Source organism: Streptosporangium jomthongense (assembly GCF_042650425.1).
Taxonomy (GTDB): Bacteria; Actinomycetota; Actinomycetes; order Streptosporangiales; family Streptosporangiaceae; genus Streptosporangium.
The window spans coordinates 294,589-350,461 of sequence record NZ_JBHSBC010000014.1 but is presented as its reverse complement, the minus strand read 5'-3'; the positions used below and the strand labels follow the sequence as shown (position 1 = coordinate 350,461).

Annotated in this window: 51 protein-coding genes, 1 tRNA gene and 1 riboswitch (1 of these 53 cut by a window edge); of the genes, 28 read left to right on the top strand and 24 right to left on the bottom strand. The window is 69.9% G+C overall.

Annotated elements, in window-relative coordinates; genetic code table 11:
- Both ACFOYY_RS16335 and ACFOYY_RS16330 read right to left on the bottom strand, forming a co-directional pair.
- Nucleotides 1–711, bottom strand: partial view of an FAD/NAD(P)-binding protein gene (locus ACFOYY_RS16335; RefSeq protein WP_362910735.1) — the 5' end (the start) only. 1,050 nt of this gene lie to the left of the window's left edge; the window shows 711 of its 1,761 coding nt (coding positions 1–711); it begins with the start codon at nt 709–711; its stop codon lies beyond the left edge, outside the window.
- A gap of 28 nt (nt 712–739) precedes the next feature.
- Nucleotides 740–1,681 (bottom strand): glutathione S-transferase C-terminal domain-containing protein, encoded by a 942-nt coding sequence (locus tag ACFOYY_RS16330; protein ID WP_386190202.1) that lies wholly within the window; start codon nt 1,679–1,681, stop codon nt 740–742.
- 36 nt (nt 1,682–1,717) lie between these two features.
- Nucleotides 1,718–1,830, bottom strand: a riboswitch (SAM riboswitch).
- Nucleotides 1,831–1,882: 52 nt separating this feature from the next.
- Here ACFOYY_RS16330 and ACFOYY_RS16325 point away from each other — a divergent pair.
- Entirely contained in the window at nt 1,883–2,395 is a 513-nt protein-coding gene (locus ACFOYY_RS16325) for a DUF402 domain-containing protein (RefSeq protein WP_352008663.1), read from the top strand.
- Between the two features lie 8 nt (nt 2,396–2,403).
- On the opposite strand, the gene ACFOYY_RS16320 is transcribed toward ACFOYY_RS16325, so the two are convergent.
- Both ACFOYY_RS16320 and ACFOYY_RS16315 read right to left on the bottom strand, forming a co-directional pair.
- A complete protein-coding gene (locus ACFOYY_RS16320) occupies nt 2,404–3,513 on the bottom strand; it encodes a nitric oxide synthase oxygenase (protein WP_386190201.1) in 1,110 nt (369 codons plus the stop codon).
- Between the two features lie 396 nt (nt 3,514–3,909).
- Nucleotides 3,910–3,985: transfer RNA gene (locus ACFOYY_RS16315), tRNA-Asn, on the bottom strand.
- 165 nt (nt 3,986–4,150) lie between these two features.
- Between ACFOYY_RS16315 and ACFOYY_RS16310 the strand changes: the two genes are divergently transcribed.
- The gene (locus ACFOYY_RS16310) at nt 4,151–4,462 is read left to right on the top strand and encodes a YtxH domain-containing protein (protein ID WP_352008661.1); all 312 of its coding nucleotides are present in this window, start codon (nt 4,151–4,153) and stop codon (nt 4,460–4,462) included.
- A 90-nt stretch (nt 4,463–4,552) separates the two neighbouring features.
- Here the strand turns inward: ACFOYY_RS16310 and ACFOYY_RS16305 are convergent, their stop codons facing one another.
- The 5 genes from ACFOYY_RS16305 to dnaG all read right to left on the bottom strand — a co-directional run bounded on the left by ACFOYY_RS16305 (nt 4,553) and on the right by dnaG (nt 11,172).
- Nucleotides 4,553–5,014 carry a hypothetical protein gene (locus ACFOYY_RS16305; RefSeq protein ID WP_352008660.1) on the bottom strand — a complete coding sequence of 154 codons (462 nt, stop codon included), beginning with the start codon at nt 5,012–5,014 and terminating at the stop codon, nt 4,553–4,555.
- Nucleotides 5,011–6,285 carry an MGH1-like glycoside hydrolase domain-containing protein gene (locus ACFOYY_RS16300; protein ID WP_386190200.1) on the bottom strand — a complete coding sequence of 425 codons (1,275 nt, stop codon included), beginning with the start codon at nt 6,283–6,285 and terminating at the stop codon, nt 5,011–5,013. Before ACFOYY_RS16300 ends, ACFOYY_RS16305 begins: the two co-directional genes overlap by 4 nt.
- A 637-nt stretch (nt 6,286–6,922) precedes the next feature.
- Complete coding sequence (efeO, locus tag ACFOYY_RS16295) at nt 6,923–7,807, bottom strand: iron uptake system protein EfeO (RefSeq protein ID WP_386190199.1); 885 nt, start codon at nt 7,805–7,807, stop codon at nt 6,923–6,925.
- A 216-nt stretch (nt 7,808–8,023) separates the two neighbouring features.
- A complete protein-coding gene (gene rpoD / locus ACFOYY_RS16290) occupies nt 8,024–9,127 on the bottom strand; it encodes an RNA polymerase sigma factor RpoD (RefSeq protein ID WP_352008657.1) in 1,104 nt (367 codons plus the stop codon).
- 185 nt (nt 9,128–9,312) lie between these two features.
- On the bottom strand, nt 9,313–11,172 hold the full coding sequence (gene dnaG, locus ACFOYY_RS16285; RefSeq protein ID WP_352008656.1) for a DNA primase: 1,860 nt from the start codon (nt 11,170–11,172) through the stop codon (nt 9,313–9,315).
- Between the two features lie 151 nt (nt 11,173–11,323).
- On the opposite strand from dnaG, the gene ACFOYY_RS16280 reads away from it, so the two are divergent.
- Both ACFOYY_RS16280 and ACFOYY_RS16275 read left to right on the top strand, forming a co-directional pair.
- Nucleotides 11,324–12,175, top strand: a complete 852-nt coding sequence (locus tag ACFOYY_RS16280; protein WP_386190273.1) for a M23 family metallopeptidase — start codon at nt 11,324–11,326, stop codon at nt 12,173–12,175.
- 480 nt (nt 12,176–12,655) lie between these two features.
- The gene (locus ACFOYY_RS16275; RefSeq protein ID WP_386190198.1) at nt 12,656–13,753 is read left to right on the top strand and encodes a cytochrome P450; all 1,098 of its coding nucleotides are present in this window, start codon (nt 12,656–12,658) and stop codon (nt 13,751–13,753) included.
- 621 nt (nt 13,754–14,374) lie between these two features.
- On the opposite strand, the gene ACFOYY_RS16270 is transcribed toward ACFOYY_RS16275, so the two are convergent.
- Nucleotides 14,375–15,544, bottom strand: coding sequence for a hypothetical protein (locus ACFOYY_RS16270; protein ID WP_386190197.1), 1,170 nt, complete (start codon nt 15,542–15,544; stop codon nt 14,375–14,377).
- Nucleotides 15,545–16,151: 607 nt separating this feature from the next.
- On the opposite strand from ACFOYY_RS16270, the gene ACFOYY_RS16265 reads away from it, so the two are divergent.
- From ACFOYY_RS16265 to ACFOYY_RS16255, 3 genes are read left to right on the top strand one after another with little or no spacing between them, the layout of a single operon-like run.
- Nucleotides 16,152–17,525: a glutamate decarboxylase gene (locus ACFOYY_RS16265; RefSeq protein WP_386190196.1), complete on the top strand. Its 1,374-nt coding sequence runs from the start codon at nt 16,152–16,154 to the stop codon at nt 17,523–17,525.
- Between the two features lie 24 nt (nt 17,526–17,549).
- On the top strand, nt 17,550–18,470 hold the full coding sequence (locus ACFOYY_RS16260; protein WP_386190195.1) for a glutaminase: 921 nt from the start codon (nt 17,550–17,552) through the stop codon (nt 18,468–18,470).
- Nucleotides 18,471–18,508: 38 nt separating this feature from the next.
- Complete coding sequence (locus ACFOYY_RS16255) at nt 18,509–20,014, top strand: APC family permease (protein ID WP_386190194.1); 1,506 nt, start codon at nt 18,509–18,511, stop codon at nt 20,012–20,014.
- A 33-nt stretch (nt 20,015–20,047) separates the two neighbouring features.
- Here the strand turns inward: ACFOYY_RS16255 and ACFOYY_RS16250 are convergent, their stop codons facing one another.
- Entirely contained in the window at nt 20,048–21,280 is a 1,233-nt protein-coding gene (locus ACFOYY_RS16250) for a deoxyguanosinetriphosphate triphosphohydrolase (protein ID WP_352008651.1), read from the bottom strand.
- Nucleotides 21,281–21,392: 112 nt separating this feature from the next.
- Nucleotides 21,393–24,035: a pyruvate, phosphate dikinase gene (gene ppdK, locus ACFOYY_RS16245; RefSeq protein WP_386190193.1), complete on the bottom strand. Its 2,643-nt coding sequence runs from the start codon at nt 24,033–24,035 to the stop codon at nt 21,393–21,395.
- A gap of 400 nt (nt 24,036–24,435) precedes the next feature.
- Between ppdK and ACFOYY_RS16240 the strand changes: the two genes are divergently transcribed.
- Nucleotides 24,436–25,221 (top strand): hypothetical protein, encoded by a 786-nt coding sequence (locus ACFOYY_RS16240; protein ID WP_386190192.1) that lies wholly within the window; start codon nt 24,436–24,438, stop codon nt 25,219–25,221.
- Here ACFOYY_RS16240 and ACFOYY_RS16235 read toward each other — a convergent pair.
- Both ACFOYY_RS16235 and ACFOYY_RS16230 read right to left on the bottom strand, forming a co-directional pair.
- The gene (locus tag ACFOYY_RS16235; protein WP_352008648.1) at nt 25,211–26,596 is read right to left on the bottom strand and encodes a glycine--tRNA ligase; all 1,386 of its coding nucleotides are present in this window, start codon (nt 26,594–26,596) and stop codon (nt 25,211–25,213) included. The two genes, ACFOYY_RS16240 and ACFOYY_RS16235, sit on opposite strands and share 11 nt — an antisense overlap.
- 115 nt (nt 26,597–26,711) lie before the next feature.
- On the bottom strand, nt 26,712–26,990 hold the full coding sequence (locus tag ACFOYY_RS16230) for an antibiotic biosynthesis monooxygenase family protein (RefSeq protein WP_362910747.1): 279 nt from the start codon (nt 26,988–26,990) through the stop codon (nt 26,712–26,714).
- An 86-nt stretch (nt 26,991–27,076) separates the two neighbouring features.
- Between ACFOYY_RS16230 and ACFOYY_RS16225 the strand changes: the two genes are divergently transcribed.
- From ACFOYY_RS16225 to ACFOYY_RS16200, 6 genes are all read left to right on the top strand, one after another.
- Entirely contained in the window at nt 27,077–27,478 is a 402-nt protein-coding gene (locus tag ACFOYY_RS16225) for a DUF6703 family protein (RefSeq protein WP_352008646.1), read from the top strand.
- A gap of 73 nt (nt 27,479–27,551) precedes the next feature.
- A complete protein-coding gene (locus ACFOYY_RS16220) occupies nt 27,552–28,466 on the top strand; it encodes a metal ABC transporter substrate-binding protein (RefSeq protein WP_352008645.1) in 915 nt (304 codons plus the stop codon).
- 36 nt (nt 28,467–28,502) lie between these two features.
- Nucleotides 28,503–29,255 (top strand): metal ABC transporter ATP-binding protein, encoded by a 753-nt coding sequence (locus ACFOYY_RS16215; protein WP_352009442.1) that lies wholly within the window; start codon nt 28,503–28,505, stop codon nt 29,253–29,255.
- Nucleotides 29,252–30,085 carry a metal ABC transporter permease gene (locus tag ACFOYY_RS16210; protein ID WP_352008644.1) on the top strand — a complete coding sequence of 278 codons (834 nt, stop codon included), beginning with the start codon at nt 29,252–29,254 and terminating at the stop codon, nt 30,083–30,085. The genes ACFOYY_RS16215 and ACFOYY_RS16210 overlap by 4 nt, the downstream gene beginning before the upstream one ends.
- The gene (locus ACFOYY_RS16205) at nt 30,082–30,489 is read left to right on the top strand and encodes a Fur family transcriptional regulator (protein WP_352008643.1); all 408 of its coding nucleotides are present in this window, start codon (nt 30,082–30,084) and stop codon (nt 30,487–30,489) included. The genes ACFOYY_RS16210 and ACFOYY_RS16205 overlap by 4 nt, the downstream gene beginning before the upstream one ends.
- Before the next feature lie 135 nt (nt 30,490–30,624).
- On the top strand, nt 30,625–31,173 hold the full coding sequence (locus tag ACFOYY_RS16200) for a CGNR zinc finger domain-containing protein (RefSeq protein ID WP_386190191.1): 549 nt from the start codon (nt 30,625–30,627) through the stop codon (nt 31,171–31,173).
- A gap of 172 nt (nt 31,174–31,345) precedes the next feature.
- On the opposite strand, the gene ACFOYY_RS16195 is transcribed toward ACFOYY_RS16200, so the two are convergent.
- On the bottom strand, nt 31,346–32,479 hold the full coding sequence (locus tag ACFOYY_RS16195) for an epoxide hydrolase family protein (RefSeq protein WP_386190190.1): 1,134 nt from the start codon (nt 32,477–32,479) through the stop codon (nt 31,346–31,348).
- Nucleotides 32,480–32,567: 88 nt separating this feature from the next.
- Here ACFOYY_RS16195 and ACFOYY_RS16190 point away from each other — a divergent pair, with 88 nt between their 5' ends.
- Nucleotides 32,568–33,548, top strand: a complete 981-nt coding sequence (locus ACFOYY_RS16190) for a helix-turn-helix transcriptional regulator (RefSeq protein WP_386190189.1) — start codon at nt 32,568–32,570, stop codon at nt 33,546–33,548.
- Nucleotides 33,549–33,621: 73 nt separating this feature from the next.
- Complete coding sequence (locus ACFOYY_RS16185; RefSeq protein ID WP_352008639.1) at nt 33,622–34,116, top strand: beta-class carbonic anhydrase; 495 nt, start codon at nt 33,622–33,624, stop codon at nt 34,114–34,116.
- A 55-nt stretch (nt 34,117–34,171) separates the two neighbouring features.
- Here the strand turns inward: ACFOYY_RS16185 and ACFOYY_RS16180 are convergent, their stop codons facing one another.
- Nucleotides 34,172–34,963 carry an isoprenyl transferase gene (locus tag ACFOYY_RS16180; RefSeq protein WP_352008638.1) on the bottom strand — a complete coding sequence of 264 codons (792 nt, stop codon included), beginning with the start codon at nt 34,961–34,963 and terminating at the stop codon, nt 34,172–34,174.
- Nucleotides 34,960–35,712, bottom strand: coding sequence for a DNA repair protein RecO (gene recO, locus ACFOYY_RS16175; RefSeq protein ID WP_352008637.1), 753 nt, complete (start codon nt 35,710–35,712; stop codon nt 34,960–34,962). The genes ACFOYY_RS16180 and recO overlap by 4 nt, the downstream gene beginning before the upstream one ends.
- 159 nt (nt 35,713–35,871) lie before the next feature.
- Between recO and ACFOYY_RS16170 the strand changes: the two genes are divergently transcribed.
- The 6 genes from ACFOYY_RS16170 to mptB all read left to right on the top strand — a co-directional run bounded on the left by ACFOYY_RS16170 (nt 35,872) and on the right by mptB (nt 42,531).
- Nucleotides 35,872–37,449 (top strand): CDP-alcohol phosphatidyltransferase family protein, encoded by a 1,578-nt coding sequence (locus tag ACFOYY_RS16170; protein WP_386190188.1) that lies wholly within the window; start codon nt 35,872–35,874, stop codon nt 37,447–37,449.
- Complete coding sequence (locus tag ACFOYY_RS16165; protein ID WP_352008635.1) at nt 37,446–38,153, top strand: DUF5941 domain-containing protein; 708 nt, start codon at nt 37,446–37,448, stop codon at nt 38,151–38,153. Before ACFOYY_RS16170 ends, ACFOYY_RS16165 begins: the two co-directional genes overlap by 4 nt.
- Nucleotides 38,154–38,216: 63 nt before the next feature.
- Nucleotides 38,217–38,690 (top strand): Lrp/AsnC family transcriptional regulator, encoded by a 474-nt coding sequence (locus ACFOYY_RS16160; RefSeq protein ID WP_352008634.1) that lies wholly within the window; start codon nt 38,217–38,219, stop codon nt 38,688–38,690.
- A 110-nt stretch (nt 38,691–38,800) separates the two neighbouring features.
- Entirely contained in the window at nt 38,801–39,595 is a 795-nt protein-coding gene (gene ddaH, locus ACFOYY_RS16155) for a dimethylargininase (protein WP_352008633.1), read from the top strand.
- A 44-nt stretch (nt 39,596–39,639) separates the two neighbouring features.
- On the top strand, nt 39,640–40,851 hold the full coding sequence (gene rocD / locus ACFOYY_RS16150; RefSeq protein WP_352008632.1) for an ornithine--oxo-acid transaminase: 1,212 nt from the start codon (nt 39,640–39,642) through the stop codon (nt 40,849–40,851).
- A gap of 129 nt (nt 40,852–40,980) precedes the next feature.
- Nucleotides 40,981–42,531: a polyprenol phosphomannose-dependent alpha 1,6 mannosyltransferase MptB gene (gene mptB / locus ACFOYY_RS16145; protein ID WP_386190187.1), complete on the top strand. Its 1,551-nt coding sequence runs from the start codon at nt 40,981–40,983 to the stop codon at nt 42,529–42,531.
- Nucleotides 42,532–42,535: 4 nt separating this feature from the next.
- On the opposite strand, the gene ACFOYY_RS16140 is transcribed toward mptB, so the two are convergent.
- A complete protein-coding gene (locus ACFOYY_RS16140) occupies nt 42,536–44,095 on the bottom strand; it encodes an alkaline phosphatase D family protein (protein WP_386190186.1) in 1,560 nt (519 codons plus the stop codon).
- Nucleotides 44,096–44,334: 239 nt separating this feature from the next.
- On the opposite strand from ACFOYY_RS16140, the gene ACFOYY_RS16135 reads away from it, so the two are divergent.
- Nucleotides 44,335–45,399 carry a Glu/Leu/Phe/Val family dehydrogenase gene (locus ACFOYY_RS16135; RefSeq protein WP_386190185.1) on the top strand — a complete coding sequence of 355 codons (1,065 nt, stop codon included), beginning with the start codon at nt 44,335–44,337 and terminating at the stop codon, nt 45,397–45,399.
- A gap of 97 nt (nt 45,400–45,496) precedes the next feature.
- On the opposite strand, the gene ACFOYY_RS16130 is transcribed toward ACFOYY_RS16135, so the two are convergent.
- On the bottom strand, nt 45,497–46,021 hold the full coding sequence (locus ACFOYY_RS16130) for a MarR family winged helix-turn-helix transcriptional regulator (protein ID WP_386190184.1): 525 nt from the start codon (nt 46,019–46,021) through the stop codon (nt 45,497–45,499).
- Nucleotides 46,022–46,095: 74 nt separating this feature from the next.
- Here ACFOYY_RS16130 and ACFOYY_RS16125 point away from each other — a divergent pair, with 74 nt between their 5' ends.
- The 3 genes from ACFOYY_RS16125 (at nt 46,096) to ACFOYY_RS16115 (ending at nt 49,821) form a co-directional block, all read left to right on the top strand.
- Nucleotides 46,096–47,184 (top strand): substrate-binding domain-containing protein, encoded by a 1,089-nt coding sequence (locus ACFOYY_RS16125; RefSeq protein ID WP_352008627.1) that lies wholly within the window; start codon nt 46,096–46,098, stop codon nt 47,182–47,184.
- Between the two features lie 79 nt (nt 47,185–47,263).
- The gene (locus ACFOYY_RS16120) at nt 47,264–48,658 is read left to right on the top strand and encodes an APC family permease (RefSeq protein WP_386190183.1); all 1,395 of its coding nucleotides are present in this window, start codon (nt 47,264–47,266) and stop codon (nt 48,656–48,658) included.
- A 152-nt stretch (nt 48,659–48,810) separates the two neighbouring features.
- Nucleotides 48,811–49,821, top strand: a complete 1,011-nt coding sequence (locus ACFOYY_RS16115) for an acetamidase/formamidase family protein (RefSeq protein WP_386190182.1) — start codon at nt 48,811–48,813, stop codon at nt 49,819–49,821.
- Nucleotides 49,822–49,977: 156 nt separating this feature from the next.
- Here ACFOYY_RS16115 and ACFOYY_RS16110 read toward each other — a convergent pair whose 3' ends face one another.
- The 4 genes from ACFOYY_RS16110 to ACFOYY_RS16095 form a co-directional block, all read right to left on the bottom strand.
- Entirely contained in the window at nt 49,978–50,613 is a 636-nt protein-coding gene (locus ACFOYY_RS16110; RefSeq protein WP_352008624.1) for a hypothetical protein, read from the bottom strand.
- A gap of 165 nt (nt 50,614–50,778) precedes the next feature.
- Entirely contained in the window at nt 50,779–51,669 is an 891-nt protein-coding gene (locus ACFOYY_RS16105) for a Gfo/Idh/MocA family protein (protein ID WP_386190181.1), read from the bottom strand.
- Nucleotides 51,670–51,685: 16 nt separating this feature from the next.
- Nucleotides 51,686–52,630 (bottom strand): NAD-dependent epimerase/dehydratase family protein, encoded by a 945-nt coding sequence (locus tag ACFOYY_RS16100; protein ID WP_386190180.1) that lies wholly within the window; start codon nt 52,628–52,630, stop codon nt 51,686–51,688.
- A gap of 29 nt (nt 52,631–52,659) precedes the next feature.
- Nucleotides 52,660–53,004: a YrdB family protein gene (locus tag ACFOYY_RS16095; protein WP_386190179.1), complete on the bottom strand. Its 345-nt coding sequence runs from the start codon at nt 53,002–53,004 to the stop codon at nt 52,660–52,662.
- 115 nt (nt 53,005–53,119) lie between these two features.
- Between ACFOYY_RS16095 and ACFOYY_RS16090 the strand changes: the two genes are divergently transcribed.
- Nucleotides 53,120–53,818, top strand: a complete 699-nt coding sequence (locus tag ACFOYY_RS16090) for a TetR/AcrR family transcriptional regulator (RefSeq protein WP_386190178.1) — start codon at nt 53,120–53,122, stop codon at nt 53,816–53,818.
- 1 nt (nt 53,819) lies between these two features.
- On the opposite strand, the gene ACFOYY_RS16085 is transcribed toward ACFOYY_RS16090, so the two are convergent.
- A complete protein-coding gene (locus ACFOYY_RS16085; RefSeq protein ID WP_362774665.1) occupies nt 53,820–54,590 on the bottom strand; it encodes a DUF2267 domain-containing protein in 771 nt (256 codons plus the stop codon).
- A 375-nt stretch (nt 54,591–54,965) separates the two neighbouring features.
- Here ACFOYY_RS16085 and ACFOYY_RS16080 point away from each other — a divergent pair, with 375 nt between their 5' ends.
- Nucleotides 54,966–55,820, top strand: coding sequence for a glycoside hydrolase family 19 protein (locus ACFOYY_RS16080; RefSeq protein WP_352008618.1), 855 nt, complete (start codon nt 54,966–54,968; stop codon nt 55,818–55,820).
- Nucleotides 55,821–55,873: the final 53 nt, after the last annotated feature.

The following is a 55,873-nucleotide window of genomic DNA, read 5'->3' as shown; positions in this document are numbered from 1 at the left end:
GTCGTGTTCCCTGACGAACCGGCCGCCCCTTCCCGAGGTGAGCAGCACCATCAGGTCGACGAAGGCCAGTCCCAGGCCGCGCACGATCACCGGTTCGCCGGCGGGCAGCCGGTCCAGGCCGAGGTCGAGGTCCGCGGTGTAGCCGGTCGGCAGGTAGCGCAGGCCGCTCTCCCTTGCCAGGGCCGTCAGCCCGCGTTCCTCCGCCGCCGGGGTGACGTCGCCGTGTCCCTGCGCGAGGATCACGGCGCCCACCTCAAGGGTCGTCCCGTCCTCAAGCAGTACGGCCTGGCCTCCCGGGACGTCGGTCAGGTCGAGTGCCCGGGTCCGGTGCACGTGCACCCGGACACCGCGGGGGGCGGTGTCCACGGCTCGCCGGAAGGCGTGGGTGAGGTAGGCGTTCTGCACGGGCCGGGGGACGAAGCGTCCGGGGTCGCAGCCAAGCCACTCGGCCAGCGAGGGGCCGGGGCGGATCGGGCCGACGCACCGGACGGACTCGTCGGTGAAGAGCGTCACGTCGGCGGCGGCGGAGTTCATCCAGAGCAGGTCGGGTTGCCGCTCGCGCCAGACCCTGCCGCCGCCCGGCGGGTAGGGGTCGATCACGTGGACGTCGAGCGACGGCCAGCTGAGCAGTTCGGCGGCGTTGGCGCAGATCCGCTCGACCAGGCAGGTGCCGGTCGGCCCGGCGCCGACGATCGCGATGGAGGCGCTCACGCCGACCACTCCCCTCTCGTACGGTCCGTCACAGCGCTGCTCTTCGATGGGGCAGGTCCCAGTCGGGGGTGGCGGGCTCGACCGGCACCCGCCACGGGTCGGTCTCCCCCGTGGGGGAGGCGAGCACGGTGAGGTCGGTGTTCTCGCGGAAGGCGGGGTGCTGGTAGAGGTCCCTGGCGTAGTCCCACAGGTTGGGGAAGGCGGTCAGCGGGCGCTCGCTGATCCTGGCCGACGGGTTGTCGCTCACGTCGAACCTGACCAGGGTGGGCCAGAGCCGTACGTCGGACTCGGTGACGGCGGAGCCGAACAGGAACCTGCGGCCGGCGAGCCTGGCGTCGAGTTCGTCGAGGAAGCCGATCACGGCCTTCCTCGCCCGGTGGTACTCCGGTTCGGTCGTGGCGGCGGAGACCCGGCCCGCGGCGGTGTTGGCGTACTCGTAGACGCGCGCGTTGAGCGCGTCGATCTCGGGCCGCAGTTCCTCGGGGTAGAGGTCGGCCTCGGGGTCGCCGCCGAAGCGTGTGCCCAGGTCGATGGTGATGTCCGGGAAGTTGTTGCTGACGATGCGCCCCCCGTACTGGTCCCACAGCACCGGCACGGAGACGTGTCCGTCGAATCCGGGTTCGGTCGCCTCGTAGACCTGCCTGAGGGTCGCGAAGCCGTTGACCGGGTCGGCGCCGCGCCGCTCGCGGAACGCCCACCCCCTGCCGTCCCGCTCGTCGTCCACGTAGGACAGCGAGACGACGTCCTGCAGCCCTTTGAGGGAACGCACGATCGCCGTACGCTGCGCGTAGGGGCAGACCGCCGCGACGTAGAGGTGGTAGCGCCCGGCCTCGGCGGGGAACTCCCCGGTGCCGTCGGCGGTGATCCGTCCCTGGAAGGGGTAGCGGGGGCCGGGCCTGCCACCGGGCCGGTAGCGGCCGTGGGTGTCCAGGTCCACTGGGCTGGCGTAGTTGAGTGTGATCTCGGACATGTGACACTCCCAGGGCATGCCTCGGTGACCCGTGCGGGTCCGCGCTTGCGGCACGCCGACCGTGCCACCCGGTCCTCCCCGGGGGCACCCCGCCGCGGTGCGAGGGTTGCCGGTCAGCGAGCCGGGGCTTTGCACTGACACTCTTAACCTAGTTAGACGGTAGGAAATACATAGATCTCTGTCAACCCTTAAAGTCGGGGGATGTCTCATGAGATCGTCCGCGTGGTCTACCGCAAGTACGACGGCTCGCTGCACTGGAACCACCCGGCCCTGCTCCTCGGCGAGGACGAACACGGCGTGTGGGTCGGCTGCCCGCCCGGCAGCAGCGGCAGGCGGGGGCAGGAGCCGCCCGTCGTCTGGGACGAGCCGTTCGTGATCCTCTTCCCCCGTGACGCCTGGTGGACGGCCACCTTCAACGCGGCGCCGTACAAGGCCGAGATCTACTGTGACGTCTCGACCGTGCCGCGCTGGGACGGCGACGAGGTGACCATGGTCGACCTCGACCTCGACGTGATCCGCATGCGCAAGGACGGCCGGGTGCTCCTGGACGACGAGGACGAGTTCGAGGAGCACCAGGTCCGCTACGCCTACCCCAGGGAGATCGTGGAGGGCGCCCGCGCCTCGGCCGCCGCGCTGATGGAGGCCGTCACCGCCAGGACGGCCCCCTTCGCCTCACCTCCGCACTGGCTCTCCCTGGTCTCCGGGAACCGCTGAGAAGGACGTCACCGCCCCGGGCTCCACCGGCCCGCCGACCGCTCCCTGGAGTCGGGGTGGGTGACGAAGTTCGGCGAGAGCCGCTCCTGGTCGTAGTACCGGTGGAAGACCGGGGTCGCGGCCCCCGAGATGGGCGGGACGATCCAGCTCCAGTCGGCCGGGCAGATCCTGCCCGCGCTCTCCTCCCGCGCCACGTGCGTCAGGAAGCGCCTGGACTCGGCGTGGTGGTCGGTTATGGTGACCCCCGCCCTGTCGAAGGAGTACAGGACCGCCACGTTCAGCTCGACCAGCGCGTGGTCGCGCCACAGCGAACGCTCGTTACGGGTGTCCAGGCCGAGCCGCGCGGCGACCAGGGGCACCAGGTTGTAGCGGTCGGGGTCCGCGAGATTGCGCGCCCCGATCTCGGTCCCCATGTACCAGCCGTTGAACGGCGCGGCCCGGTAGCAGACCCCGCCGATCTCCAGGCACATGTTCGAGATCGCCGGTACGGCGTGCCAGCGCAGCCCCAGCCGCTCGAACCACGGATAGGCCGGGTGGGACAGCGGCACCTCTAGCACCGCGTCCCCGGGGATCGTGGACAGCACAGGCGGCCCGTCGCCCATCGAGACCGCCAGGGGAAGCACGTCGAAGGGCGTGCCCCGGCCGCCCGGCCAGCCGAGTTTACGGGCCATCGTGGTGAACCCGGCGTTGCGCGGATCGCCGACGACCGAACCGTCGTCCATCGCGTACCCCGCGTAACGGATGAGCTGCTCGTTCCAGATCCTCGGCCCCGGCGCCCCCGGCCGGTCCTGGGCGAAGATCGTGATCATCGGCCGGATCCGGCCGTCGGAGACGGCCTCACGGAGATGGTCGACGCACTCGACGGCGACCCCCTCGACCGTGTTCACCCGGCGCCGGTCGCGTACCCGCAGTGACTTCCAGTACAACCGCCCGATACACCTGTCGCTGTTGCGCCAGGCCACCCGGGCGCCGAAGACGAGTTCCTTCGGCGTGTGGGTGTAGGTCCCCGTCGCGGCGATCTCGGCGCGCACCTCGCGCAGCCTGGGCTTCACAGGGCCCGCGTCCGGGTTCTCCTCGTGGAACAGCGTCAGGAACTCCTCGGCGGCCGTCACGTCCACCGGCGGGGCCACCGGTTGGGAAGGCGGCTGCCACGGCGCCCTCCCGTCGTCCCGGTGGGCCCCCGCATAGCCCTGCGCGCGTGCTCCCTGTTCCCTCGCCGGCGTCTGGCGCCGGGGTTTCGGCCAAGTCGGCACAGAAAAACCACCTGTATACGTCTAACGGGTACGGCATGCCGTTCCGGGCGGCACGGTTCCCTCGGCGTGATGTCCCGCGTGATGTCTCCGGCCCGGCGGTGATCCCACTGCGGTACGGCGCCCACGACCCGGTCACCGAGTGCGAGCGAAAGGACACGAGGCGATGCGCCCCCTATTTTCCGTGATTCACCGGGATTTGTCCGCGAAATAGGACACGAAACGGCGAAGGCCCCGGGAGCTGTGCTCCCGGGGCCTTCCTGATGGCTCCCGCGATAGGACTCGAACCTATAACCTGCCGGTTAACAGCCGGCTGCTCTGCCGATTGAGCTACACGGGATCGTGCTTCGCGCTGTTCGGACCTGGGGTTTTCCCCCGCTCCTTGCGGCGCAGGAATAGATTAGCGCACTCCGGGAGTGTGTGTCGCATCGATGCTCCGGGGTAGGGCCGAGACAACTCACGATCCGCGGGTAGGGTCCCGCCCAGGACGCTTGTGGAGGTGGAGATGCGTTACCGACTGATGTTCGGTGTAGGCCTCGCGGTCGGCTACATCCTTGGGAGCCGCGCAGGCCGGGAGCGCTATGAGCAGCTCAAGCGGATGGCGCGCCGGGTCTCGGACAACCCCGCCGTCCAGGAGGCCGCGGGGCTGGTCGGCGCCCAGGTTTCCAGGGCCACCGACGTGGCCAGGACGAAGGTGAGTGACGTGGCCAGGGACAAACTGCCGTTCCTGCAGCCGCGCGACGGCAGGGGACCAGAAGAGCACGACGAAACGGGCACCGGATGGCCACGGGAGGAGAAGGCCGTCACCCCCCACTGATCCCGCCGCCCGCGCGGGTCACGGCGCCCACCGGACCCGCGCGGGCTCCTTTCGCGCTCCGTACCGAGAAAAGCCGGTCGTGGGGCGCCCTCAGACGCCGAAACTGCGGCGCGTCTCCTCCAGGGCCTGCTCGGCGAGAGCGCGCAGACCGGGGTCCTGCGGGTCCATCCCGGCGTCGAAGACGAACTCCCAGATCATCTGGTCGTCGTCGGTCCTCCTCGCCACCAGCCGCACTCCCCCTCTGGCGTCCAGCGGGGCGTACTGACTGACCACGATCGAGGCCATGACCCGCTCCCGCACGGCCTCCGGCACCCGCCCCGGCTCGGGCAGCGGCGCCCGGAGCGTCCGCCCCTCCGTGGTGACGACCGTCAGCCCCTCCTCGTCCCACACCCCCCGGTCGATCCGGAACCACGGCAGCCTGGTCTCGCCCAGATAGAGCGCCTTGTCGGTCGCGACCACGTAGCCTTCGGGCCCCTCGGCGTAGGTGAGCACCCGGTCGGTCGGCGCCACGGCCGCGCGGACCCCCGCGGGCGTCCGATTGAAGAGCTTCATCCCTCCACGTTATCGGCGAGCAGATCGAGGGTGAGCGCGGCGGACCAGGAGAAGTCCCTGCTGCCCCTGCCGCTGCCGTCGAAGGGGTCGAAGCACTCCCTGAAGCCCGCCTGCCGTACCAGGCGCAGGGTGCAGACGCCGAGCAGCCGCGCCAGGCCGTCCAGCCCGTGCACGGCCGCCGCCCGCCGCAGCAGCCAGTTGGTGTTCACCCAGGACGGCCCTCGCCAGTAGCGCGACCGGTCGAACTGGGTGGCGCGGATCTCACAGCTGGGCACGGGATATCCGGCGGCCCCCATGAACCGGGCCGATTCGAGCACCCCGACCAGCTTGGCCACCCGGTCGGCGGGCAGGCCGGGGTCGAGCATCGGCCCGAAGGCGCCCACGGTGCACATCGGGCTGAGCCGTCCCGAGCGCAGGTCGAGGGCGTGGAAGGCCTCACCGCCCCAGAGCCGTTCGAGCAGCCCGGCGCGGATCCGCTCGGCCGCCTCCCGGTGCGGCGCGGGATCGGCCCCGGCCAGCGGGGCCAGCTCGGCGAGCGCCTGGCAGGAGGCCAGCCAGATCCCGTTGAACAGCGGGTCCTCGACCGCGAAGGGATGCTCCGCGCGCAGGTAGGCCGGGTCGTAGCCGGAGTCGCGGTAGCGCTGGGCCAGCCAGACGTAGCGGTCGGGGAACGGTTCCTCCCCGTGGGCGCCGGAGGCCTGGGTCACGGCGTCCAGCGGGCCGTCCCACACCGGGCTGTCGTCCATCCCCGACTCCCAGGGGTGGACGATCGCGGCCAGTCCTCCCCCTCCCAGGTCCCTGGCCGTGGCGAGGTAGTCGTGCTGGGCCACAAGCATGGGGTACAGCCTGCGGACCAGGCCGCGCGCCTCCTCGCGGTTCCTCGCGTGCCGCCACATCCACCAGGTGGCCAGGGCGTGCAGGGGCGGCTGGGTCAGCCCGGAGGTCGGCACCCCGTTGGGGGCGGCGGGATGCTCCCCGGACCGCCAGACGGAGGGACCGGGGAAGTAGGCGTCGGCGAGACCCCGGTTGAAGACGATGTGGGGCACCATCCCGGTGTGCCACTGCCCGGCCAGGAGGCTGAGCAGTTCCGTGCCCGCTCTGCGGGTGTCGCAGCGGGAGACGCCGATCGCGACGAAGGTCGAGTCCCAGTTCCACTGGTGCGGATAGAGGCCGGGCGCGGGCACGGTCACGGCGCCCGCGCGATTGGCGTCGAGTACGGACCACGCCTCGCGTCCGAGTGCGACATCGTCCACCGCTGTCCGCCCCTCCATTCGCCCAGTCTGGGCCAGTATTCGCCGGGAGAACAGCCCTTCGCCCCTTCTGCATGCTTCTGGCACGTCTCTACCCGACCGTCCACGCGTCCCCGAGGACCGTTTCCCATCGGCCCGCCCTATCGGCCATTCGGCGTACGAAACACATCTATCGGGCAGAAGACTAAAAAGGGGTCATTTATGGATATAAAGCGGAAAATCATGATCGGGAGGTTGTCTTTGGCGGTCACCGGCGCCGCGGGCGTGCTCTCCCCGGCGTTCCTCCAGCCGTCGTCCGCCCTCGCCGACGTCTCCCCTTCCGGAACACCGGGGACACCGGGGCACCAGGGACACCGGCGGTACCGGAAGCACCCGGGACGCCCGGGATGTCGGGGACGCCCGGCACCGGACGCGCGACCACCCCGCCCGGCGAGGCGCCACACAGCGGCCAGAACGGCCGGGACGGCCAGGTTGGACGAGAGGGCCGGGGCGGGGGCGGTGACGGCGGCTCAGGGGGCGCCGGAGGCTCAGGAGGCCAGGGCGGCGCGGGGGGAACCGGCGGGGACGGGATGGGGGGAGACGGAGGGGACGGTGGCCCCTGAAAGGCCCCTGAAAGGCCACCGAAAGGCCGCTGAGAGGCCGCTGAGACCGGCCCAGCTCAGCCCGCGATCACCGCGGCCAGATTGGACAACGGCTCGGCCAGCGCGTTGAGCCCGTCGGAGAGCTCCTTGATCTGCTCCTTCGACAGGTCGTTGTAGGCGGCGAACCCGTCGCCCTTGGCGTGCTTGGCGAGCAGGGCCCGCATGTCGGCGAACTCGGTGTCCAGGGTGGCCGAGAGCTTGGGGTCACGCCGGAACACCATCGGCCGCAGCAGCCGGTAGACCTCGAAGGCGCCGTCCACGTTGGCCTTGAAGTCCCACAGGTCGGTGTGCGAGAAGGTCTCCTCCTCACCGGTCACCTTGCCGATCGCCACCTCGTCGAGCAGTTCCTTCGCCCCCGCCGCCATGGAGGCCACGGTGATCTCCGCCTGCGGCAGCAGGGCCCTGAGCCTGCTGAGATCGGCCAGCAGGGTGTCGCCGTACGCGGCCTCCCTGCTGAGGGTCTGCGGTGCCCGCCACAGCGCCTTCTCCAGCCGGTGCCAGCCCGTCCACTCCTCGCCCTGGCTGAGGTCGGCCTCCCGCGAGTCCACCCTGGTGTCGATCTCGGGGAAGGCCCCCACGACCGGCTCGACGCTCTCCCAGCCGACCCTGCTCGGCGCGTAGAGGGCCTTCGCCTTCTCCACGTCGCCCTTCTTGACCGCGTTGACGAACTTGGCGGTCTTGGCGATGGCGTCGTAGATCCGCTTCTCCGCGTAGGTCCGGTACTCCCCGACCACGCGCGCGGCCTCCAGCACCTCCTGGCCGGCGTGTTCGCCCGGCGGCGCGGCGGCGGGAACGGCCGGGACGACCGGGGCGCCGCCGGTGCCGGTGCCGGCCGTGCCGCACGCGGTCAGGACGAGGGCGAGCAGGCCGCAGGCCGCGGCCGGACGAAGGACAACGGACATGGACGGCTCCCCGAAGATCTTTCCCGAAGCATCCATAATCCTGTAACCGCACGTCACAGCCTCGGCGACGTGCCGAAGCACCCGGCGATCCTCATCAGGAACGGCAGGGAGGAACCCCTCGAACCCGCTCGTTTCCCGGCAAAGGACCAACGCCTCACGAGGTACGGCGGAGGCCCCCGGAACGGGTTCCCCGGGGGCCTCCGCCGTACGGGACGTTCAGTCCAGGTAGTCGCGCAACATCTGGGCGCGGGTCGGGTGACGCAGCTTCGCCAGCGTCTTCGACTCGATCTGCCGGATGCGCTCCCGCGTCACGCCGAACTCCCTGCCGACCTCCTCCAGCGTCCTGGGGTGCCCGTCCGCCAGGCCGAAGCGCAGCTGGATGATGCGCTGCTCCCGTTCGGACAGCGTCGCGAGAATGTCGTCGAGCTGGTCCTGGAGCATGATGAAGGCCGCGGCCTCCATCGGCACGACGGCGTCGGCGTCCTCGATGAAGTCGCCGAGGTCGGAGTCCTCCTCGCCGATGGGCGACTGCAGTGAGACCGGTTCCTGCGCGATGCGCTGGATCTCGATCACACGCTCGATCGGCAGGTCCATCTCCAGCGCGATCTCCTCGGGCGCGGGCTCCCGGCCGAGGTCCTGGTGGAGCTGGCGCTGAACACGGACCAGTTTGTTGATGGTCTCGACCATGTGCACCGGAATGCGAATGGTGCGCGCCTGGTCGGCGATGGCCCGTGTGATCGCCTGGCGAATCCACCACGTGGCGTACGTGGAGAACTTGTATCCCTTGGTGTAGTCGAATTTCTCGACCGCTCTGATGAGCCCGAGGTTGCCCTCCTGGATGAGGTCCAGGAACAACATCCCGCGCCCGACGTACCTTTTGGCGATCGAGACGACAAGCCGCAGATTGGCCTCGATCAACCGTTGCTTGGCCCGTGTGCCCTCCCACACGAGCTCCCTGAACTCGGGGAAGGACATTCTTGAGACGAGATTGGTCAGCTTGTCCTCGGCGAACAGTCCCGCCTCGATGGACTTGGCGAGCTCCACCTCCTCCTCCGCCGTGAGCAGGGGCACCCGGCCGATCTCCCGCAGGTAGATGCGGACCAGATCGCTGGTCGGGGCTCTCTTACCGACATCCTCCTCATCGGACCGGACGGCGTCCTCGTCGCCCTGTGGTTCGAGGACCTCCACTCCGTGTTCGGCGAGCATGCGCACGACGCGTTCAAGCGCGTCCGACGGCAGCTCGGATTTGTCGAGGGCGGCGGCTACGTCATCGACCGTGACGCTTCCGCGCTCTCTTCCCTTCGCGACGAGGTCGGCCACCTGGTCTACCGATGGCGGCCCACTTGGCAGCACCGATGCACCCACGGGAGACAGTCTGCTGTATTCGGTCCCCTAAATGGCAGACCTATTTTTGTCACCGAAGGTAAGGCGGCGATCATTATCGAACCGAGACCTTATTGGGGTTTGGTCGAATCGCCGTATGGAAATCAAAGCACATTACGTGATCAGCTGCCCGAGGCACGATCCTTCAGCACCCGGCGCTGCTGTTCGAGCGCGACGAGCTCGGCGAACAGCCGGTTGAACCCCTCCTGCTCCTCGACAGGATTGGTCCGCTGCATCTGCGACTTGAGCTGCTCGACGGCTCGCTCGACCGAGATCAGTTCGAGCGCGGTGAGCATCCCCGAGGCGTATCTCTCCTCGTCGTCCAGGTCGACGCGCAGCCCCTCGACCGCGAGCCGGGTGACCAGCGGGCGCAGCGCCTCGGTGGCCAGGCCGAGCAGCCGGTCGACCCACTCCCGCCCGCCGGGGCCCGCCGTGGCCGTACCGCCCGCCTCCAGGATCAGCTTGTGCAGGGCGACGTGCTCGGGCAACGTGAACGCCTCGGCGCCGATCGTGTCGTAACCGGGCCCCAGCAACGCGGGCCGCTGCACGGCCAGCTTCAGCACCTCGGCCTCGGTCCGCACCGCGGGGTCGGTCAGCTCGGCGACCTTGCGCGGCCCGGCGGGCCGCTGCGGGCGCTGCGGCGCCCCCTGGGCGGCGACGGAGATCTCGGCGATGCGGTCCACGACGAACTGCTCGTTGTTGAAGCCCAGCCAGCGGTCGAGGTCGACGGCGTACAGCTGGCGCAGCGCCCTGTCCTTGATGCCGGCCACGATCGGGGCCGCGGCGTCCAGCGCGGACAGCCTGCCCTCGTTCGTGCTCACGTCGTGGCGGAGGATCACGCTGCGGATGGCGAAGGCGAACAGCGGCTCCCGGCTGGCGACCAGGTCGCGGACCGCGGCCTCGCCACGGGTGACGCGCAGGTCGCACGGGTCGAGCCCGTCACCCTGGACCGCGACGAAGGTCTGCGTGACGAACTTCTGCTCGTCGGCGAAGGCCCGCAGCGCCGCCTTCTGCCCCGCGGCGTCGCCGTCGAAGGTGAAGATCACCTCGCCCTGCGAGCCCGACTGGTCGAGCAGCAGCCGCCGCAGCACCTTGATGTGCTCCTGGCCGAAGGCGGTGCCGCAGGTGGCGACCGCCGTCGGCACCCCCGACAGGTGGCAGGCCATCACGTCGGTGTATCCCTCGACGATCACCGCCTGGGACCGCTTGGAGATCTCCCGTTTGGCCAGGTCGACGCCGTAGAGGACCTCGCTCTTCTTGTAGAGCGGGCTCTCGGGGGTGTTGAGGTATTTCGGGCCGTCCTCGGCGTCGTTCAGCTTGCGGGCGCCGAATCCGATGACGTCGCCGGTGATGTCGCGGATCGGCCAGACGAGCCTGCCGCGGAAGCGGTCCATCGGCCCTCGCCGTCCCTCCTTCGCCAGGCCGCCCTTGATCAGCTCCGCGGCGGTGAAGCCCCTGGCCATCAGGTGCCGGGAGAGGGCCTCCCACTCGGCGGGCGCGTAGCCGACCCCGAAGTGCTCCGCGTCGGCCCGCTCGAACCCGCGCTCGGACAGGAACCTGCGCCCGGCCGCGGCCTCCGGGGAGGAGAGCCGCTCGGCGTAGAACTCCGCCGCCGCCCGGTGCGCCTCGATGAGGCGGCTGCGCTCCCCCTGCTCGCGCCCGGGGACGTAGCCGCCCTGCTCGTAGCGCAGCTGGATGCCGGCCCGGTTGGCCAGCCGTTCGACGGCCTCGCCGAACGACAGGTGCTCAAGACGGCGGACGAAGGTGATGACGTCGCCGCCCTCGGCGCAGCCGAAGCAGTACCAGTAGCCGCGGGCGGGGGTGACGTTGAAGGAGGGACTCTTCTCGTCGTGGAAGGGACACAGTCCCTTCATGTTGCCGCCGCCCGCGTTGCGGAGCTGGATGTGCTCACCCACGATGTCCGCGATCGGCGAGCGCTCCCGCACGAGCGCGATGTCCTCGTCACTGATCCGGCCTGCCACGCCGTGAGTCTAGTGCGGTCCTCCGACATCCCGGGGCGCCCTGGAGCGGCCTCGGCTGGGACGCCGACTTTCCCGAACAGGTCGTGACCAAACGGAAGGTCGGCTACAAAGGTAAAGGCTGGTTATCGATAACGTTAGCCTGGTGGAGATCATGCGATCGGGGCACATAGCTCGACTGAGTGTGACGGTGGGCGTTCTGCTCGCCACCGGGGCCTGCGCGTCCCCGGGAGGGGTCGCGGGTGTCAGCACCCTTCCCCCCGCGGCGGAGGTCGCGGCCACGGGGCCGGGCAAGGTCACGGCGACGATTCCCACCCCGTCCCCGACGCCCGCCGCGCAGGCGAGCGTGACCCGGCCGGCGGGCGATGACCCGGTGCGGGTCCCGCCGCCGAAGCTGTCGAACTTCAGCTACGTCTTCCCGGTCAAGGACTGCAGGGTGAGCTACGAGAGCAGGCTTCTCGTGCTGCCGAAGACCACGATCTGGACCGGGAAGGGCTGCTCGTTCGTCTCCCCGGTGAACGGGGTGGTCGACGAGGTCAACGCCAAGAACCGGTGGAAGCCCTCGACCGACCGGGGCCCCGACCGGGAGGGCCGTTTCGTCACGGTCATCGGCGACGACGGCGTGCGCTACCTCGGCGGCCACCTGGACAGGATCACCCCGGGGATCAAGCCCGGCGTCAGGGTCTCCGCGGGTCAGGTCCTCGGCCAGGTCGGCAACTCGGGCAACGCCCGCTCGACCGCGAGCAACCTCTACTTCGCGATCTCCTGGAAGACCGACCACTCCCTCTGGTGGGTACGGCGCGGCATGGTCCCGCCGTGGAACTACCTGGACGCCTGGCTGGACGGCAACCGCACGCTCTCGCCCGCCGAGGAGTCGCGGGCCGTGATGAACCGGGTCGGCGCCTCCCCCAAGTGCTCGACCCTGTGCGCCGCCAAGCCCGGTTCGACGGACAAGCCGGAGAAGCCGTCCCCGACGCCCGAAGAGAAGATTCCCCTGGGCAACTGACCCCGTTCCTGCGGATCCTCTCCGCCGGGGACGGGGTTTCCGGCGCCTTTCACGTTCACACGGCCGGCGCGGACCGCAAGAGCCGCGCCGGGATATCACGGTTTCCATGAGTACGGCGACCCACCGTGGCCTTCCGGCATTCGGGAACGGCCTTCCATTGAGCGGAATGACCCCGTGACCGGCTCGTTCATCGCACTACCAGCCGATTGATCATCACCCTCATCCCCAAATCCGAAAAATCACTCTAATAAATAAATATCATCTTTTCGGCCACCCAAAAGCGACACCTTGACAGACAGGTAACTTTTGCTACGTTCTCCGAAAAGAACAAATGTGGCGGACCTTTGGGAGCAAGATCAAATGACGACAGATTTCCCAATTTCTCGCACTTGTCCTTTTTCTCCGCCGGACGAGTACGAACGGCTCCGCGAACAGGCCCCACTCGTCAGAGCCAGGATCGCCAGAGGCGAGGTCTGGCTGGTGACCCGGCACGCCGAGGCGCAGCAGGTGCTCAGCGATCCCACGGTCAGCACCGATCCGGCGTCCCCCGGCCATCCGATGCCCGCGATGCGGCCCGACGACCCCTCCGAGGAGGAGCTGGAGATCCGCAGGAGATTCCAGGCCGGCCAGTTCATCGACATGGATCCGCCGGAGCACAGTCTCTACCGGCGAATGCTGATCCCCGAGTTCACCGTGCGACGGGTCAAGGAGATGCGCCCGGCCATCCAGGAGGCCACCGACCTGCTCATCGACGACATGCTGAAGGCGGGCTCCCCGGCCGACCTCGTCGACGCCTTCGGCTTCGCCCTGCCGTCCATGGTGACCTGCGCGCTCCTCGGCGTCCCCTACGCCGACCGCGACTTCTTCCGGGCCAGGACCCGCAAGATGATGGACACCGGCGTCGGCTCCTCCGCCGACGGGATCGCCGCCGCCATCGAGGTCTGGCACTACCTCGACAAGCTGATCACCGAGGCGGAGAGCGAGCCGGGCGACGACCTCATCGGACGCCTGGTCACCGCGCGGCGGGAGACCGGCGAGCTGACCCACGACGCCATGGTCGGCATGGTCTTCCTGCTGCTCATCGCCGGGCACGAGACGACCGCGAACATGATCCCGCTGGGCGTGCACACCCTGCTGCGTCACCCGGACCAGCTCGCCGCCCTGCGCGCCGACCCCACCGGCTGGCCCCTGGCCGTCGAGGAGTTGCTGCGCTACCACTCGATCGTCGACTGGGTGGGTTTCGACCGGGTCGCCACCCGGGACATGGAGATCGGGGGCCAGGCCGTACGGGCCGGGGAGGGCATGTTCGTGCTCGGCGCATCGGCCAACCGCGACCCCCGGGTCTTCGACCGGCCCGACGACTTCGACATCCGCCGGGGCGCCCGCAACCACCTGGCCTTCGGCTACGGCGTCCACCAGTGCCTCGGCCAGAACCTCGCCCGCGCAGAACTGGAGATCGCCTACCGCGCCCTCTTCGACCGCCTGCCCGCTCTCCACGTCATCGGAGACGACGACGACCTGCCCTTCGACTACGACGGGGTGGTCTTCGGGACCCGCGCCTTCCCCGTGGGCTGGTAGCCCGTACGGGGCGGCCTCAGGAACGCCGTTCAGGCACCGGTTCGCTCCAGCCGCTCCTTGGCCGCGGCCGGTTCGGCGGGCACCTCACGCCGCAGCCACCGGGTGATGTCGGCACGTTCGTCCCCGGTACGGGTCATCCGGTGACCGGTCCGGGGGCCCGGGGGGTTCGGACCCTGAACCTGAGTCATCCTCCTGGCGAACCCACCGGACGGCTCCGACCCTGTCGTCGATGACGGCGCAGGCGCGAGGGTCCGGAACCTCTCCCGCCGCCCGGCGGACGAGAGCGCGGGCCTCACCGTATGCCAACGCGGTGTCCTGCGGCATGTGCGCGAAGATACGCGACCAACGGACCCCGGAGCCGTCCTCGCCCCCTGGCCGTCCCGGTCGGGGAGCCACGGCGTGGGAGGTTCCGGGCCTCGACGGCGGTCACCGGAAACCGCCTTTACAAAGTATGGTGAGCCCGTTCCGGGGAGGGTTCTCTCCCCGGTCTGACGAGCGCCTCTCCCGGGCCCGCTCCACCGGTCTCATCCGGATGAGATCCCGGGCCGCGCACCTTCCCGGCCTGTGGGTCCGTTTCGGTCCACAGGCCGGGTTACAGGCCGGGCTTCCGCGTTCGCCCTGTCAGCAGGGTGCCGCCGCGTAGAGGGTCCCCGCCTGGGTGGTGATGCGGGAGGCGGCGTCGGCCCAGGTGGTGCCCAGGGGGTTGAGGGTCAGCACCACCATGATCTTCCGGTCGTTCGCACAGAGGGTCCCGGAGGTGTGCATCGCGGGGCTGGCCAGGTCGACGCTCGCCGTACGGGCGGACGGGCTCCGCGTACCGGCCGCCACCGGGCACCGCGGGTCCTCGTCGAAGGCGGACCAGCCCTGCTTGACGGCCCAGGGGGCGGAGACGGCTCTCGGGATGCCGAAGTACTGGTCCCAGCCGTCGTCCGCGCACCGGGTGGCCTGGCGCAGGTGCCCCATGATGAGGTTCCTGAAGGACGGGTCCGCTCTCTCCAGGATGTAACGGTAGATCTTCACCACGTCGGCGGCGCTGATCTCGGTGTAGCCCCACATCCCCCGGTCGGCCGGTGGCGCCGTGTCGGTCAGGCCGATCTTGGTCACCATCCGGCTCACGATCGTCTCCCAGCCGCCACGCTCCCACAGGGCGCTCGCGGCGTTGTCCTTACTCGAACGCAGCATGCTCTGCAGCAGCTGGGCGTCGGCGGTGGGCACCGCCGTACCCGGGCCGAGGGTTTCGAGGTAGTCGAGGGCGATGAGCAGTTTCACCAGCGAGGCGGAGCGGAACCTCTTGTGCTCCTCGCTGCGCACGGACGTGCCGGTGACGCGGTCGTAGACCATGTAGGCGGTCGAGCGATCGGCGGGCAGCGACGGGCACTGGGCGAGCCTGGCGTCGTCCGGGTCCAGTGAGGTGTTCAGGTAGAGCGCGGGCACGAAGCCGTAGCCGTGCCGCTCCGGGTTGCTCACCACCCGGTCGCCCTGGGTGTAGTACCACACGTTGTTGCCACCGCCGTGCTGCTGGCCGCGCGTCCAGCACAGGAACCAGCTCTGGGCGGTGTCCATGACCCCCACCTGCGGCGACGAGCTGTCCGGGGTGGCGTGGACCGGGGCTCCCGTCTGGTTGCCGCAGACGGAGTCCTCGGTGAACGTGTTCGGGAAGATCCCGCCGCCATGGCTGACGCCCGTACGGTGCTGACACACCTGGGCCTGGGCGGCGGAGGTGGGTAACAGGGCCAGGGCGGTGGCGACGAGCACACCGACGAGCAGCCCGTTGAATACTCGCATGGACATTCCCCCAATGATCAGAACCGTCCCCGCCGCGCCCTCGCACGACAACACCACCGTAATCGCGATCAGAACAGCGAAACAATCATTGATTCAGCCATAAACTGCAGCATTTCCGACACTTCGCAGCATCGACGTCAGCCATCCCTCCAGGATCTGGCCGCAGCCCTTCGAAGCGCTCAGGGTCGTCATGCCGTCGTCGCCCCCTCTCGGATCCCTCCCAGCGAAACCGATCCGTGAAATCGAGCCGGCCACACGATCGGGGCGACGGTTAGAACCGCGAGCCGGCCGGCCGTCAGGTGACCACGGGCTCCGCGGGACTCCACAGCCATGCGCAACGCACCGGACGACCGGGGCACCGTGCCCACAATCAGACCAAAAATAACTATATAAGCCATTTATTTCCAATAATGCATTTATTGGCTATAACATGCCTTTTTATGCCTAATCGTCGGGTAAGTAGCCTGCGGGATCCATGCTCCGGCATCGTACGGCCGGCGAGCGACCCCATAAGACATCTACCGGCCCTCCGGGGCGGGACTCGGAAACGGGGCAGGCCGCCCCCGAGCGTGGCAACCACCGCGCTTGCGACCTCGACAAACAGGAGATCCTCATGCCGTTGCACAAGGTCACGCGCAAAGAGGTCACCCCCTTCAACGACGTGTACGCCTCACCGCTGAGCGAGCAGACGCTGCCGAAGTACCGCCTCCCCGACAGCCCGTCCGACCCGCGCGTGGTCTACGACCTCATCAGCTCCGAACTGCTGCTCGACGGCAACGCCTCACAGAACCTGGCGACCTTCTGCACCACCTGGAGTGACGAGGAGGTGCATCACCTGATGAACGCCTGCCTCGACAAGAACATCATCGACAAGGACGAGTACCCGCAGACCGCCGAGATCGAGTCCCGGTGCGTGCACATTCTGGCCGATCTGTGGCACTCCCCCTCCGGTGGCACCACGATGGGGTGCTCGACGACCGGATCGAGCGAGGCGGCGATGCTCGGCGGGCTGGCGCTCAAGTGGAGGTGGCGACAGCGGCGGCAGGCGGACGGCAAGCCGACGGACCGCCCCAACCTGGTCTGCGGCCCGGTGCAGGTCTGCTGGGAGAAGTTCGCCCGCTACTTCGACGTCGAACTGCGGCAGATCCCGCTCGAACAGGACGCGACCGGCATGCGTCCGCACCAGCTGCGCGACTACGTCGACGAGAACACGATCGGCGTCGTGGCGATCCTGGGCGTCACCTACACCTGTGACTTCGAACCGGTCGCCGACATCGCCGAGGAACTCGACGCGATCCACGAGGAGACGGGCCTGGACATCCCGATCCACGTGGACGCCGCCAGCGGCGGGTTCATCGCCCCGTTCACCCAGCCGGACCTGCTGTGGGACTTCCGCCTGAAGCGGGTCGCCTCCATCAACTCCTCCGGCCACAAGTACGGCCTGGCGCCGCTGGGCGTCGGATGGGTCGTATGGCGGTCCGCCGACCTGCTGCCCAAGGACCTGATCTTCTACGTCAACTACCTGGGCGGCGAGATGCCGACGTTCGCCCTCAACTTCTCCCGTCCCGGCGGGGAGATCATCGCCCAGTACTACATGCTGCTACGGCTGGGGCACGAGGGCTATCGCAAGGTCCAGCAGGCCTGCCTCGACACCGCGCAGTTCCTGGCGGGTCAGATCGCCAAGATGGGACCGTTCAAGCTCTTGTACGACGGCAAGGGCGCCCTTCCAGGGGTCTCCTACACCCTGGCCGACCCTGACCCGGGTTTCACCCTCTACGACCTGACCGAGCAGCTGCGGGCCCGGGGCTGGCAGGTGCCCTCCTACCCACTGCCGGCCGACCGGCAGGACACCGTCATCCAACGAGTGCTGGTCAGGCACGGCATCGGCCGCGACGAGATCTCCCTGCTCGCCGAGGACATCCGCCGCTGCCTCGACAGGCTCGACCGGGGCGGCGGCGCGGAGCACCGGCCCGGGTTCCACCACTGACCAGGGACGCCTCGGGGAGGCCTCATGTCCGCAACGGACTATCAGGACGTCGTCGAACGGGTCGTGGCCGCGGCACGGCCGTACGTCGGAGCCGGGAAGGTCGCCGACTACATCCCCAGCCTCGGCGAGGTCGATCCGAACCGGTTCGGGTTCGCGGTCGCCACCGTCGACGGACGGGTGCACGGAGGCGGGGAGTCTGCGACCCCGTTCACGATCGAGAGCATCTCCAAACTGTTCGCCCTCTCACTCGTGCTCGGTCACGACGGCAAGGAGATCTGGAAACGGGTCGGGCAGGAGCCGACGGGCGACCCGTTCAACTCCCTCATCCCGCTCCAGCTCTCCAAGGGCATCCCGGGCAACCCGTTCGTCAACCCGGGGGCCATCGTGGTCACCGACCAGCTCCTGCACGACACCGGCGACGCCTACGGCGCCATCAGGGCGCTGTTGCGGGCCGAGACCGGTGATCCGCAGCTGCACGTCGACGCGGTCACCGCGCACTCGGAGGAGACGACCGGCAATCGGGACCGGGCGCTGGCCTACCTGGTGGCCGACTTCGGCAACATGCTCAATCCCGTCCCCGAAACGCTGAACCACTACTTCCGTCAGTGCTCCATCATGATCAGCTGCGAGAAACTGGCGCTGGCGGCGCTGTTCCTGGCCCGGCGCGGCGTGCGGGCGGACGGCTCCCGCCTGCTTTCCGAGGAGGACGCCCGCGGTGTCAACGCGATCATGCTGACCTGCGGCACCTACAACGAGGCGGGCGAGTTCGCCTACCGTGTCGGGCTGCCGTGCAAGAGCGGCGTCGGCGGCGGCATCCTGGCCGTCGTCCCGGGACGGTGCACCGCCGTGGCCTGGGGACCCGGCGTCGACGACAAGGGCAACTCGGTCTCGGCCGCCGCCGCCCTGGAGGCGTTCGTGAAACTGACCGGCCTGTCTCCACTGTGAGCGGGACGTCTCCACATCCGACGATCAGGAGGGCAGCGGTGACCCATTCGAAGCACGCCGCCGGAGGACCGGCGGGATCAGGCGCTCACCTGACGGTCTGGACCCTCGGGCTGATGACCGCGGCCTCGATCATCACCAGCCTGCGCGGTCTGTCGCTGATGGCCAAGGAGGAGCTGACGATGTTCGTCTACATCGGCTTCTCCACCTTCCTCTTCCTCATCCCCGCGGGCTTGGTCGCCGCGGAACTGGGCGGAGCGTTCGGCGACAGGGCAGGCGGTCTCTACACCTGGGTCGCCGAGGCGTTCGGCAAGCCGACAGGCTTCATCGCGATGTTCCTGTCGTGGGTGCAGAACATCGTCTGGTATCCGGCGGGCCTCAGCTTCGCCTCGGCCGCGGCCGCCTTCGCCGTCGGCGGCCCGCGGCTGGCCTCCAACCACGTCTACGTCGGCCTGTTCATCATCATCGCCTTCTGGCTGTGCACGTTCGCCGCGCTGGTCAGCAACCGGTTCGCGGCCAAGGTCACCAAGTACGGCTTCCTGCTGGGCACCGTGGTCCCCGGGGTGATCCTGCTGGCCGGGTTCCTGGCCTGGCTGCTGTCCCACCAGCAGATCGGCTGGAACGACGCGACCAGCCAGGCGGTGTCGTTCGAGCGGAACGACCATTCCCACCCTCGTCTGTTCCCCTACATCACCGGTCTGTCGGGACTGTCCTTCCTGGCCGGGATCCTGCTCAACTTCGCGGGCGTCGAGTCGCAGGCCGTGCACGCGATGGAGCTGAGGAACCCGAGGACCGGTTACCCCCTGGTGATCGCGATCGCGGCGGCGCTGTCGTTCTGTATCTTCACCCTCGGCTCGCTAGCGATCGCGGGAGTCCTCCCCTACAAGGAGATCAACATCGAGAGCGGCGTGTTCGACGCCTTCGAGCGGCTCTCGACCACCCTGCTTCACGCCTCGTGGCCGGTTCGGCTGCTCAGCCTCCTGATCTGCTACGGCGCGCTCGGCGGTGTGCTGGCCTGGATCATCGGCCCCAGCCGGGGACTGCTGGTCACCGCCCGGGACGGGATGCTGCCGCCGTTCATGCAGCGGACCAACAGGAGGGGGATACAGATCAACATCCTGATCATCCAGGGCGTGGTCGTCACCGTCATCGCCTCGCTCTACCTCTTCATGTCCAATGTCAGCACGGTGTACTTCCTCATCTCCGCCCTGGCCGTCAGCCTCTACATCATCGTCTACATGATCATGTACGCCTCGGCGATCCGGCTTCGCTACACCCGGCCCGATCTGCCGAGGTCCTTCAGGATCCCGGGCGGCATGGCGGGCATGTGGGCGGTCGCGGGAATCGGCTTCCTCGCCGTCGCCTTCGCCTTCGTCCTGTCGTTCGTGCCACCCGCCCAGCTCCCGGTGGGCAGCCCCGGGTTGTACGTCGCGCTCGTCGCGGCCGGGGCGATCGTCTTCACCGGTGCCCCTCTGGTCATCGAACGGTTCAAGAGGCCGTCCTGGAAACGGTACGCGCAGGCCGCGACGCCGCCCCGGGACACCTGACCGCCCCGGGCCGGGACCTCGAGAGCCCGGCCGTCAGCCTCCCGACAGGCGCCGGTGCCAGGTGAGCGCGGAGGTGTCGGTGAGCGAGGCGATCTGGTCGACGACCACCCGCAGCCGCCCGGCGTCGGTCTCCGCCCTGGTGAAGGCGGGACGCAGCGCGGGCTCCAGGGTGAGCGGCGCGCCGAGCATGATCAGGTGGGCGAGGTCACGGACGATCTCACGCTGCCTGGCCTGGTTGGCGCTGTGCGCGTCGCTGGTCATCACGTAGTGCGCGGTCAGCCCCTTCAGCAGGGCGCATTCGAGACGGGTGCGCCGGGGGACGACCAGGTTGGCGCCGTGGCGCCCCGCGGCCTCGCCGTACGCCTCGCGGGTCGCCTCCTGCGCGGAGCGGCACAGGTGGCCGATGAGGGAGCTGGTGAGCGCCTTGGTCGCGACGAGGTCGGCGAGTGTGCCGTCGAAGTGCCGGGGCCACAGCGGCAGGGCGAACAGCCCGCCGAGGACGTCGTCGAGCTCCGCGGGCTCGGCGTCGGGGGCGTACCAGGCACGGGTCGTCGCGCAGACGCCCCCGCGCTCCGCCGGGTCGCGCAGCACCTGCGGCATGACGGCGCCGGAGTGCAGGGCGTCCTCCAGGTCGTGCACCGAGTAGGCGACGTCGTCGGCCCAGTCCATGATCTGGGCCTCGAAGCTGACGCTGCCCTCGGGGGCGCCCCGCCTGATCCACTCGAAGACCGCCATGTCCTCGGGGTAGGCGCAGTACTTGGGGCTTCGCTCCCTGGTCCAGGGATACTTGGTCGCGGCGTCCAGGCAGGCCCGGGTGAGGTTGAGCCCGGCGCTGCGGCCGTCCTCGGTGAGGACCTTGGCCTCAAGACGGGTCAGCAGGCGCAGGCTCTGCGCGTTCCCCTCGAACCCGCCGCACCCGGCGGCCAGTTCGTTGAGGGCGGTCTCCCCGTTGTGCCCGAACGGCGGATGCCCCAGGTCGTGGGCCAGGCATGCGGTCTCGACCAGGTCGGGGTCCCTGCGCAGGGCCTGGCCCATCTCCCTGCCGATCTGCGCGCACTCCAGGGAGTGGGTCAGCCGGGTGCGCGGGATGTGCTGCCCGCTGCCGAGTGTCTCCGCCGGTCCGACCACCTGGGTCTTGGCGGCGAGCCTGCGCAGCCCCGCGCTGTGCAGCACCCGCGCCCGATCGCGTTCGAACGGGCTTCGTTCGGGGTTGCCGGGCGGTTCCGGCACCCATCTGGCCTGGTCATGCTCGTCATAAGCGTGCATAAGTGCAGTGATTTTATCCAGGAAAGGTGCCACCTATGCGAAACGTCGTGGAAACACCTGGTGACTCCTGGAAACCCCGGCCTCCTCCAGGGAGGCCGGGGCGCACGATCCGTCAGCGGGTGTCCGAACCCGTGCTCACCAGGGCCGCGCGGCCCGCCTCAAGACGGGCGACGGGGATGCGGAACGGCGAGCAGGACACGTAGTCGAGCCCCACCTGGTGGCAGAAGTGGATGGAGTCCGGGTCGCCGCCGTGCTCGCCGCAGATGCCGAGCTTGAGGTCGGGCCTGGTCGCGCGTCCCTCCTCCGCCGCGATCCGCACGAGCCTGCCGACTCCGTCGCGGTCCAGCGACTCGAACGGCGAGACGCCGAAGACGCCGAGCTCCAGGTACTTGGAGAAGAACGCCGCCTCCACGTCGTCCCGGGAGAAGGCCCAGGTCATCTGGGTCAGGTCGTTGGTGCCGAAGGAGAAGAACTCCGCGGCCTCGGCGATCTGCGCCGCGGTCAGCGCCGCCCTGGGCACCTCGATCATCGTGCCGACCAGCGCCTCGACACCGACCTCGGCCAGGATCCGCCGCGCCTCGTCCCTGACGTGCTCCAGCTCCTGGACCGCGCCGACCAGCGGGATCATGATCTCGGCACGGGCGCCCTCCACGGCCTTGGCGGCCTCGGCGATCGCCCTGACCTGCATGGCGAACAGGCCGGGGATGACCAGGCCGAGCCGTACACCGCGCAGGCCGAGCATGGGGTTCTGCTCGTGCAGGCGCTTGACGGCGGCCAGCACCCTGCGGTCCTTCTCCTCGGCCTGCTCCCCGGCGAGGGCCACCTTGACCGACAGCTCGGTGTAGTCGGGCAGGAACTCGTGCAGCGGCGGGTCGATCAGCCGGATCGTGACGGGCAGGCCCGCCATCGCCTGGAAGATCTCCACGAAGTCCGCCTTCTGCAGCGGTTCGAGGGCCGCCAGCGCCCGGTCGCGCTCCTCCTCCGAGGAGGCCAGGACGAGGTCCTCGACCAGCTGCCTGCGGTCCCCGAGGAACATGTGCTCGGTACGGCACAGCCCGATGCCCTCGGCGCCGAACCTGCGGGCACGGGAGGCGTCCTCGGCGTTGTCGGCGTTGGCCCGCACCTTCAGCCGCCTGGCGGCGTCGGCGTGGGTCATGATGCGGTGCACCGCCGCGACCAGCTCGTCGTCCTGGTCGGTCGCGCCCTCGAAGTACTCGACGACCGGGGAGGGGACGACGGGCACCTCGCCGAGGTAGACCGCGCCGCTCGATCCGTCGATGGAGATGACGTCCCCCTCGGAGACCACGACGCCGCCGGGGGCGGTGAACCTGCGCTCCTTGGTGGAGACCTCAAGCTCCTCCGCACCGCACACGCAGGTCTTGCCCATGCCCCGGGCGACGACCGCGGCGTGGGAGGTCTTGCCGCCCCGGCTGGTGAGCACGCCCTGGGCGGCGATCATGCCCGCCAGGTCGTCGGGGTTGGTCTCGCGGCGGACCAGGATGACGGCCTCTCCCGCCGCGGCCAGCTCGACGGCCCGCGCGGAGGAGAAGACGGCCTTGCCGACGGCGGCGCCGGGCGAGGCGTTCATCCCGGTGGTGATCCTGGCGCTCTTCGCGTCGCCGTCGAAGCGCGGGAACATCAGCTGGGCCAGCTGGGCGCCGTTCACCCGGGTCACGGCCTCGTCGAGGTCGATCAGGCCCTGGTCGACCAGCTGTACGGCGATGCGGAAGGCCGCCCCCGCCGTCCGCTTGCCCACCCGGGTCTGCAGCATCCACAGCTTGCCGCGCTCGACCGTGAACTCGATGTCGCACAGGTCGCGGTAGTGGTTCTCCAGCGTCTCCATGATCTTCATGAGCTCGTCGTAGACGGACTTGTCGATGCGCTCCAGGTCCTGCAGCGGCATGGTGTTGCGGATGCCCGCGACCACGTCCTCACCCTGGGCGTTCTGCAGGTAGTCGCCGTAGACGCCCTGGTGGCCGCTGCCGGGGTCGCGGGTGAAGGCGACGCCGGTGCCCGAGTCCATGCCGCAGTTGCCGAACACCATCGAGCACACGTTGACGGCCGTGCCCAGGTCGGCGGGGATGCGCTCCTGACGGCGGTAGAGGACGGCGCGCGGGGCGTTCCACGACTCGAAGACCGCCATCACGGCCATGCGCATCTGCTCGTGTGGGTCGGCGGGGAAGTCCTGGCCGGTCTGCTCGCGGACGATGCCCTTGTAGGTCTCGACCAGGCGCTGGAAGTCGGCGGCCTCAAGCTCCAGGTCGTCACGGCCGTTCTTGAGCTCCTCCAGGGCCTCGTCGAACAGTTCACCGTCGATGCCCTGGACGGTCTTGCCGAACATCTGGATGAGGCGCCGGTAGGAGTCCCAGGCGAAACGCTCGTTGCCCCCCGCCTGCTTGACCAGGCCGTGCACGGACTGGTCGTTGAGCCCGATGTTCAGGACGGTCTCCATCATGCCCGGCATGGAGAACTTGGCCCCGGAGCGCACACTGACCAGCAGGGGGTCGTCGGCCTGGCCGAGACGCCTGCCCATCCGGCCCTCCAGCGCGGCCAGGTGCCGGGAGATCTCCTCCTCCAGCCCCTCGGGGAGCCCGCCGTCCTCAAGGAAACGGCGGCACGCGTCGGTGGTGATGGTGAAGCCGGGGGGCACCGGCAACCCGAGATTGGTCATCTCGGCCAGATTGGCCCCCTTACCGCCGAGCAGATCCTTGAGATCTTTGTTGCCCTCGGTGAAGTCGTAAACGTACTTGGGCACGGTTGCTCCTTCTGCGACTTCAAATGACGTGTGGTCCCGCCTTGGTTGGACTCTACCGACGCAGAAGAAGACGAAACGCCACCCACCCCACGAAAGAGCGTTTGCCCAGGTAGAAGGCTACATAGCGGTCTAATCCAATTTAAATGAGCAGCAAAGCCGCAGTGATATGGACCACCCCAAGAATTGGTATAAACCAATTGGTATAAACCAATTGTCTCAGCATTCAAACGCGTTCACGGAGGGTTCAACCCATGCTGTATGGGGTACGGAACGGCCCTCCCGCGCATCCGATGTAACGCGCGTCACACACGCTCCCGGGGTCACACGGGAAACGACCGGGTCCCGATTGTCGAAGATCTCCTGGCTCACCCCGGCTTCGCATGGGATTGTCACCTTTGTGATGAGTAGTGGCGAAGCGAGGAACGACCACCCCTGGGCCAGGCCGGACAGCCGCGAGGAGGAACGACAGACGGCCAGGCCGCCGTGGGAGGCGGGACGGCCCGGCTGGGCGGCCCGCGCCGGGGAGCAGGCCGGCCCTCCGAAGCGGGCCGTGCGGACGGGACGCCGTACGAGAAGGGTCCTCGCCTGGGTTCTGACGGGAACGCTCGCGCTGGCCGCCCTGCTCGCCGGCCTGGCCGTTCTCGTGCCGCGTCTGCTGTCACGCCCCGGGCCGGGCGTCCTGGCCTCCTCAGGCCCGGCCTCCGCCGAACGGTCACAGGAGCCCGGCGCCGTCACCTACATCGACGACGTCCGGCTCGGCACCTGCGTCAACGAGGTCTCCGACAGCACGACCTCCGACAAGAACAGCGGAATCCTGCCCCTGGTGAGCTGTTCGGCACCGCACGACGGCGAGGTGCTGGCCAGGTTCCTGTTACCCCCCGGGATCTGGCCGGGCGAGGCGAAGGTGCGGGAGACGGCCGCGCGGGGGTGCCGGGGACGGCTTGAGCCGCTCTTCGAGAACAGTCCCGCCGGAGACCGGCTGGCCACGCTGGCCTTCGTCCCGTTACGGGAGGAGTGGCCGGAGGACCGGCTCGTGGTCTGCGTCGCCGTGCATCAGGGGGTCGCGCCTCTGGTCGGGCCGGTCGTCCCGGGCGGCTCCGGGCCTCATGACGCCGACCCCCCGCGGACACAGACGGCCCCCGCTCCCGTGGTCGCCGGGGCGGGGTCCGGGTGGGTCAGTCGTTGAGGTGCTGACGGAGGTAGGCGTCGACCTTGTCGAGGGCCACGCGCTCCTGGGTCATCGAGTCGCGCTCGCGGATGGTCACCGCGTGGTCCTCAAGGGTGTCGAAGTCGACCGTGACGCAGAACGGCGTGCCGATCTCGTCCTGACGACGGTAGCGACGGCCGATGGCGCCCGCGTCGTCGAACTCGACGTTCCACCGGCGGCGCAGCTGGGCGGCCAGGTCCTTCGCCTTCGGCGACAGGTCGGCGTTGCGCGACAGCGGCAGCACCGCGACCTTGACCGGCGCGAGGCGGTGGTCGAGCCGCATGACCGTGCGCTTCTCCATGACGCCCTTGGCGTTGGGCGCCTCGTCCTCGGTGTAGGCGTCGATCAGGAAGGTGAGCGTGGCGCGGTCGACACCGGCGGCGGGCTCGATCACGTAGGGGACGTAGCGCTCGCCGGTCTCCTGCTCGAAGAAGCTCAGGTCGGTGCCGGAGGCCTTGCCGTGGGCCGTCAGGTCGAAGTCGGTGCGGTTGGCGATGCCCTCCAGCTCACCCCACTCGCCACCGGTGAAGTTGAAGCGGTACTCGATGTCGACGGTCCGCTTGGAGTAGTGGGAGAGCTTCTCCTTGGGGTGCTCGTACAGACGCAGGTTCTCCGGGGTGATGCCCAGGTCGGTGTACCAGCGGAAACGCTCGTCGATCCAGTACTGGTGCCACTCCTCGTCGCTGCCCGGCTTGACGAAGAACTCCATCTCCATCTGCTCGAACTCGCGGGTGCGGAAAATGAAGTTGCCAGGAGTGATCTCGTTGCGGAACGACTTGCCGATCTGGCCGATGCCGAACGGGATCTTCCTGCGCGCCGACTGCTGCACGTTGAGGTAGTTGATGAAGATGCCCTGCGCGGTCTCCGGGCGCAGGTAGGCCAGGCCGGACTCGTCCTCGACGGCGCCGAGGTAGGTCTTCAGCAGGCCGCTGAACTGCTTGGGCTGGGTGAAGGCGCCCTTGTTGCCGCAGTTGGGGCAGGTGATGTCGGCCAGGCCCTCGGCGGGCTGCTTGCCGTGCTTGTCGGCGTAGGCCTCCTCAAGGTGGTCGGCCCGGTAGCGCTTGTGACACGACTGGCACTCGGTCAGCGGGTCGGTGAAGGTCTCCACGTGGCCGCTGGCCTGCCACACCTCGCGGGCGAGGATCACGCAGGAGTCAAGGCCGACGACGTCGTCGCGGCCCTGCACCATGGTCTTCCACCACTGCCGCTTCACGTTGTTCTTGAGCTCCACCCCCAGTGGGCCGTAGTCCCAGGAGGCCCGGAGGCCACCGTAGATCTCGCTGGAGGGGTAGACGAGCCCACGTCGCTTGGCGAGGCTGACGATGGTGTCCATGATGTCCGTACGGCGTGCCATAAGGGAAAATCTCCATCCGGCTGGAGGTCGGCGAGGAATTGGTCGAGACCCCAGCTTAGGGGAGCCGCACCTGCGCCAGACGCGCATTGCCCCCACGCCGCCCGCGCGGCGGGTCCTACGGACGTTCGGCGTCCTCGAAGGCGCTGGGCTCGTTGAGCATCAGGGGCATCAGCGGGTACATCGCCATCCTGGCCGCGCCGAGCGCGCGCCGGTAGAACCCCGCCCCCTCCCACTCGCTGACCAGCGCCCACAACTCGGGCTCGTCCACCGACCTGACCACGCGCCCGCGCACGTATCCCGGCTGCCCCGCCAGGGTGTCGACGATGTCGTGCGCCTGGACGAGGAACTCCCCGGTACGGCCTGCGGGCACCGAGTAGCGGATGAGAGCGAGCATCCGCCCAGAATGCCAGAGCCCGGCCCGCCGCCGCGCACCGGTGCGGGAGCTGCCGCCGGGAGGGGTCACGGCGTTAGGCTCGGGCCGTGGCCGAAAAACGCCGTGAGCGCCCCGCACACCCGATGGCCAGGCCCCGCCCCACCCGGGGCGCGGCGAGAGGCCCCCGTCCGCTGCCGCCCGGCGAGCAGTTCTTCACGCCCGGAGCCACGGGGCTGCGGCGCGAGGTCGAACGGCGCAGCGCGGCCCCGCTCGTCTTCCTCTTCCAGCTTCCCCGCTGGATCCTGCCGGTGGTCCTGGTGGCGTTGCTGCTGGCCGGGTTCGCCGTGCCGTCCTTCCTCGGCGGGATCGCGGTGCTGCCGGTGATCGGGTTCGTCGGCTGGCTGGCCTACATGTCGTGGCCCTCGCTCGGCGTCAGGGGGCGCGTCCTGCGCGTCGCCCTGCTGACCTTCCTGCTCCTGCTGGTCGCCGACAGATTCGGGGCGTTCTAGACGATTTTGACAACCATTTTCATTTACGCGCATACTGGTGAGCATGATGTCCGGCTCCTCCCGACGTATGCACATGCGCACAGCAAGTCTGCTCGCCGCTCTCACCGCCGTCCTCACCGTCACCACCGCCTGCGGCTCCGGCCAGGCAGGACCGGCCGGAGCACAGGGAGGCAAGACCGACATCACCGCGGCCATGTACCCCCTGCAGTGGCTGGCGGAGCGGATCGGCGGCCCCGACGCCACCGTCACCACCCTGACCAAACCCGGAGTCGAACCGCACGACCTCGAACTGTCCCCCGCCCAGGTCGCCGGCATCGAGGCGACCGGTCTCGTCGTCTACGTCAAGGACGTGCAGCCCGCGGTGGACGAGGCCGTCGAACAGCACGCGGCCGGCCGGGGCCTCGACGTCGCCTCCCTGGTCAAGACCATCCCCTCCTCGGCCGGGGAGCAGGGCGAGGGTGAGACGGGCGACGCCGCCCACGACCCGCACGTCTGGCTCGACCCCTCCCGGATGGCCATGATCGCCACCAAGCTCGGCGACAGGCTCGCCGAGGCCGACCCGGCCCACGCCAAGGGCTACCGGGACCGGGCCGCCGCGACCGTCGCCGACCTCACCACCCTGGACGGCGAGATGTCACGGGGCCTGAGCGGGTGCTCCTCGACGGCGATCGTCACCAGTCACGCCGCGTTCGGCTACCTCGCCGACCGCTACAAGCTCCGCCAGATCGGGATCAACGGCATCGACCCGGAGGCCGAGCCCTCCCCCGCCCGGCTCGCCGAGGTGGCGAAAGTGGCCAAGCAGGAGAAAGTGACTACGATTTTCAGTGAGGCCCTCGTCAGCCCGAAGGTCGCCGAGGTCCTCTCCACGGAGATCGGCGCCAAGACGGCCGTCCTGGACCCGGTCGAAAGCCAGCCGGCGAACGGCGACTACCTGTCCGCCATGCGCCAGAACCTCAGTGCGCTCCAGACGGCGCTCGGCTGCTCGTAAAGGCGACACGTGACATCCATCGAAACGGTTTTCAGCATGAGCGGCGGCCAGGTCAGCCTGGACCGCCGCCCGGTGCTCCGGGGCGTCGACCTGACCATCGGAGCCGGTGAGGTGGTGGCCGTGCTGGGCGCGAACGGCTCGGGCAAGTCCACCCTCATCCGCGCCCTGCTCGGCCTCGCCCCCCTGTCCGGCGGCACCACCCTGCTGTACGGCACGCCGCCCGCCCGGTTCAGGCAGTGGTGGCGGATCGGGTACGTGCCCCAGCGGCTCTCGGTCGGCGGCGGCGTGCCCACCACCATCCGCGAGGTCGTCGCCTCCGGCAGGATCGCCAGGCAGCGGCGCCTGCGCCTGACCGGCGCCGCCGACAAAGAGGCGACCTCCAGGGCGCTACAGGCCGTCGGCATGGCCGACAGGGCGGGCGACCCGGTCCAGGCGCTGTCCGGCGGGCAGCAGCAGCGGGTGCTCATCGCCCGCGCCCTGGCGGGCGAGCCCGACACCTTCGTCATGGACGAGCCGACCGCAGGTGTCGACGCCCAGAGCCAGCAGCTGCTGGCCGACACCCTGACCTCCCTGGTCGCCCAGGGCAAGACGGTCCTGCTCGTCGCCCACGAACTCGGCCCGCTCGAACCGCTCATCACCCGGGCCGTCGTGCTCAGGAACGGATTCGTGTGCCACGACGGCGCGCCACCCCACGCGGTCGGCGCGCACGCGCTGCCCGGTCACGACCACGTCCACCCGCATGAGGCGGGCAAACCGCTGAGCTCGCTCGACTGGAGACCGACGTCGTGATGGACCTTCTGCAGTACGAGTTCATGCAGCGGGCACTGATCGCCGCGCTGCTGGTCGGCCTCGCCGCCCCGGCCATCGGCACCTTCATCGTGCAGCGCAGGCTGGCCCTGCTCGGCGACGGCATCGGGCACGTCGCCCTCACCGGTGTCGCGCTCGGCTTCCTGACCGGCACCGCCCCCGTGCTGACCGCCGTCGTGGTCTCGGTGCTCGGCGCGGTGGCCATCGAGCTGGTCCGTGAGCGCGGCAGGACGGGCGGCGACGTGGCGCTCGCCCTGCTGTTCTACGGCGGCATCGCCGGAGGCGTGCTGCTCATCTCACTCGCCCCGGGAGGCAGCAACTCCAGCCTGCTGTACTACCTGTTCGGCTCGATCAGCAGCGTCAGCGTCGAGGACGTCTGGGTGATCGCCCTGCTCGCGGTCGCCGTCCTGGGCGTCGTCGTCTTCTTCGGCCGCGAGCTGTACGTGCTCTGCCAGGACGAGGAGGTCGCCAGGACGTCGGGCCTGCCGGTGCGTTTCCTGAGCCTGCTGATCGCCGTCACCGCGGCGCTGACCGTGGTCATCGCGATGCGCGTGGTCGGCCTGCTCCTGGTCAGCGCCCTGATGGTGGTCCCGGTCGCCACCAGCCAGCAACTCACCCGGGGCTTCAGGAGCACGATGCTGCTGTCCATGGTCTTCGGGATGGTCTCCACGGTCAGCGGGCTTACTTCCTCCTTTTATGTCAAGGTGCCATCGGGCGCCATCATTGTTGTCATAGCGCTCGGAGGGTTCGTCCTGGCCCTCGCGCTCGGTAGATTCGTACGCCGAAGCCGACCACAGGAGTCCAATCCATGAGCAGCAGACGCGATGCCGTCCATGACGTCCTCCGCCACAGCGAGGGCTTCCGAAGCGCGCAGGACGTCTACGCCGAGATGCGCGCCGAGGGCGCCAAGATAGGCCTGACGACCGTCTACCGGGCGTTGCAGGCCCTGGCCGACAGCGGCCACGTCGACATGCTCAGGACCGACGACGGTGAGTCCGTCTACCGCGCCTGCGCCAGCGGCGACCACCACCACCACCTCGTCTGCCGCCGCTGCGGCAGGACCGTCGAGGTCGCCGGGCCCGCGGTCGAGCGCTGGGCCGAGACGGTCGGGGCCGAGCACGGCTTCACCGACGTCACGCACACGGTCGAGGTCTTCGGCACCTGTGCCTCCTGCTCGACCGCCGCCAGGACGCACGCGGCGGTGAGTCACTCCTGACGACCGCCCCGGCCACGGCGTGGCTGACGTACCGTGAAAAGCCCCTCACGCCCGCGTTACGGGGGATAATCATCCGAGACGGCGAGTCGCCGGACGCGCCCTCCCACGCCGAAACCGCCATCCTCAGGAGTCAACATGCCATTCGGACATGACATGGTGCACTCACTCGCGACCGTGGTCGACCTCATCAACACCTCCCCCGCCACCGGAGGCCCCGACAGGCTGACCGACCTGCGGGAGCTCGGTGAGTTCGTGGAGCGCCACCAGGTCAGCGGTGTCGGTGAGCTCTGCTCCTCCGACCTGAACCAGGTGCGCGCGGCACGCGAGGCCTTCCACAAGGTCTTCACCGCCCCCGACCAGGCGACGGCGGTCATCCGGCTGAACACCCTGCTGAGCGAGACCCGCATCACCCCGCGCCTGACCGAGCACGACGGGCACCCCCTGCACGTCCACTACTTCGCCCCCGGGGCATCCGTCGGCGAACACCTGTCGGCCGACCTGGGGGTCGCGCTGGCCCACCTGCTCGTCGAAGGCGAGTGGGAACGGCTGCGCACCTGCTCCGCGCCCGACTGCGACAACGTCTTCGTGGACGAGTCACGCAACCGCTCCCGCGTGTACTGCGACAGCCGCACCTGCGGGAACCGGATGCATGTGGCGGCCTACCGGGCGCGGCGCCGGGCGTAGTCCGCTGTGTCTCTTTGCGCCGCCTGGCGGCGGCGCGGGCTTGGGCGCTTTCGGGTCGGTGTCCTCCCTCGTCGCTCATCCGCTGCGCTCCTTCGCTCCTCGGTCCAGGCACCGACGCGCCCAAGCCGAAACCCCTCACGCACGGCGCCGGTGCACCCGGAGAGCGTTGGGGTCAGCGGACTTTGGCGAAGAAGGCCCGGAGGTCGGCGGCCAGGTCGGCCGGGCGGTCCATGGCGATGAAGTGGTGACCGGGCGGATTGTCCTCCGGCCAGTGGAGGATGGTGTTGTGGCGCTCGGCCAGGCGGCGGATGCCGGGCGGGCCGCTGTAGACGCCGGTCGGCACGGCGGCCTGGCCCTGCGGCCAGCCGAAGCCGGTGCTCTCGTAGTACGGCCAGGCCGAGCTGCCGAAGGTTCCGGTGAACCAGTACAGGCTCACGTTGGTCAGCAGTTGGTCCCGGTCGATCACCTGCTCCAGCGGCCTGCCCGAGGCGTTGAACTCGTGGAACTTCTGCGTCGTCCAGGCCAGCGCCGCGACCGGTGAGTCGTGCCATCCGTAGGTGAAGGTCTGCGGCGCCGCGCGCAACAGCGCGTGGTGGTCGACGCCGTTCATCCAGTCCTGCTCCTGGAGCCGGGCGAAGGCCGCCCGTTCCTCCTCCGTCATCTCCGGCAGGTCCTTCTCCGTGGGGAAGCCGAGGCCGGCGAGGACATACACACCGGCCACGTGGCCCGGTGCGGCCCTGGCGACCTCCGGCGCGACGTAGGCCCCGAAGTCCCCGCCCTGCGCGCCGTACCGCTCGTAGCCGAGGCGGCGCATCAGCCCCGCCCAGAGCCGCGCCACACGCGCCGCGTTCCAGCCGGTCCCGCGTGGTGGCGCGGAGAACCCGAAGCCGGGCACGGAGGGGACGACGACGTGGAACGCCTCCGAGGGGTCGCCGCCGTGGGCGCGGGGGTCGGTGAGGCGGTCGATGAGCCGGGCGAACTCCGCGAACGTGTTCGGCCAGCCGTGGGTGAGGACGAGGGGCAGGGCGCCGGGCTCGGCCGAGCGCACGTGCAGGAAGTGGATCTCCTGGCCGTCGATCTCGGTCATGAACTGCGGGAACGCGTTCAGCCGCGCCTCGTGCGCGCGCCAGTCGTATGTGTCGCGCCAGTGGGCGGCGAGTTCCCTGAGGTAGCCGGTGGGAACCCCTCGGGTCCATCCTTCGCCGGGCAGCGGCCGGGGCCAGCGGGCGCGACCGAGGCGGTCGTTCAGGTCGTCCAGGTCGGCCTGGGCGATGTCGATCAGGAAGGGGCGGATCTCGGTGTTCATGGTTCTCCCGACAGGTCGTGGCGACAGGACGACGATAGGAGCCATGTAGGTCGGGACCTGTCCTATATGGTCGGGCATGCTGGGGGCCATGGGTGACACGTCCGCGCGGCTGCTCGAACTGCTGTCGTTGCTCCAGACCCCCCGTGACTGGCCCGGCAGTGAGCTGGCCGGACGCCTCGGGGTCAGTCCCAGGACCGTCCGCCGCGACATCGACCGCCTGCGCGAGCTGGGATATCCGGTCCAGGCGACGATGGGCGCGGCCGGCGGTTACCGGCTCGCCGCGGGCACGGCCATGCCGCCGCTGCTGGTCGACGACGAGGAGGCGGTGGCCATCGCCGTGGGCCTGCGCACCGCGGCCTCACATCCGGTGGAGGGCATCGAGGAGGCGTCCGTACGGGCCCTGGCCAAGCTGGAGCGGGTGCTGCCGTCCCGGCTGCGGCACCGGGTCGGCACGCTCGCCGCGGCGACCGTACCGATGGGCGCCGGAGACGGCCCGCCCGTCGATCCGCGGACCCTGGTGGTGCTCGCCGGGGCCGCCGCCGACCATGAGCGGCTGCGCTTCGCCTACCGGTCGGCGGACGGCACGGAGAGCAGGCGCCTGGCCGAGCCGTACCGCCTGGTGACGGCCGGGCGCCGGTGGTACCTGCTGGCCTACGACAACGACCGCGACGACTGGCGGAGCTTCCGTGTGGACCGGATCGGTGACCCGCTGGCGACCGGCGTGCGGGTCCCGGCCCGGGTGCCGCCCGAGCAGGACGCGGCCGCGTTCGTCACCGACAAACTGCACTCGTCCGCGCCCACGTACGAGGTGGTGGCGGTCCTGCGTCTTCCCGCCGAGGAGGTGGCCCGGCGGCTCGGCGGCACGGTGGGGCGCGTCGAGCCGGTCGACGAGGGCCGTTGCCGCCTGCGCGGGCCGGCCGACACGCTGGAGTGGACCGCGGCACGTCTGCTCATGCTCGGCTGCGAGTTCGAGGTGTGCGAACCGCCGGAGCTGGTCGCGTATCTGCGCGCCCTGGGCGCCCGTGCCACCCGCGCCGCCCGGGCCTCCCGGAGGAGGCACTCTCCGTAATTACCTATTGACTCAGTAGGAAATAAAGGTAGGTTTGCCTGTGGCGTTTCCCTGAGGAATGACAGGAGATTTCATGAGCGTCACCGACGAGCTTCTCGCCAACGCGGAGCGTTATGCCGCGGCGTTCGACAAGGGAGACCTGCCGTTGCCCCCGGCACGCGGTGTCGCCGTGCTGGCCTGCATGGACGCCAGGCTGAACCCCTACGGCCTGCTGGGGCTCACCGAGGGCGACGCGCACGTCATCCGCAACGCGGGCGGTGTGGTGACCGCGGACGAGCGGCGCAGCCTGGCCATCAGCCAGCGCCTGCTCGGCACGCGGGAGATCATCCTCATCCACCACACCGACTGCGGCATGCTCACCTTCACCGACGACGAGTTCAAGCGGCAGATCCAGGCCGAGGTCGGGACGAAGCCCGACTGGGCGCCCGAGGCCTTCCCCGACCTGGAGGAGGACGTCCTGCAGTCCATCAGCCGGATCAGGAACGACCCCTTCATCCCGCACACCGACTCGGTCCGCGGCTTCGTCTACGAGGTCGAGACGGGACGGCTGCGCGAGGTCAAGGCCTGACAGGACCGGGCCGCCCGCCCCTGACCCGGAAGGGGGCGGCCCCGGAACGCCGGTCTCAGGGGAGTGGGGCCTGCGCCACGGGGTTCGGCACGGCTCCGCCGTACCTCCTGTCACGCTTGGCGAACAGCTCGCACGCCTCCCAGAGGTCGCGGCGGTCGAAGTCGGGCCACAGGCGGTTCAGGAAGACCATCTCCGCGTAGGCCATCTGCCAGATCAGGTAGTTGGAGGTGCGCTGCTCGCCGGAGGAACGCACGAACAGGTCGACGTCGGGGATGTCCGGCTCGTCGAGATATCTGGCGAAGGTCTCTTCTTTGACCTTGCCCGGCTTGACCCTGCCCGCGGCGATGTCCTCCGCCAGGCGCAGCGCCGCGTCCACGATCTCGGCCCGGCCTCCGTAGTTGACGCAGAACTGCAGGGTCAGCGTCGAGTTGCCCTCGGTCATCCGTTCGGCGTCCTGCAGCTCCTTGATGACGCTCTTCCAGAGCCGTCCCGGACGGCCCGCCCAGCGCACCCGCACCCCCATCGCGTTGAGCTCGTCCCTGCGGCGGCGGATCACGTCGCGGTTGAAGCCCATCAGGAACCGGATCTCGTCCGGCGAGCGCTTCCAGTTCTCCGTGGAGAAGGCGTAGGCGGACAGGTAGGGGATGCCCAGCTCGATCGCGCCCTCGATCACGTCGAACAGCGACGACTCACCGGCCTTGTGCCCCTCGGTGCGCGGCAGGCCGCGCTGCTTGGCCCACCTGCCGTTGCCGTCCATCACGATCGCCACGTGCCGGGGCACGAGGTCGCGGGGGATGGGCGGCGGGGTCGCTCCGGACGGATGAGGCACCGGGGGACGGACGTTCACGTGGCGGGTTCCCTTTCTGCGCGCTCCCGCTCCACATGCCGGAGCGAGCGTATGCCGTGTTCGAGGTGCCATTGAAGGTAGGCGGCGACCAGGCCGCTGCACTCGGTGCGGTGCCTGCTCTCCGAGGCGTCCGCGCTCCGCCAGTCGCCCTTGAGCAGGGCGACCATCAACGCGATGGTCTCCCCCGCCGGTACGGCGGCGCCCGCCGGGCGGCAGGCCCCGCACACCACTCCCCCGGCCACGATGGCGAACGCCCTGACCGAGGTCGTCCTGCACCGGGCGCACTCCTCCAGGGCGGGAGCGTAGCCCGCGACGGCCAGTGAGCGCAGGAAGTAGGCGTCGAGCACGAGCCTGGCCTCGTGCTCTCCGGAGCCCAGCGTGCGCAGGCCCCCGACCAGCAGCAGGAACTGCCGCAGGGCCGGTTCCTTCTCCGCCATGATCAGCCGGTCGGCGGTCTCCAGCATCGCGCTGCCCGCCGTGTAGCGCGGATAGTCGGCCACGAAGGCCTCGCCGTACGGGCGGATGGTCTCGGCCTGGGTGATCACGTCGAGCGTGCGGCCGGTGTGGAGCTGAAGGTCCACGTGGGTGAAGGGCTCAAGGCGGGCGCCGAAGCGCGACATGGTCCGCCGCACACCCTTGGCGACGCCCCGGATCTTTCCGGTTCGCCTGGTCAGGACGGTGACGATGCGGTCTGCCTCGCCCAGCTTGTGCGTGCGCAGCACGATGCCCTCGTCACGGTACAGGCTCACCGGATCAGTCTAGATGGCACGGCGGCATGCCGGTCCAACCATGATCAACGGGAACGGAAGGATCACGAGTGCGTGTTGTTCACCTAAAACTCATTAAACTTTGGCCCCTGGCGAGTTCCCCATGCCATGTTTCACCCCATCCCTGTACGAAAGGGTGCCATGCCCCGCGTGGTCCTGCTGGGTTCTTCACCCGGCACCTCAACCGCTTTCGGCCAGCCGACGCCGCCCGCCGCGCTGACCCTGCCCGCGCTCCCCGGCTCCCCCACGGTGATCGGCAAGCTGCACGGACAGATCGCCTCCCTTGATCCCGCGCCGGTGACGATCGTCCGTTCCGGCGAGGCCGCGGCCCACCGGGGTCTTCCCGGCCGCCTCGTCGAGACCGCGAATCTCGCGGACGACCTGCGCGCCGTCGCCGACGCGGTCGAGGACGCGACGGAGAACCTGCTCATCCTCCCCGCGAACTCGCTGATCCACGACGAGCTGATCTACCAGATCACCAAGTCGAAACGCGGCGCGCTCGCTCTGATCACCAAGGAGCCCCGTGAGGAGGACGAGAACGGCGACTTCATCGTCCCCGACGTCCCGATCGACGAGGCGCTGCCGGAGATCGGCGACCGGAGCCTGGAGGGCCTGCCGGTCAGGGTGCGGGCGAGCAAGTCCCGGGTGATCTCGGTCGGCTCCGCCTTCCACGCGGTGACCCGTCCGAACTCCGTCCTGCTCGGCCCGCTGCACCTGCACCACAAACACGCGGCCACGCTGGCCGAGGCGGCCCGTGAGCTGGCCGACATGGCCCACCTGTTCGGCCCCGAGGACGACCTGGTCCAGCTCCTCGTCCTCGGCCTGGTACGGCGTGGCGTCTCGGTCGGCATCCGGGGCAGGCGTGACCTGTTCTTCCGCCGGCTGAACACCCCGGAGGAGGCCGTGCAGGCGGTCGCCGAGATGGCGGGGTTCGACGAGGACAGAGCCCGCCTGAACAACGCGGTCAAGGGCGCCGACGGCTTCTTCACCACCTACTTCGTCAGCACCTACTCGCGCTTCATCGCCCGCTGGGCGGCCAGGCGCGGGCTCACCCCGAACCAGGTCACACTGATCTCGATCGCGCTCGGTGTCGCGTCCGCGGCGTGTTTCGCGACCGGCGCGCGGCCCGGCATGATCGCGGGTGCCATCCTGATCTACTTCGCGTTCGTCTTCGACTGCGTGGACGGCCAGGTCGCGCGTTACGCCCGCAAGTTCGGCGTGCTCGGCGCCTGGCTCGACGCCACCTTCGACCGGTTCAAGGAGTACGTGGTCTTCGCCGGGCTCGCGATCGGCGCGGCCGTCTCCGGGGTCGGCGACGTGTGGACGCTGGCGCTGACCGCGATCGCCCTGCAGTCCGTCAAGCACCTGCTCGACTTCTCCTTCGGCGCGGCCAACCGGCGCAGGCCTCCCGCCCCGCTGCCCTCGATGCCGCTGTCGGTCAGCCCGGACACCGAGCTGCGCGCGGCGCTGGAGCAGCGCAAGATCGCCCGTAGCGGCGGCATCCGCGGCCTGCTGAAGATGTGGAGCAAGGCCGGCAGGAACAGGGCCGTCTACTGGGCCCGCAAGATGGTCGTCTTCCCGATCGGCGAGCGCTTCGCCGCCATCGCGCTCGTCAGCGCCTTCTTCGACGCCAGGATCACCTTCATCACCCTGATCATCTGGGGCGGCGTCGCCACCGCCTACACGCTCACCGGACGCCTGATGAGGTCGCTCGCATGATCACCCAGCCGCAGACAACCCCCGCCCCCGACCCCTATCTGGAGCGGCTGCGCGTCCAGACCGCCCGGCTGCTCGCCTACCGCGACGACGGCCCGCTCGTCGCCGCGCTGCGCGGCCGGATCGGGCCCGGACTGCCCCCGGTGCCCGGGGCGCTCGCCGCGCTCGTGGTGATCGTCGCGGTCGCGGTCGCCGGGGTGCTGACCCAGGGGCCGATCCTGCTCCTGCCCGCCCTGGTCATGCTGGTCCTGGTGCTGCCGACGGCCGCCCGTGACCACCTGGGCAAGCTCGACTGGCTGGTTCCCCCGCTGATCAGGGCGGCCGAGTTCCTGACGATCATCCTCGTCGGCCTGGCCGCCGACGTGCCCAAGTGGCTGCTGTTCGTGCTGCTCTACGTGGTCGGCTACCACACCTACGACACGGTCTACCGGACGCGGCAGAGCATCTGGCCGCCCGACTGGGTGTTCAAGGCCGGTCTCGGCTGGGAGCTGCGGCTGCTGGCGATCGGCGCGGGTGCCGCGTTCGGCGCCGCCACCTGGGTCGTCGCCGTGCTCACGCTGTACCTCGGCGTGCTGTTCGCCGTGGAGAGCGTGACGAGCTGGGTGCGTCTGGACAAGGCCTCCGCGCTGGCCCAGGCCTCCGACGACCTTGAGGCCTCCCCTGAGGAGGCCCTTGAGCAGACGACGGGCGAGGCCGAACCCGCCTGATCCCGCTTCTCCAGCGAGGGCCGCGACGCGCGTCGCGGCCCTCGTGCTGTGTTAGAAAGCAGCGTGGAACTGGACCGGTTGGATCGTGACATCATCGGGGCTCTCGTCGAGGACGCCCGCGCAACCTATGCCGAGATCGGGCAGCGGGTGGGCCTGTCCGCCTCGGCGGTCAAGCGCCGGGTCGACCGGTTGCGCGAGGTGGGGGCGATCACCGGGTTCACCGCCAGGGTCGAGCCCACGGCGCTCGGCTGGACCACCGAGGCCTATGTCGAACTGTTCTGCGCGGGCAAGACCTCGCCGTCGGAGATCGGGGTCGCCGTCACCCGGCATCCCGAGGTCGTCTCGGCGTGCACCATCACCGGTGAGGCGGACGCGCTGCTGCACATCAGGGCCACCGACGTGCGCCATGTGGAGCAGGTGATCGAGCGCATCGCCGCCGAGCCCTTCGTGGTCCGTACGAAGAGTTCCATCGTGCTCTCCCGGCTGATCGACGCCCCTCTGCTGACATCGCGCAACGAATCGCCGTTCCTCGCCTGAATCACGCAAGAGACCTGCGGCAACGCGCAAGATCAGGCTATTGGCCCCGAATATGCCCCGTTTCTAGGCTGGTGCCGTCTCCCACCACAACATCCTTTACGGGGTTCTCAATGACGAGGCACTACCTCATGTGTCGGCCCGACCACTTCGCCGTCGAGTACGCGATCAACCCGTGGATGGACCCGGAGGCGGGCGCGGACCGTGAGGTCGCGATCCGCCAGTGGGAGGGGCTCAGGGGCGTCTACGAGGAGCTCGGCCACCGGGTCAGCCTGATCGACCCGGTGGAGGGCCTGCCCGACATGGTCTTCGCCGCCAACGGCGCCCTGGTCGTGGGCGGCCGGGTGTACGGCGCGCGCTTCACGCATCCCGAGCGGGCCGCGGAGGGCCCCGCCTATCTGGAGTGGTTCACCTCCAACGGCTACACCGCCGCGCGTGAGGCCGAGTTCACCAACGAGGGTGAGGGCGACTTCCTCACCCTCGACCACCTGGTGCTCGCGGGGACCGGGTTCCGCACGGAGGTGGCGGCGCACGGGGAGGCGCAGGAGTTCCTCGGCCGCCCGGTGGTCTCGCTGCGGCTGGTCGATCCCCGCTTCTACCACCTCGACACCGCGCTCTTCCCGCTGAACGGGCACAACGTGGCGTACTTCCCCGAGGCCTTCTCCCCGGGGAGCCAGGAGGTGCTCAGGAACCTGTTCCCCGACGCCGTCGTCGCCACCGAGGACGACGCCGTGGTGCTCGGCCTCAACGCGGTCAGCGACGGCACCCACGTGGTGATCAACGCCGAGGCGACCGGCCTGCAGCTGGAGCTCAAGCGGCGCGGCTTCGAGGTCGTGCCGGTCGAGCTGGCCGAACTGCGCAAGGCGGGCGGAGGACCCAAGTGCTGCACCCTGGAAATTCGGGGATAAAGCAGACAGAACGCAACAAAAGGCAAGGAACGGCGAACGGACCGATGACGAGCACAGAAGAGTTCATCGAGCTCAGCGAGCGCCGCAGCGCGCACAACTACCACCCCCTCCCCGTCGTGATCCACGAGGCTCAGGGCGCCTGGGTCACCGACGTCGAGGGCAGGCGCTACCTGGACTGCCTGTCCGGCTACTCCTCACTGAACTTCGGCCACGGCAACCCGAGGATCATCGAAGCGGCCCAGGAGCAGCTGGCCAGGCTCACCCTGACCAGCCGTGCCTTCTTCCACGACCAGTTCGCCGCCTTCGCCGCCGGTCTCGGCGACCTCACCGGCAAGGACATGGTCCTGCCGATGAACACCGGCGCGGAGGCCGTGGAGACCGCGATCAAGGTGGCCCGCAAGTGGGGCTACGAGGTCAAGGGCGTGCCGGACGGCCAGGCCGAGATCATCGTGATGGAGGACAACTTCCACGGCCGTACCACCACGATCGTCAGCTTCTCCACCGACCCCGACGCCCACGACGGCTTCGGCCCGTACACCCCCGGCTTCAGGATCGTGAAGTACGGCTCGATCGAGGCGATCCGCGAGGCCGTGGGCCCCAACACGGTCGCGGTGCTGCTCGAACCCATCCAGGGGGAGGCGGGCGTGCTCGTCCCGCCGGACGGCTACCTCACCCAGGTCCGCGAGCTCTGCTCGGCGGAGAACATCCTGATGATCGCCGACGAGATCCAGTCGGGGCTCGGCCGTACCGGTGAGACCTTCGCCTGTGAGCACGAGGGCGTCGTGCCCGACGTCTACGTGCTGGGCAAGGCCCTGGGCGGCGGTGTCGTCCCGGTCTCGGCGATCACCGCCGACCAGGACGTGCTCGGCGTCATCAAGCCCGGCCAGCACGGCTCGACCTTCGGCGGCAACCCGCTGGCCTGCGCGGTCGCGAACGCGGTCGTCGAGATGCTCCGCACCGGCGAGTACCAGGCGCGGGCCAGGGAACTCGGCGCGGTGCTGCACGAGAGGCTGCGCGCCCTCGTCGGCCGGGGCGTGGTCACCGTACGCGGCCGTGGCCTGTGGGCGGGCGTCGACATCGACCCCTCCCTGGCCACCGGCAGGCAGGTCTCCGAGGCGCTGATGCGCCTGGGGGTGCTGGCCAAGGACACCCATGGCTCGACGATCCGTCTCGCCCCGCCCATCGTCGTCTCCGAGGAGGACCTCCTGTGGGCCGTCGACCGGCTCGCCGAGGCCCTGACGGAGTTCGCGAAGTAGGAGATCACCGGCCTCGGTTACGTTCCCGGCGATCTAGGCTGGAGTGGACATCACGCCGCCGCCGTGGAAGCCGCCGTACGGGCCGCCCCGGCGGACGCGGCGCGGGCGGTGACTCGGGGGGGTCGGCAGGTGGCGGCGTCGGGTGGGCTTGGTCGGCGTTCTCTCCTGACCGGGCCGGACCCCGGCGCCAGGCCGCCCCTGCGCGCGCGGCTCACCGGCCCCGCGGGGCTTCTCATGGTCGCGATCTCCGTCGCGGCCATGCTCGCCGTCTCCCTGCTCGGGCCGTCCGCGGCGGTTCCCGAGCTGGGCGCCGGTGCGCCGCCCTGGTCCCTGCGCCTGGACCCGCCGCAGACGCCGGTGATCCAGCTCGGCTGGGTGGCCCTGCTCATCGGGGGCCTGGGGACGTGCGCCGCGCTGTACGCGCTGCGCCGCGGGTGGCTCCCCGTGCGGGGCCTGTTCGCGGCCGGCACGCCGCTCGTCGTCGTCCTCCTGACGCTCGTACCGCCCGCCGGGTCGACGGACGTGCTCAACTACGCGGTCTACGGGCGGATCGCCGCGCTGGGGCACGACCCGTACGTGACTCCCCCGGCCTGGCTGCACGGGATCGGCGACCCGGTCGGCGACCTGACCCCGCTCGCCTGGCGGAACACCCCCTCGGTTTACGGCCCGCTGGCCACCTGGGCGCAGCTCGCGGCCTCCCGGCTCGGCGGAGACTCCATGGCGGCGACCGTTTTCGCCTTCAAGGTCATCCTCGCCCTGGCGTTCCTGCTGTCGGCGGTCATGCTCGACCGGCTCGCCGGTCCGGAACGCGACCGGCGGGTCAGGGCGCACCTGCTGTGGAGCCTCAACCCGCTGATGCTGTGGCACGTGGTGCTCGGCGGCCACATGGACGGTCTGGGCGCGTTCCTGCTGGTGGCCGCCCTGTTCGCGCTGCGCAGGCCGGGGATGGGCTCCGGCCTGGTCTCCGGGGCGCTGCTGGGCGCCGCGGCGGCCGTCAAGGCGCCGTTCGTGCTGGCCGGGGCCGGGCTCGCCTGGGCCGCCCGCCACCGGGCGGGACCGTTCCTGACCCTGGGGATGGGCGCGTTCACCGCGCTGGTCACGCTGTACGCGACGCAGGGTCCCCAGGCGCTGGCGAACGTGGCGGGCAAGGTCGGCGACCGTTCGCTGGCCGACCCGTGGCAGGTGCTCGTCAAGAACCTGGGGCCCGAGGCCGTGGAGCTCGAAGGGCGGCTCGCCCTGGGCGCGGCGTTGCTCGCCGCGCTCCTGCTGTGCTGGCGGCTGCCGCAGGGACCGCCCGGCCTGCCCGCCGTACGGCCCGCGCTGGCGTGGTGCCTGGGCTGGCTGCTCACCTCGCCGGTGCAACACCCCTGGTACGACGCGATGCTGTTCCCGCTGCTCGCCCTGATGCCCGCCTCCCGGCTCGACGGGCCGCTGCTCGTCAGGGGCGTCGTCACCGGGCTGGTCTACCTGCCGGGCGCGACCGCCCTGCTGCGGTTGCAGCCGACACCGTTGACCCGGTGGATCGCCGAGGTCTACCGGCCGTGGATCGCCCCGCTGGTCTCGGACGCCGTCATCCTGTACGTCGTCGTGCTCGCCCTGGCCGGTGCCCTGGGCCTGCGCGCCCTGCCCGTGGTACGGCGGGCCGCCGTACCCGAACGGGAGCCGGTCCACACCGGGTGAGCCGTCAGGTGAGGCGCACGGTGGTGATCTCGGAGACGTCGTCCCCGGAGATGGTCGCGGTGTCCCAGCGGGCCGAGGGCGGCGTGGTGTCCAGGGACAGGGTGGCCAGCGCGTTGGAGAACCACGGACCGTTGGTCACCCGCCAGGCGAACGGCGGCCTGGGAATGCGCGCCAGGCGTGCGAGCCAGCCGCCGACCAGGGTGGCCAGGCCGAACTGCGCGACGATGTTGGCCAGTCTGAGCGTACGGCTCAGCGGGTTGCGGATCGGCGAGCAGACGAGCTGGTGGACGGGCAGCCCGTCCACCTTGGCCACGTAGGAGTAGTGCACGTCACCGGAGAGCAGGATGACCGGTTTGCCGACCTTCGCCAGCAGCCGGGACAGGTCCTCGAAGGAACGGCGGAAGGCCGCCCAGTGTTCGAGGTCGAAGGCCTGGCGCAGGGCCTCCGACCAGCGGGCGACCGATCTTCCCCAGGCTCCCTGGGCGAGGGCCTCGTTCCAGTTCTGGACGTGGTGGATGCCCGCGGGCAGCAGGAACGGCACCGAGGTGCCGATCACGAAGCGCTCCGCGCCGTCCCTGTCGAGCTGCTCGACGAGCCACTCCCACTCGACCGGGTCGATCATGCGCCGGTCTCCGGGGGTGAGCTGCCTGGCGCAGCGGGAGTCGAGCATGATCAGACGGGTGTCGCCGAGGTCGCGGCAGTAGCTCCACCTGCTGTCCACCGGGACCTCGTAGGCGTGCTCGGCGAAGGCGTCGAGCAGCTTTCCCCCGTCGCCCTCGGCCGCGCGCAGCTCACGGAACAGCCCGTCGGCGGCGCGCTCGGCCGGTGACATGTTGCCCAGGTGCTGGTAGATCCAGTAGGCGCCGAGGCCGGAGACCACCCGCCTGTGCCACCAGGGGACCCCGGCCATCTTCTCCCGCCAGTCGGCGGAGGTGTTGAAGTCGTCCCGCAGGTCGTGGTCGTCGAAGATCATCGCGGTGGGCACGGACGAGAGGATCCAGCGGATCTCCGGATCGGTCCAGGCGATCCGGTACAGCTCGGCGTACTCCTCGAAGTCGGCGATCTCGGTCCTGGGCTCGCTGTCCCTGCGCGCGGCGATGAACTTGAGCATCTCGGCGGACGGCTCGTCGGCGTAGACCTGGTCACCGAGCAGCAGGAGCAGGTCGGGCCACTCCCCTGGGGGCCTGCCGGCCAGGACGCGGGCGTAGGCGCGCAGCACGTCCACGCCGTGGGAGAGGGTGTGCGGGGCGTCGTGCGGCACACTGGTCCGGCACGAGCCGAACATCACCCTTTTCGGGCCGCCCGGATCCAGGAACCGGATGTGACCGGCCGGGCGGCCGGGCGGCGGCCACACGACCTCCCCGTCGAGACGGACCCGGTAGTCCCCCTCGCCCTCGACGTCCACGACGGCGTAGTGGTGGCCGTGGACGGAGAAGGTCGGCGAACTCGCCCGGGCCCCGTCCGCCTCGACGGTCACCTCGCACGGCACGCTGGTCTCGACCCAGATCGAGGCGCTCGTCGCGTCCACATGACGCAGCAGCGGACCGACCACAAGTTCCGGCACGTTCATCCCCTCAGGCCATCGCGGAACGGTTGGTTCCCGCCGTTTCGAGGTGTGCCTCTGCCCGGCGGACCGTTCGGATAACGACTGTCCCATCCCATTGGGGAAACACACAAAAAACGGCCATCAGTCCGCAACATATCCATCATGACATGGCAAAGAACCCATAAATAGTGTGATCACCACAAACCATCAAGAGTGGAGCAATGGCGCTCCGCTCACCGCATGGAGGCCTGACCCTCATGACCCTCATGGTGCCGTCAAAGACGCCGGCGACCGCCCTCACCGACCACGATCCCCTCGAAGCCGCCCTGCGCCGTCTCGACGAGACGGCGCTCCTGCTCGGGCTGGACGACGGCCTGCGCGCGATGCTCGCCTCCCCCCGCCGCTCCCTGACCGTCTCGGTACCGGTCCGCCGCGAGGACGGCCGGATGGACGTCGTCCAGGGCTTCCGGGTGCAGCACAGCACCGTCCTCGGCCCGGCCAGGGGCGGCACGCGCTTCGCGCCCTCAGCAGGCCTCCAGGAGGTCACCGCGCTGGCCATGGTCACGACCTGGAAGCACGCGCTCGCGGGCGTGCCGTACGGCGGGGCCAGGGGAGGTGTCCGCGTCGACCCCGCGAGGCTGGACGCCCGGGAGCTGGAGCGGGTGACCAGGCGATACGTCAACGAGATCATGACGATCGCCGGTTCCGACGGGGAGGTCCCCACGCCCGACCCGGACGCCGACAAGCGGATCGCCGTCTGGATGGCCGACGGCCGTTCGGCACCCGGCACAGCGGTCGGCACGGTGACCGGCACAGCGGCCGGCACAGCGGCCGGCGGGGCCGTGGCGGCGGCCGTGCTGGGGGTCCTGGGAGAAGGCGTCCGTACGGTCGCGGTGCACGGCCCGGGCGAAACCGCCCGGCTGGCCGCGTTGCGCCTGGCCGAGGAGGGCTTCCGGGTGGTCACGCCCTCCGGCGGTGAGCCTCTCGGGCTCGGGGTGGACGCGCTCGTCCTGGCCGCCCCGGTCACCGCGGATCTGGCCCGCGACGTCAGGGCCTCTGTCGTGGTCGAGGCGGCCGACGGCCTGCTGTCCCCCGGGGCCGACGCGGTCCTCGCCGAGGCGGGGACCGTCGTGGTCCCCGACGTCCTGACGGGTGCGGGCGAAGTGCTCGCCGCCCGTCCCGACCTGGCCCGGCGGTGCTTCGACACGGTCGCGGCGACGGCCGCCGAGCGCGGGATCACCCTGCGTCAGGCCGCCTGGGCCGTCGCCGTCGGGCGGGTCGCCCGGGCGCACGGGGCACGGCTCCAAGACCCCCTGCCGTAAGCCTTCCGTGTCCCGCCCCGAGGCAGGGCGAAGGCCCGGTCCCCCTCGGGGCCGGGCCGTGAGACCTCCCGCCGCCCTCGGGGCGGCGGGGGAACGCTCAGGAGCGCAGCGCGGGAACGGCGGTGCCGTCTCGCTCGGCGAGCCTGCCCGCAGGCCGCTCGGCGAGCCGGTCCGACGGCCGCTCCGCGGGGGCCTCGTTCAGGGCCCTGACCAGCCGTTCGAGCTCGCTCATGAGTTGTTCGGTGCGTTCGGTGCCGTAGGCGGCCTCGATCTCCCTGTGGTGCTCCGCGATCGATCCCTCGACGCGGTTGAGCAGCTCGGCGCCACGGTCGGCGAGGAACACCGCGACCTTGCGGCGGTCGGCGGGGTCGTGACCGCGATAGACGAACGCGCGGTCGATGAGCCGGTCGATCGCCTTGGTGAGCGTCGGATGCGGCATCAGAACCATCTCGGCCAGATCCCCCATCGAGTGACCACAATCGTCGGCGAGGGCACGAAGTATGCGCCACTGCTCGACGCTGACGTCCTCAGCGGTGAGCGCGGCGGCGAGACCCCGGTTGACACTACGCTCAGCTCGGCTGAGCAGGTAGGCCAGCGAGGATCCCAGCCCGGTCGTCACCATGTGAAGCTCCCGTCTGTATCCCGGGTGAGTAACGGGCCTCCCATACCCGTCCTTTCAGGAGGATACTCTGCAATGTGGCAGAAGCCATCACACCCGTGATCGAACCCCTGGAAGCTCAGCTCCTCCAAGGGGTCGCCCTACGTGTCGGGCTCGTGGTCCCCATCTCCGGGGTCCTCGGGCTTGTAGGTCCATGCGCGATCAACTGCGCCGTCCTCGCCTCCGACGAGGTGAACCTCACAGGCGGCATTCTCGGCAGACCGGTCGAGCTGGTCCTCATCGACGGAGGGAGACCCGCGGAGGAGGTGGCCGCCGAGGTCGGGGAACTGGCGCGCGGCAAGGTGATCGACGCGGTCGTCGGCACCTGTGGCAGTGACGTCCGGATCTCGATCGTGCGGGCGCTCGCCGGGCGCCTGCCGTTCGTCTACGCCCCTCCCTACGAGGGAGGCGGCCACTCCCCCGGCGTCTACTTCCTCGGGGAGACACCGGAACGGCAGCTCAAGCCGGGGCTCGACTGGCTGATCGAGCTGCGGCGGGCCAAGCGGTGGTTCCTGCTGGGCAACGACTACATCTGGCCGCGCCTGGTTCACGGGGCCACCCGGCGCTACCTCGCCTCGCGCGGGGCGTCGGTGGTCGGCGAACGCTACGTCCCGTACGGCAAGCCCGACCTGAGCAGGATTCTGGACCACCTGGTGGCCAGCAGGCCGGATGCCGTGCTTCTCAGTCTGATCGGCAGTGACCTGGTCGACTTCAACCGCGCCTTCACCGCGGCAGGCCTCGGCTTCCCCCGTCTCTGCGGGGCGCTGGAGGAGCACGGCCTGCTCGGCATCGGCGGCGACGACACCGGCGAGCTATACGGCGCTATGGGGTATTTCTCCAGCCTCGTCACCGATGACAGCTTGAGTCTGGGAGAGCGTTACACTCGCCGTTTCGGATCAAATGCGCCGTTGCTCAACGGGCACGGCCAGGGCTGCTATGAGGCGGTGCTGATGCTCGCGGCACTCGCGAGACGCGCGGGAACCCTCCACGTGCCCGCGCTTGACGAGGTCGCCGACGGCACCTCGATCGTCACCGCGCGGGGACGCCTGACCCTCCAGGACCACGGGGTACGGCGTGGCGCCCACATCGGCAGAGCGGACGGTCTCGATTTCGACATCGTTCGATAAAAGTTGCCTCTGCAAACTTTTCCTTTTCAAGGATTCGTCCTAAAGTGACGCTTGCAACATCTCTTTTAGGAGTAGTTCCATGACTACTGACCCCTCCCTGGAACAGTTCGGTTACCGGCAGGAGCTCCGAAGGACGCTGAGCTTCAACGACCTGCTGATCTACGGACTGATCTTCATGGTCCCGATCGCGCCCTTCGGGATCTTCGGAAGCGTCTTCCAGGCGTCCGGTGGCATGGTCGCACTCGCGTACATCATCGGTATGGTCGCCATGGCCTTCACCGCGTTCTCCTACGCGCAGATGGCCAAGGCCTTCCCGATGGCCGGTTCGGTCTACACCTACGCGGGCCGGGGAATCGTCGGTCCCGTCGGATTCATCGCCGGCTGGGCGATGCTGCTCGACTACGTGCTGGTGCCCGCGCTGCTGTACCTCATCGCCAGCCTGGCGATGGCGTCGTTCGTACCGCTGCCGGTATGGGCCTGGCTGCTGGTGTTCGTCGTCCTCAACACGGTCGTCAACTACACCGGCATCCAGATGACCGCGCGGATCACGAGGTACATGCTGATCGCCGAGCTAGTCGTGCTCGCGATCTTCATCGTCATCGGTCTGTTCGCGCTCCTTCAGGGCAAGGCGCAGACCGGCGCGTTGACTCCGTTGTTCAACCCCGACACCTTCTCCTGGCCGCTGGCCTTCGGTGCGGTCTCCGTCGCGGTGCTCTCCTTCCTCGGTTTCGACGGTATCTCCATGCTGGCCGAGGAGAGCAAGGTCGACAGCGCCAAGATCGGCCGCTCGATGATCGCCGCCCTGGGCCTGGCCGGTGCCCTGTTCATCGTGCAGACCTGGATCGGCGCGCTGCTCACCCCCAACCGCAGCCAGCTGCTGAGCGGTGGCGACCCCAACGGCACCGCCTTCTACGACATGGCCGAGTTCGCCGGTGGCCACTGGCTGAGCATCCTGACCGCGATCTCCACCGCCATCGCCTGGGGCTTCGCCAACTCCCTGGTCGCCCAGGCCGCCACCTCGCGTCTGCTGTACGCCATGGCCCGTGACCGCCAGCTGCCCGCCTTCCTCTCCAAGATCCACCCCAAGACCAAGGTGCCGGTCAACGCCACCATCCTGGTGGCTCTGGTCTCCCTGGCGGTCGGCATCTTCCTGGCCAACCGCGAGGACGGCGTCGCCCTGATCAGCGGCCTGGTGAACTTCGGCGCGATGACCGCCTTCCTGGCGCTGCACCTGTCGGTGATCGTGCACTACTTCTTCAAGAAGCGCAGCCGTGACCTGTGGCGGCACCTGCTCGCCCCGCTGATCGGCTTCGGCATCCTGGTCTACGTGGTGATCAACGCCAGCATCGCCGCGCAGGTCGTGGGCATCGTCTGGCTCGCCATCGGCCTGCTGGTGCTCGCCACCTTCTTCGCCTACGGCCGCCGCCCCCTGCTGGCCGCCCTCGGCGAGTCGCACGACGCCCCCCTGAAGTAGGTCCCCCGCGACGTCGCCGCACACCCCCCGCGTCACGCCCCCTTCCGATTCACACAAGGACAGTAGATGCACGAGATCTTTCTTGAGGTGGAGGAGGGTTCCACCTGTGCCCTCCCCGGTTCGGTGACGCGCCTCAGCCAGGCGGGTGTGCGGTGAACGTCGTCTCCTACCGTCCCTCCCCCGAGGAACTCAGCTACACCTTCGGCGGCAGGCCCGCCGTCGGCACGGTCAAGCCCGGCACGATCCTTGAGCTCTACACCGAGGACTGCTTCGGCGGCCGGGTCTGCTCCGTCGACGACCTGCCCTCGCAGGTCTGCGAGTTCCCCTACCTGAACCCGGTGACCGGCCCCTTCCACGTCGAGGGCGCCGAGCCCGGAGACACGCTGGCGCTGCACTTCGTCTCCATCGAGCCCGCCAGGGACTGGGCCGTGTCGGCGACGTTCCCGCACTTCGGGGCGCTGACCGGCACGCACACCACCGCCATGCTGACCCCGCCGCTCGACGAGGTCGTCTGGCGTTACGACATCGACGTGGCCGCGGGTGTGGCGCGTTACCACGCCCGCAACAGCGACTTCACCGTGGACCTGCCGCTCGACCCGATGCACGGCACGGTCGGCGTCGCGCCCGGCGCGTCCGAGGCCCGGATGACCATCACCCCGGACGCCCACGGCGGCAACATGGACACCCCGGAGCTGCGTGCCGGGGTGACCGTCTACCTCGGCGTCAACGTGCCGGGCGGCCTGTTCGCCGTCGGCGACGGGCACGCCCGCCAGGGCCACGGCGAGGTGTGCGGCACGGCCATCGAGTCGGCGATGAACACCGTGGTCGCGGTCGAGCTGATCAAGGGCGTCACCACCCCGTGGCCGCGCCTGGAGGACGACCACAGCCTGATGTCGACCGGTTCGGCCCGTCCGCTTGAGGACGCCTACCGGATCAGTCAGCACGACCTGGTCACCTGGACCTCGGAGGTCACCGGCCTGGAGACGCTGGACGCCTACCAGCTGGTCAGCCAGATCGGCGAGGCTCCGGTCGGCAACGTCTGCGACAGCAACTACACGATGGTCGCCAAGCTCCCCAAGGCCTACCTCGGCGGGGGCGGCGTCTACGAGTCGGCCCACGAGCGTCTGCGCGACCTGGGCCGGCGGTACCTCGCCCAGCGCTGACGGCGCGGGCCTGCGGGGAAGAGACGTCCCGCGCCGCGTACCGCCGGGGTACGGGGCGCGGGGCCTCCCGGAAAAGGCCGGAAAAGACCGGAGAACGCCACGGGGCCGGTCCTCTCGGATCTGAGAGGACCGGCCCCGTCGTCGTTCCGCCCCGGCTCAGCCCGCGCCCGGGACCGTGACGTTCTTCTCCTTGAAGCCGAAGCCGCTGCCGGTGGCCTGCCGCTGCAGTTCGCCGAAGACGTCCTTGCTGGCGTCGAGGTCCTTCTCGGTCGCCGTCCCGCCCTTCAGTTTGCTGGTCAGGGCGGCGAAGCTGTTGGTCACGCTCTGCACCGCGTGGCACAGCGCCGGGTTGGCCTCGGCGAACCTCTTGGCCACCTTGAGCTCGTGGAGGGCGAACAGCCCGGCTATGGCGGCCTTGACGAAGGTGCGCTTGCGCTTGTCCGCGCCCTCCTTGAACCCGCCCGCCCGCAGCGGCTTGTAGATGTAGCGGTGGAAGGCGCCCAGCGCGAGCCCGGCGTGCAGGGCGAAGCGCGTCTTGGCGAACCGCTTGGTGTTGCCCGTCGTCGGGCAGGGTGAGTTGTCGCCGGAGACCGTCGGCGACGGCGCGACCCCCGCCCCCTGCGCGCCGACCGGCCCGTTGGCCTGCCCGCCCGCCGGCGCCCCGGCCGCCGGAGCCTTACTCGCCGGAGGCGCCATGGCCGAGGGCGCGCCGGTGCCGCAGCCGCCGAGCAACATCACCGCCAGGAACACCGCGGTCAGCGCGGCGCCCGATCGAGCACTCCGCTCAGTCACTTCTCCCCCTCGCTGGAAATCCGTGACGTCACGGCCGGTTTCCGCACGGGGGGATCATGGATGCCCGGCAACCGCCACAGACAGGATGAGACGGCTTTTCACCGCCCATGGCATCGTCTCCCACCTTCGGCCAGAAAACCGGCATCGACACACCCAGGGGACGACTCACCCCACGCAGGCGGCCACGATCTCCTCGCACAGGGCGTGGGTGGCCAGGGCGTCCCGCGCGTCCACCGGCGTGCCGGCGCGGACCGCGCCGAGGAACTCCAGGCAGGAGCGTTCGATGCCACGCTGGCGGGAGACGGGGGTCCAGTCTCCGCGCCGGGTCAGGGTCTCCGCGCCGACGTGGTCGATCACGTCGGCGAGGTTGACCACCCGCCGCTTGACTCCCCCGCCCATCACCTCGACCGTCTCCTCGGCGGCGCCGCTCACCCTGCTCATGATCCCGAAGGCTGTGAAGCCGTCCCCGGACAGTTCGAGCGTCACGTGTTCGAGCAGGCCGTCCCTGACCCTGGTCCTGATCCCGGTGTGGTCGACCCGTCCGGGCACCAGGAACCTGAGGGTGTCCACGACGTGGATGAAGTCGTCGAGGACGACCACCCGGGGGTCCTCGGCGAGGTCGGCCCGGTTCTTCTGCATCACGACCAGCTGGCGGGGCAGGCCGAGCAGGTCCGTGTACGGCGGCGCCCAGCGGCGGTTGAACCCCACGAAGAGCGAAACCCCCCGGTCGCGCGCGAGCCGTACCAGGCGCTCGGACTCGGCCAGCGTGTAGGCGATCGGCTTGTCCAGGTAGACGTGCACCCCGGCCTCGATCAGCGGTTCGGCGATCTCCACATGGGCCTCGGTCGCCGCGTGCACGAAGGCCGCCTCGACCCCGGCGTCGATCACCTCGCCGACCGAGGTGAGGCGGCCTCCGATCCGGTGGGCGTCGCCGAGGCGGTCGAGGGTGGCGCGGTCACGGGTGCACAGGTGCAGTTCGAGGCCGGGGAGCGCGGCCAGCACCGGCAGGTAGGCCTTGCGCGCGATGTCCCCGAGGCCGATCATGGCGATCTTCATGCTCAGAGCGTACGGCTCACGCCGCCCTGGCCTGCCGGTCGCGCCACCAGGCGATCGTCGCGGCCAGCGCCTCGTCCATCGGGGTCGGCGTCACGCCGAAGGTCGTCTGGAAGTCGGCCGAGTCCATGACGAAGGGCCGGACGAACTGGTAACGCAGTTCCTCAAGCTCGGCGAGCATGGGGGACACGAGCCCTCCTGCACGGATCATCCAGTGGGGCATGGACCTGACGCCGGGGTTCCTGACGCCCGCGATCTCGCACATCCGCTCGGCGACCTGGCGCGCCGTGATCGGCTCCGTCGTCGGGACGTGCCAGGCGCGGCCCCAGGAGCGGTCGTCGGTGGCGGCCGTCACCAGGGCGGCGGCCACGTCGGGCACGTAGGTCCAGCTGTGCGGCTGGTCGGGGTCGCCGATCATACGCACCGTCTTCCCGCCGAGCAGCCGGGGCACCAGCCGTTCCCCCAGGTGTGACTGGTCGAGGCAGCCGGGTCCGAAGTAGTCCGACCCCCGCACCTCGGTCACCCGGACCTGGCCCGCCCGGTGGGCCTCCAGCGCCTGCCGCCACATCCGCGCCCTGATCTCCCCCTTGGCGCTGGGCGGGGTGAGCGGGTCGTCCTCCCGCATGGGCCGTCCGGGGGCGGCGTAGACGTAGAGGTTGCCGAGGATGACGTATCCCGCCCCGCTCTCCCGTGCCGCGCAGAGCAACGACTCCGCCAGCGGAGGCCAGTCCTGCGCCCAGCGGTGGTAGGGCGGGTTGACGCAGTTGTAGAGGGCGTCGGCGCCCCTGGCCAGGCCGGTCATCCGCCTCCCGTCGGCCGCGTCGGCGGCGACCCGGGTGACGCCCGGCAGGTCGGGGCCCGATCCCGATCGGCTGACGAGGACGACCTCGTGTCCCTGCCCGGCCAGGAGTCCGGCGACCTGCGAGCCGACCTGTCCGGCTCCCGCGACGACGTGCTTGCCCATGTCCGTTCCCTTTCCCTCGTTGTGCGCGGTCACTGGTTCCACACCAGCCGCAGCACGGCGTTGACGACGTAGACGGCGGCGAAGACGACGCCGGGGGCCACGCGGCCCGCCATGACCAGCGCCGCGGCGCCGCCACCGAACCACAGGACCTCAAGGGCCACCCTGGCGAACCCGGTGAGCGGGATCATCGCGCCGTTGGCGGCGCCGAAGACCGCCCAGACCGCGACGAACAGGGCGGGCGCGCCGAGTCCGAGCAGCAGCCGCAGCGGCCAGTTCGACCCCACGGTGAAGCCCCAGTAGGCGGTCGAACCGAGAACGCCCAGCTCAAGCAGGAACATGACGAGGAGGTTGACGTTCTTGGCCAGGGACAGCATCGGGGGACTCCTTGCAGATTGCCATTCCGTTTCGAGAGCAATGCTCTCTCAAACCGGTCGCGCCGGTCAAGAGCAGTGCTCTCTTTTTCTTGCATCGCTCTGATATGGTCCGGACATGAGCTCAAGCCGCACGGCGCGCGAACGTGTCCGCGCCGAACTGACCAGGGAGATCACCGACATCGCACGAGGCCAGCTGGCCACGGAGGGGGCGACGGGCCTGTCACTGCGCGCCGTCGCCCGGGAGATGGGGATGGTCTCCTCCGCGATCTACCGCTACTTCCCGTCCCGGGACGACCTGCTCACGGCTCTGATCATCGACGGCTACAACGCCCTCGGAGAGGCCGTGGAGCGGGCGGACGCCGCCGTCCCGCGCGAGGACCACACCGGCCGGTGGCTGGCGGTCTGCCACGCCGTACGGGACTGGGCGCTGGCCCACCCGCACGAGTACGCGCTGCTGTACGGCTCGCCGGTGCCCGGCTACAAGGCGCCGGTCGACACCGTCGCCGCGGCGATCCGCGACACCGTGGTCTACGGGCGGATCGTCTCCGACGCCCACAGCGCCGGGGTCCTGAACCCGCCGGACGGCCTTCCCGGCCCTCCCGCGTCCTTCGGCGACGACGCGGGCCGGGTGCGGGACGTCATCCCCGAGGTCCCCGACGACGTCATCTCCCGCGCCCTGCTCGCCTGGACCGGGCTGTTCGGCTGGGTCAGCTTCGAGATCTTCGGCCAGTTCAACAACGCGGTCCTGGACCCCGCGACGGCCTTCGAACACACCATGCGCTGCCACGCGGCCCTGCTCGGACTGCCCGTCTGAGTCACCGGCCGGTGAGCAGCGTCCGATACTCGTCGGGCAGGCCCGCCATGACGTCGAGGAAGCCCCGCTCCGTGGTGGCCTCGCGCAGCGTGGTGAAGACGGCCCTGGCGTGCCCCCGCACGTCCTGACCGTCCGCCCGCTGCCGCTCGGCCACCCGCAGCACGAAGTCCTCAAGCGGCATCCGCACGCTCTCCGCGCGTCCCTCCGCCGCCCCCCGCTTGAGCGGCTCGTGCAGCGGCACGGCCAGTTCGCCGATCAGGTTCTCCGCCCTGCCCTCGGCGACGCACTCGGCGAGCGTCTCCAGCACCGCCTCGGTCGCGCGGTGGGCGTCGGCGGCCTCAAGCCCGGCGCGGCTCGCGACCCTGGCGAGGAACTCCTCCGCGGGCATCACCCGGACGCCGCGCCGCCGGGCCTCGGCCACCAGGGAGTCGAAGTCCTCCGGCAGGCAGGCGGCCACGCCGTCGATCGCCCCGGGCGCGGTCACCTCGCCGAGCAGCCAGAAGACCTCCCGCGCGTGCCGCGCCGCCACCTCGACGTCGACCCCCTCACGCTCGGCGACCCGGCGCAGGAACTCGTCCACGTCGAAGGGCTCGGGAGCCCTGCCGGTGCGCATCCACGCGCGCACCCGCTCCGGCAACCGCCCGAGCAGCCCCTCGCCGACCGAGAGCCGCTCACCCAGCGTCCCGAGTGTCGCGCGCACCGCGCGTTCGGCCTCGTCCTCGCCCAGACCGGCGTACCGCCTCAGGGTGCCGATGAAATCCTCGTACTCCACGGCTCACTCCTCCCCCGGCTCCTCCGGCCCCTCCTATGGTCAGCTACCCCGAATCCCGAATCGGCCACCAACCGCCCCGGTCAACTCGGCGTAGAGGGGCACGCCCCTCCTCCCGACCCCGCGGTACGGCCCGCACGACCCCCGGGGAGGGCGGCGGATGCGCACTATGCGGAACTTTGCGTCCTACCTATTGACGCAAGAATTCAAATTCCTGTTAATTGTCGTCAATCCCGCGACGGCGACCTCCTGTGGAGCCCGCCCGCGGTGTCACCGTCCACCCCGGGGCCGGTCTCTTGTCGTTTCGTGCTCGTTTTTTCCGTCATGCAAGGAAGTGAAAGAATGCCGAGAAACCGCCTCACGTCATCCCTTTTCTCAATGGCGGTCGCCGGCGTGCTGGCCGCCGTTCCCCTGGCCTCCCCCGCCTCGGCCTCCACCGCCTCCGCCGCGCCCATCTGCGCGAGTGATTGGGATTCCGCCAAGGGCTACGCCGGTGGCCTGACCGCCTCCTACCAGGGCCACAACTGGCGGGCGAAGTGGTGGACGCGCGGCAACACCCCCGGCGGACCGTCGGGCATCTGGACGGACCAGGGCGCCTGTGAGGCGAGCGAGGGCAACTTCGTCGTCACCGAGGCGCAGTTCAACGAGATGTTCCCCAAGCGCAACCCCTTCTACACCTACAACGGCCTGGTCACGGCACTGAGCGCCTACCCCGCATTCGCGGGCACCGGCGGTGACACGGTCAAGAAGCAGGAGGCCGCGGCCTTCCTGGCCAACATCAACCACGAGACCGGCGGCCTGGTCCACATCGTCGAGGTGAACACCGCCAACTACCCCCACTACTGCGACACCGACCAGCCCTTCGGCTGCCCCGCGGGCATCTCCTCCTACTACGGCCGGGGCCCGATCCAGCTGAGCTGGAACTTCAACTACAAGGCCGCCGGCGACGCCCTGGGCATCGACCTGCTCAACAACCCCAACCTGGTGCAGACCGAGGCCTCCGTCGCCTGGATGACCGGCATCTGGTACTGGATGACCCAGAACGGCCCCGGCACGATGACCCCGCACAACGCGATGGTCAACGGCGCCGGGTTCGGTGAGACGATCCGCAGCATCAACGGCCGCCTGGAGTGCGACGGCGGCAACCCCAGGCAGGTGCAGAGCCGCATCGACGCCTACAAGCGCTTCGCCGCGATCCTCGGGGTCGACCCGGGTGACAAGCTGAGCTGCTAGCGGTCACGACGGGCGGGGGCGCGCACCCCCGCCTGTGAGGGCCGCCCGGACAG

What these genes read in the sequence shown, in the direction of transcription:
- ACFOYY_RS16330 (WP_386190202.1), bottom strand. Translation starts at nt 1,681, where the DNA reads ATGTCCGAGATCACACTCAACTACGCCAGCCCAGTGGACCTGGACACC.
- ACFOYY_RS16325 (WP_352008663.1), top strand. Translation starts at nt 1,883, where the DNA reads ATGTCTCATGAGATCGTCCGCGTGGTCTACCGCAAGTACGACGGCTCG.
- ACFOYY_RS16310 (WP_352008661.1), top strand. Translation starts at nt 4,151, where the DNA reads ATGCGTTACCGACTGATGTTCGGTGTAGGCCTCGCGGTCGGCTACATC.
- ACFOYY_RS16305 (WP_352008660.1), bottom strand. Translation starts at nt 5,014, where the DNA reads ATGAAGCTCTTCAATCGGACGCCCGCGGGGGTCCGCGCGGCCGTGGCG.
- ACFOYY_RS16300 (WP_386190200.1), bottom strand. Translation starts at nt 6,285, where the DNA reads ATGGAGGGGCGGACAGCGGTGGACGATGTCGCACTCGGACGCGAGGCG.
- efeO (WP_386190199.1), bottom strand. Translation starts at nt 7,807, where the DNA reads ATGTCCGTTGTCCTTCGTCCGGCCGCGGCCTGCGGCCTGCTCGCCCTC.
- ACFOYY_RS16280 (WP_386190273.1), top strand. Translation starts at nt 11,324, where the DNA reads ATGCGATCGGGGCACATAGCTCGACTGAGTGTGACGGTGGGCGTTCTG.
- ACFOYY_RS16270 (WP_386190197.1), bottom strand. Translation starts at nt 15,544, where the DNA reads ATGTCCATGCGAGTATTCAACGGGCTGCTCGTCGGTGTGCTCGTCGCC.
- ACFOYY_RS16265 (WP_386190196.1), top strand. Translation starts at nt 16,152, where the DNA reads ATGCCGTTGCACAAGGTCACGCGCAAAGAGGTCACCCCCTTCAACGAC.
- ACFOYY_RS16260 (WP_386190195.1), top strand. Translation starts at nt 17,550, where the DNA reads ATGTCCGCAACGGACTATCAGGACGTCGTCGAACGGGTCGTGGCCGCG.
- ACFOYY_RS16250 (WP_352008651.1), bottom strand. Translation starts at nt 21,280, where the DNA reads ATGCACGCTTATGACGAGCATGACCAGGCCAGATGGGTGCCGGAACCG.
- ACFOYY_RS16240 (WP_386190192.1), top strand. Translation starts at nt 24,436, where the DNA reads ATGAGTAGTGGCGAAGCGAGGAACGACCACCCCTGGGCCAGGCCGGAC.
- ACFOYY_RS16235 (WP_352008648.1), bottom strand. Translation starts at nt 26,596, where the DNA reads ATGGCACGCCGTACGGACATCATGGACACCATCGTCAGCCTCGCCAAG.
- ACFOYY_RS16230 (WP_362910747.1), bottom strand. Translation starts at nt 26,990, where the DNA reads ATGCTCGCTCTCATCCGCTACTCGGTGCCCGCAGGCCGTACCGGGGAG.
- ACFOYY_RS16220 (WP_352008645.1), top strand. Translation starts at nt 27,552, where the DNA reads ATGCGCACAGCAAGTCTGCTCGCCGCTCTCACCGCCGTCCTCACCGTC.
- ACFOYY_RS16215 (WP_352009442.1), top strand. Translation starts at nt 28,503, where the DNA reads ATGAGCGGCGGCCAGGTCAGCCTGGACCGCCGCCCGGTGCTCCGGGGC.
- ACFOYY_RS16205 (WP_352008643.1), top strand. Translation starts at nt 30,082, where the DNA reads ATGAGCAGCAGACGCGATGCCGTCCATGACGTCCTCCGCCACAGCGAG.
- ACFOYY_RS16200 (WP_386190191.1), top strand. Translation starts at nt 30,625, where the DNA reads ATGCCATTCGGACATGACATGGTGCACTCACTCGCGACCGTGGTCGAC.
- ACFOYY_RS16195 (WP_386190190.1), bottom strand. Translation starts at nt 32,479, where the DNA reads ATGAACACCGAGATCCGCCCCTTCCTGATCGACATCGCCCAGGCCGAC.
- ACFOYY_RS16190 (WP_386190189.1), top strand. Translation starts at nt 32,568, where the DNA reads ATGGGTGACACGTCCGCGCGGCTGCTCGAACTGCTGTCGTTGCTCCAG.
- ACFOYY_RS16185 (WP_352008639.1), top strand. Translation starts at nt 33,622, where the DNA reads ATGAGCGTCACCGACGAGCTTCTCGCCAACGCGGAGCGTTATGCCGCG.
- ACFOYY_RS16170 (WP_386190188.1), top strand. Translation starts at nt 35,872, where the DNA reads ATGCCCCGCGTGGTCCTGCTGGGTTCTTCACCCGGCACCTCAACCGCT.
- ACFOYY_RS16165 (WP_352008635.1), top strand. Translation starts at nt 37,446, where the DNA reads ATGATCACCCAGCCGCAGACAACCCCCGCCCCCGACCCCTATCTGGAG.
- ddaH (WP_352008633.1), top strand. Translation starts at nt 38,801, where the DNA reads ATGACGAGGCACTACCTCATGTGTCGGCCCGACCACTTCGCCGTCGAG.
- rocD (WP_352008632.1), top strand. Translation starts at nt 39,640, where the DNA reads ATGACGAGCACAGAAGAGTTCATCGAGCTCAGCGAGCGCCGCAGCGCG.
- ACFOYY_RS16135 (WP_386190185.1), top strand. Translation starts at nt 44,335, where the DNA reads ATGACCCTCATGGTGCCGTCAAAGACGCCGGCGACCGCCCTCACCGAC.
- ACFOYY_RS16130 (WP_386190184.1), bottom strand. Translation starts at nt 46,021, where the DNA reads ATGGTGACGACCGGGCTGGGATCCTCGCTGGCCTACCTGCTCAGCCGA.
- ACFOYY_RS16120 (WP_386190183.1), top strand. Translation starts at nt 47,264, where the DNA reads ATGACTACTGACCCCTCCCTGGAACAGTTCGGTTACCGGCAGGAGCTC.
- ACFOYY_RS16105 (WP_386190181.1), bottom strand. Translation starts at nt 51,669, where the DNA reads ATGAAGATCGCCATGATCGGCCTCGGGGACATCGCGCGCAAGGCCTAC.
- ACFOYY_RS16100 (WP_386190180.1), bottom strand. Translation starts at nt 52,630, where the DNA reads ATGGGCAAGCACGTCGTCGCGGGAGCCGGACAGGTCGGCTCGCAGGTC.
- ACFOYY_RS16095 (WP_386190179.1), bottom strand. Translation starts at nt 53,004, where the DNA reads ATGCTGTCCCTGGCCAAGAACGTCAACCTCCTCGTCATGTTCCTGCTT.
- ACFOYY_RS16090 (WP_386190178.1), top strand. Translation starts at nt 53,120, where the DNA reads ATGAGCTCAAGCCGCACGGCGCGCGAACGTGTCCGCGCCGAACTGACC.
- ACFOYY_RS16080 (WP_352008618.1), top strand. Translation starts at nt 54,966, where the DNA reads ATGGCGGTCGCCGGCGTGCTGGCCGCCGTTCCCCTGGCCTCCCCCGCC.